Origin of the sequence: Pedobacter nototheniae, assembly GCF_004335085.1 — a bacterium.
In the GTDB taxonomy this organism is placed as follows: Bacteria; Bacteroidota; Bacteroidia; order Sphingobacteriales; family Sphingobacteriaceae; genus Pedobacter; species Pedobacter nototheniae.
In genome coordinates, this window is the sequence record NZ_RQRS01000018.1 from 57,672 (window position 1) to 115,342 (window position 57,671).

Consider the following 57,671-nt stretch of genomic DNA (forward strand, 5'->3'; position numbering starts at 1 on the left):
AAAGATGACTATGCGCTACATGGGTGGTGGTCACAAAAAATCTTACCGTTTGATCGATTTCAAACGTGATAAGTTTGATATTCCTGCAACAGTAGCTACTGTTGAATACGATCCAAACCGTACTGCCCGCATCGCATTATTAGTTTATGCAGATGGCGAGAAGCGTTACATTATTGCTCCTGAAGGATTGCAAGTAGGTTCGAAATTAGTTTCGGGCGATACAGCAGCTCCAGAAGTAGGTAACACTTTAAAATTATCAAACATTCCATTAGGTTCCATCATTCATAATGTTGAGATCCATCCTGGAAAAGGAGCGCAATTAGCTCGTAGTGCAGGTGCTTACGCACAATTAGCTGCCCGCGATGGTAAATACGCTACTTTGAAAATGCCTTCAGGCGAAACCCGTTTAATCTTGACTACTTGTCTTGCTACTATCGGTGCTGTATCTAACTCAGATCACGCAAACGAAGTATTAGGTAAAGCTGGTCGTAAACGTTGGTTGGGCCGTCGTCCGAGAACTAGACCGGTAGCGATGAACCCAGTAGATCACCCAATGGGTGGTGGTGAAGGTAGATCATCAGGTGGTCACCCACGTTCAAGAAATGGTATTTTAGCTAAAGGCTACAAAACCAGAGAACTTAAGAAATATTCTAATCGTTACATCATAGAGAGAAGGAAGAAATAATGGCTCGTTCGATAAAAAAAGGACCTTATATTGACCATAATGTAGAGAAAAAAGTAAACTCTATGAATGATGCAGGTAAAAAAACTGTAATCAAAACTTGGTCTCGCAGATCAATGATTTCTCCGGATTTCGTAGGTCATACATTTGCAGTACACAACGGAAATAAATTTATCCCTGTGTACGTAACAGAAAACATGGTTGGTCACAAGTTGGGAGAATTTGCTCCAACCAGAACATTCAGAGGACACGCTGAAAAGAAAAAATAATTAGACAATGGAAGCAATAGCAAAATTAAACAATTGTCCAACCTCACCGCGTAAGATGCGTTTGGTTGTAGATCTTATCAGAGGTGAACGTGTAGAAAAAGCATTAAGCATTTTAAAGTTTACCAATAAAGAAGCAGCAATAAGAGTTCAAAAATTATTATTATCTGCAATTAAAAACTGGGAAGCTAAAAATGAAGGTGCCCGCCCTGAAGAAAGTCAACTATTTGTGAAAACAATTATGGTTGATGGAGGCCGTCAGCTTAAACGCTTACGTCCTGCACCTCAAGGCCGTGGATATAGAATTCGTAAACGTTCTAACCACGTAACGCTGATTGTAGATAGTAAAAATACAGAAACAACTCAAAACTAATTTTAGGAAATGGGACAAAAAGCAAATCCAATAGGTAACAGGTTAGGTATCATCAAAGGATGGGATTCTAACTGGTTCGGTGGCAACAACTACTCCGATAAATTAGTTGAAGATGAGAAAATAAGAAAATACCTTTCTGCCCGTATTGCAAAAGGCGGTGTTTCAAAAGTAGTTATCGAACGTACGTTAAAACGTATCACTGTAACTATCCACACAGCTCGTCCAGGTATTGTAATCGGTAAAGCAGGTGCAGAGGTTGATAAAATCAAAGAAGAGTTAAAGAAATTAACTAAAAAGGAAATTCAAATTAACATCTTTGAAATTAAACGCCCTGAGCTTGATGCACAATTAGTTGCAGAAGGTGTTGCAAAACAATTAGAAGCAAGGATCTCATTCCGTAGAGCAATGAAATCTTCTATCGCATCAACAATGCGTATGGGTGCTGAAGGTATTAAAATCATGACTTCTGGTCGTTTAGGTGGTGCTGAGATGGCACGTACCGAGCAGTACAAAGAAGGAAGAGTGCCTTTGCATACATTCCGTGCTGATATTGATTATGCTTTAGCTGAAGCTTTAACTACTTATGGTAAAATCGGTGTTAAAGTATGGATCTGTAAAGGTGAGGTTTATGGAAAACGTGATTTGTCTCCAAACATTGGTGCAGCAAACAACGGTCCAAAAGGCCAATCAGATAAACCAGCATTCGGTGGAAGAGATAACAGAGGTGGTGGAAGAGATAACCGTGGCGGTGGTAACGACAGACGTGGTGGAAACCAAGGCGGTGGTCGTGGTCCAGGCCAAGGTGGTGCAAACAGAGGTGGAGGCGCAGGCGCTAACAGAGGTCCTCGTAAATAATTGATTTATTAACAACATCGTTTAACGATTAGAACAAAATAAAATGTTACAGCCAAAAAGAACGAAGTTCAGGAAGATGCAAAAAGGCAGAATGAAAGGTTTAGCTTCACGTGGAGCTGAATTAGCATTCGGATCTTTTGGTATCAAATCTTTAGAAGCCACTTGGATCACAAGTCGCCAGATAGAGGCTGCCCGTATTGCCGTAACTCGTTTCATGAAACGTGAAGGCCAGGTATGGATCAGGATTTTCCCGGATAAACCGGTAACTAAAAAACCTGCTGAAGTACGTATGGGTAAAGGTAAAGGTGCTCCTGAGTACTGGGTTGCAGTAGTAAGACCAGGACGTGTAATTTTCGAAGCTGAAGGTGTGCCTTTAGAAGTTGCTAAAGAAGCATTACGTTTAGCAGCACAAAAATTACCAATCCAAACAAAATTTGTAGTACGTAGAGATTACGTAGAAGCATAGTAAAGATTTAAGATGAATGTTGTAAATACTTGTTTTTTATAACCGCTACACTTAAACGTAAAAGAAAAATAAAAATGAAAAATTCAGAAATCACAGGGCTTTCAAAAGAAGAATTACTAGCTAAGATTACGGAAGAAAAAGAGAACTTATCAAAATTGAAGTTCGCTCACACTATTTCAGCTATCGAAAATCCTTCACGCATTGCAAAAGTAAGGAAAGATATAGCCCGTTTAAATACTGAACTGACTAAAGTGAAAAACGCTGAGTCAGCTACTGAAACTAAATAATTTGAGAGTCGAAATGGAAAGACAATTAAGAAAAACAAGAACCGGGTTGGTGGTGAGCAACAAGATGGATAAATCTGTTGTAGTGAGCGTTGAGCGTAAAGTAAAGCACCCGATTTATGGTAAGTTCGTTAAGAAAACTACCAAATTTATGGCTCACGACGAGAAAAACGAATGTGGTATCGGTGATACTGTATTAATTATGGAAACTCGTCCTTTGAGTAAAAATAAGAACTGGAGATTAGTACAAATTTTAGAGAGGGCTAAATAAGATGGTACAACAGGAATCAAGATTAAACGTTGCTGATAATAGCGGCGCAAAAGAAGTATTAGTTATTCGTGTACTAGGTGGTACAGGTAAACGTTATGCTTCAATTGGAGATAAAGTAGTTGTTACCGTAAAAAGCGCATTACCTTCAGGTAATATCAAAAAAGGTACGGTTTCTAAAGCAGTAGTTGTTAGAACTAAAAAAGAAATCCGTCGTAAAGATGGTTCTTATATTCGTTTTGACGATAATGCAGCAGTATTATTAAACGCACAGGATGAGCCACGTGGTACACGTATCTTTGGCCCGGTTGCGAGAGAGTTGCGTGAAAAACAATTCATGAAGATTGTATCATTAGCACCGGAGGTATTATAAAATGGGAAACAAAGTAAATACACCATCAAAATTAAAAATCCGCACAGGAGATTTAGTTAAAGTAATTGCTGGCGATTCAAAAGGTCAACAAGGAAAAGTACTTTCAGTACAAATAGATAAAAACAGAGCCATTGTAGAAGGCATTAACTTAGTATCTAAACATACTAAACCAAATGCTGCAAATCCAAACGGTGGTATTATTAAAAAAGAGGCTGCTCTTCACATTTCTAACTTGATGTTGGTTGATCCAAAATCTGGTAAAGCTACCCGCGTTGGTCGTAAACTAAATGCTGATGGTAAATTAGTTAGAGTTGCTAAAATTTCAGGAGAGGAGATTAAATAATGGCTACACCTAGATTAAAAAGCAAATACAAAGAAGAAGTTGTAAATGCATTAAAAGAAAAATTCCAGTACAAAACTGTAATGCAGGTTCCTAAATTGGAAAAAATCTGTATCAATCAGGGTGTTGGTCGCTTTTCTGTAACAGATAAGAAGATTATGGATACTTCTATCGTTGAATTGACAACTATTACTGGTCAGCAAGCGGTAGGAGCAAAATCTAAAAAAGATATCTCTAACTTTAAGTTACGTAAAGGTATGCCTGTTGGTGTACGTGTTACTTTACGCGATAACAATATGTATGAGTTCTTAGATCGTTTGATCTCTGTAGCTTTGCCACGTATTCGTGATTTCAAAGGTATTAATGATAAAGGTTTTGATGGAAAAGGTAACTACACTTTAGGTGTTACTGAACAAATCATCTTCCCTGAGATTAATATCGATAAAATCAATAAAATTTTAGGTATGGATATAACTTTCGTAACTTCGGCCAAATCTGATGTAGAGGCTTTAGAGTTATTGAAACAATTCGGATTACCATTTAAAAATCAAAAAACAGCAGAATAATGGCAAAAGAAGGTGTAAAAGCACGCGAAGTTAAGCGCCAAAAATTGGTAGCTAGATACGCTGAAAAACGTGCAGCTTTAAAAGCAGCAGGAGATTTTGAAGGTTTAGATAAATTACCTAAAAACTCTTCTCCAGTACGTTTACACAACCGTTGTAAATTAACTGGCCGTCCACGTGGATATATGCGTACCTTTGGTATTTCAAGGGTAACATTCCGCCAAATGGCATTAGACGGTAAAATACCAGGTGTTAAAAAAGCATCTTGGTAATATAGCTTAGAGCTGAAAGCTTAAAGTCTAAAGCGAATAAACCCGCTTTAGGCTTTAGTCTTTAAGCTTTTTGCTTAAAAAAAGAATTTTAACCGATAGCAGGTCCCATCGCCGGGTGGTGACAGGAAACCACTATCAAAAACAATAAAAAATGAATACAGATCCAATAGCAGATTATTTAACAAGAGTAAGGAATGCCATTAAGGCCAACCACAGAGTTGTAGAAATTCCTGCATCAAACCTTAAAAAGGAAATTACTAAAGTACTTTTTGACAAAGGTTACATCGCGAATTATAAATTTGAGGACACTACTGCTCAAGGCACAATTAAAATTGCTTTGAAGTACAATCCAATAACTAAAATTCCTGCTATTCGTACATTAGTGCGAGTAAGTAAACCAGGTTTGAGAAACTATGCAGGCGTTGAAAATATGCCAAGAGTATTAAACGGTTTAGGTATCGCAATCTTATCTACTTCTAAAGGTGTAATGACTGATAAAGAAGCAGCCAAATTAAATATTGGTGGTGAGGTATTGTGTCACGTTTATTAATAATTAGGAGAACAGCACAATGTCAAGAATAGGAAAAGCCCCAATTACAATCCCTGCAGGTGTTACAATTACTGTATCAAAAGATAACGTAGTAAGTGTAAAAGGCCCTAAAGGTGAATTAACACAAGCAGTAGATTCAGATATCACTGTAAGTCAGGAAGACGGAATTTTAACAGTAAACCGTCCTTCAGAACAAAAGAAACACAAAGCATTACATGGTTTATACCGTTCATTGCTTAACAATATGGTTATTGGTGTTACAGAAGGTTATAAATTACAACAAGAATTAGTAGGTGTTGGTTACCGTGCTACAAACCAAGGTAATACACTAGATCTAGTTTTAGGTTATTCTCACCACTATGTATTTCAATTACCAGAAGAGATTAAAGTAACTACTACATCAGAAAAAGGTCAAACTCCTAAAATTATTTTAGAAAGTATTGACAAACAATTGATTGGTCAGGTAGCTGCGAAAATCCGTTCGTTACGTGCACCAGAGCCATATAAAGGTAAAGGTATCAAGTTTGTAGGTGAAGTGTTAAGAAGAAAAGCAGGTAAATCAGCATCTAAAAAATAGTAATCATGGCAGGTAAAAAATTATCAAGAAGAGATCGTATAAAAAAAGGGATCAGAAAAAGACTTACCGGTTCTGAGGAACGTCCAAGGTTATCTGTATATAGAAGCAATAAAGGTATTTATGCTCAGATAATTAACGATGTAACCGGTACAACAATTGTATCAGCATCATCTTTATCTAAAGATTTTTCTGGCACAGGAAATAAAAGCGAACAATCAGTAGCTGTAGGTAAATTAGTTGCCGAGAAAGCAATCGCTGCAGGTGTAAAAGAAGTTGTTTTCGATAGAAATGGCTACTTATACCATGGTCGTATCAAATCGTTGGCAGAGGGTGCCCGCGAAGCTGGTTTAGTATTTTAATCTGAAGAAAAAGTAAGATGTCAACTATCAATATAAAAAGAGTAAAAACCACCGATATCGAATTAAAGGATCGTTTGGTTAGTATACAACGTGTTGCCAAAGTAACTAAAGGTGGCCGTACTTTCAGCTTTTCAGCAATTGTTGTTGTAGGTGATGAGAACGGTGTTGTAGGTTACGGTTTAGGTAAAGCGAAAGAGGTAACTGAAGCAATTGCAAAAGGTGTGGATGATGCTAAAAAGAACTTAGTAAAAGTTCCAGTTTTAAACGGTACTGTTCCTCACGAGCAAATCGGTAAATTCTCAGGTGGTTTTGTTTTAATCAAACCAGCTGCAGTAGGTACAGGTGTAATTGCAGGTGGTGCAATGCGTGCTGTTTTAGAAAGTGCTGGTATTCATAACGTACTTGCAAAATCTAAAGGATCATCTAACCCACACAACGTGGTAAAAGCAACTGTTGATGCATTAACTAAAATGCGTGATGCTTATACAGTAGCTCAAACTCGTGGTGTAGATTTAAACAAAGTATTTAACGGATAATATTATGGCTAAGATCAAAATAACACAAGTAAAAAGCGTTATCGACAGAAGCGAGCGCCAAAAAAGAACCGTTCAAGCTTTGGGTTTATCTAAAATGAACCAAAGTGTTGAGGTAGAGGCTACTCCGCAAATTATCGGAATGGTTAGAAAAGTAAACCATTTGGTAGCAGTAGAAGCTATATAATTTTTTTAAGTTTGTATCCGTTATTGTAACGGATACAAATTTTTATTATTAATCGTTGTACCTGTTTAGTGAAAGCGAAGGGCAACACAAATTCAAAAAAATGAATTTAAGTAATTTAAAACCTGCAAAAGGTTCTACAAAAAACAGTAAGAGAATTGGTCGTGGTACAGGTTCAGGCCGTGGTGGTACTTCAACTCGTGGTCACAAAGGTGCTGGTTCACGTTCTGGTCACTCAACTAAAATCGGTTTCGAAGGTGGTCAAATGCCTTTACAACGTCGTGTACCTAAAGTTGGTTTCAAACCAATTAACCGTACCGAGTATGTTGGTGTAAACTTAGATGTTTTGCAAAACTTAGCTGAGAAATTCAGCTTAACAACTATCGATTTTGCAACTTTGCAAGAGCACGGTTTAGCTTCAAAAAATGACTTAGTAAAAGTATTAGGTCGTGGTGAAGTTAAAGCAAAATTAGAAGTTACAGCACATGCGTTTTCTGCAACCGCACAAAAAGCTATTGAAGCAGCAGGTGGTTCAATTGTAAAATTGTAATTATTAAATGAAGAAGCTATTTACTACTTTAAGTAATATCTGGAAAATTCAAGAATTAAAAGAGCGTATATTGTTTACGCTCTTAATTCTTTTGGTATACCGTTTCGTATCTCACGTGGTTTTACCAGGTGTTGATCCAACTGCTCTTGGCGAAAACGAAAAGTCAGGTATCTTAGGCTTACTCGATATGTTTGCCGGAGGATCTTTCTCTCGTGTGTCAATTTTGGCATTGGGCGTAATGCCTTATATCTCTGCTTCCATCGTGGTGCAGTTATTAGGTATTGCTGTTCCTTCATTCCAAAAGATGCAGAAAGAAGGCGAAAGTGGTAGAAAGAAAATGAACCAGATTACCCGCTACCTAACCGTAGCGATTACTGTCGTTCAATCCATTGGTTATGTGAAAACCCAAATCATAGATCCACATCCTGGAGCTGTTTTAATTTCGTCTATTACCTTATTCTACGTTTTATCAGTAACTGTATTAACTGCAGGTACCTTATTCGTAATGTGGTTAGGTGAAAAAATTACAGATAAAGGTATTGGCAATGGTACTTCACTAATTATTATGGTTGGTATTATCGCCCGCTTACCATTAGCTATCAGTCAAGAATTTAGTGCACGTGTTGGATCTTCAAGTGAAGGTGGTGGCCCAGTTGCATTAGTTTTAGAAATTGTGGCATTGTTTGCGGTAGTGATGTTTACTATTTTAATTGTTCAGGGTGTACGTAAAGTACCTGTGCAGTATGCAAAAAAGATTGTTGGTAACCGTCAGTTTGGTGGTGTACGTCAGTACATTCCATTAAAAGTAAATGCTGCAGGTGTTATGCCAATTATTTTTGCACAAGCATTAATGTTTATTCCAGGCGCTTTGATGTCGTTTGCTCCTTCATTACAAGGATCATGGTTAATCCAGTTTAGCAATACAACTTCATTGGCTTATAGCTTAACATTCGCATTTTTAATTATTGCATTCACTTTCTTCTATACAGCCATTACGGTTAACCCAACTCAAATGAGTGATGATATGAAGAAAAATGGTGGTTTTATCCCAGGCATTAAGCCAGGTTTTGCAACATCAAGTTTTATTGATGATGTAATTTCTAAAATCACTTTTCCAGGTGCAGTATTTTTAGCAATCATAGCTATTTTACCATCTTTAGCAGTAAAGTTTGGAATTAAACAAGAATTTGCACACTTCTTTGGTGGTACATCATTATTAATTTTAGTAGGCGTTGTTTTAGATACTTTACAGCAAATTGAAAGTTATCTATTAATGCGTCACTATGATGGTTTAATGAAAACGGGTAGAGTTACTGGCAGAACAGGTGTTCCTGCAGCCAGCAGCAATGCAGCGTTGTAGTTCTGAAGGATGTCTAAAATTTATTACAAATCTCTTGAGGAGATCGAGTTAATAAGAGAAAGTTCATTGCTTGTTTCTAAAACCTTAGCCGAAGTGGCTAAAGTAATTAAAGCGGGCATGACAACTTTACAATTGGATAAGCTAGCTTATGAGTTTATTAGTGACAATGGAGCAATCCCTGCATTTTTAAATTATAACGGCTTTCCAAACTCTTTATGTATTTCGCCAAATGAACAAGTTGTTCATGGTTTTCCAAGCGAATACATTATACAAGAAGGCGATTTGATTTCAGTTGATTGTGGCGTAATTAAAAACGATTATTTTGGAGATTCAGCATATACTTTTTCTATTGGAGAGGTAAGTGAAGAAAAGAAAAAATTAGTGGAGGTTACTAAGCGTTGCTTGGAATTGGGCATTGAAAAAGCAGTTGCTGGAATGCGTATTGGTGATATCGGTTTTGCCGTTCAACAACATGCAGAAGCAAACGGATTCGGTGTAGTAAGAGAACTTGTAGGACATGGTGTTGGCGTAAAGCTTCATGAGAAACCAGAAGTTCCGAATTATGGAAAGCGTGGCGCAGGACCAAAACTTGAAGAAGGAATGGTAATTGCAATCGAACCGATGATTAATGCGGGGGTAGCAGGCGTTAAATTTCATAGTGATGGATGGACAGTTACGAGTAAGGACAATAAACCATCAGCACATTTTGAACACACAATAGCAATTAAAAAGGGCCAGGCAGATGTTTTATCGACCTTTTCTATTATAGAAGAAGTTTTACAACAAAAAAAATAAATAATTAAAATTTTTTATTTAATTTTGCAACCCTGTTTAGAAGCAGCTAATTAAGTAACAATCAATAAAATATGGCTAAACAAGCCTCAATTGAACAAGACGGAGTAATAAGAGAAGCATTATCCAATGCAATGTTCCGAGTAGAACTTGAGAACGGGCATGAAATTATTGCGCACATTTCAGGCAAGATGAGGATGCACTACATCAAGATTCTTCCTGGAGATAAAGTGAAATTGGAGATGTCGCCTTATGATTTAACAAAAGGACGCATCACTTATAGATATAAATAAAATGAAAGTTAGATCATCAATTAAAAAGCGTAGCGCTGATTGCAAGATTATTCGCCGTAAAGGAAAACTTTACGTAATTAACAAGAAAAATCCTAAATACAAGCAACGTCAAGGGTAATTAAAAATATTGTAATGTACCGCACAACGGTGGCCCGCCGTTCGGAATTACTCAAAAACATAAATAAATATGGCAAGGATTTCAGGTATTGATTTACCAAGAAACAAAAGAGGAGAAATCGGTTTAACCTATATCTACGGAATAGGTAGAACAACTGCACAACGTATATTAACTACTGCAGGTATCGATTTGAGCAAAAAAGTACAAGACTGGTCTGATGATGAGTTATCAGCTATCCGTACAATGATCAATGATGAGATTAAAGTAGAAGGTGCTTTACGCTCAGAGGTTCAGTTAAACATCAAACGTTTAATGGATATTGGTTGTTACCGTGGTTTACGTCACAGAAAAGGTTTACCTTCTCGTGGTCAGCGTACTAAAAACAACTCACGTACACGTAAGGGTAAGAGAAAAACAGTTGCTAACAAGAAAAAAGCTACTAAGTAGAAAAAAATAATGATTGAACTTAGAATGATTGAATTATTGAGTGGAAACATTCTCTTATTCAATCACTCAAATATTCTCTCATTCAGTAATAAAAAACATGGCTAAGAGTAAAAAAGTAACAAAAAAACGTATCGTTGTAATTGAGCCTGTTGGACAGGCCCATATCAATGCTACCTTCAACAACATTATCGTTACCTTAACAAACAACAACGGACAAACCATTTCATGGTCGTCTGCTGGTAAAATGGGCTTTAAAGGTTCTAAAAAGAACACTCCGTATGCAGCTGGTCAAGCAGCTTCAGATTGCGGTAAAGTTGCGTTTGATTTAGGTTTACGTAAAGTTGAAGTATTTGTAAAAGGTCCGGGTTCAGGTCGTGAATCTGCAATCAGAACTTTACAAGTAGCAGGTATCGAAGTAACATCTATTAAAGATATTACTCCACTTCCTCACAACGGATGTCGTCCTCCTAAAAAGAGAAGAGTTTAATTAATTTTAAAGCTAAGAATCTTCAGCTACAGGTTGGATGATACTTTAAAAAACAAAAAAAAATGGCAAGATATACAGGCCCCAAAAGTAAAATCGCCCGTAAATTCAGAGAACCAATTTTCGGTCCTGATAAGGCGTTAGAAAGAAAAAATTATCCTCCTGGGCAACATGGCTCATCAAAAAGAAGAGGAAAACAATCTGAGTATGCTATCCAGTTAATGGAGAAACAAAAAGTAAAATACACTTATGGTGTATTAGAAAAGCAGTTCAGTAACTTGTTTAAAAAAGCATCTTCACGTGCTGGTATTACCGGTGATAATTTATTACAATTATTAGAAGCACGTTTAGATAACACTGTATACCGTTTAGGTATTGCAACTACCCGCTCTGGTGCACGTCAGTTAGTTAGCCATAAACACGTAACTGTGAATGGTGAAGTTGTAAATATCCCTTCATATCAGTTAAAAGCTGGTGATGTAATTGCGGTTCGTGAAAAATCTAAATCTTTAGAATCAATCACAAACTCTGTAGCTGGAAGAACTATCAATAAGTTTACCTGGTTAGATTGGAACGCAAGTGAATTAAGCGGCAAGTTTTTAACTTATCCACAACGCGACGAGATTCCTGAAAACATTAAGGAAAACTTAATCGTCGAGTTATACTCGAAGTAATTCATAATATTGTTAATTGCCTCAAAAGGGCAATTAACTTTTTTTATGTTACCATATATTCAATAACGAATTTAAAAAAATATAAATGGCAATTTTAGCATTTCAGAAACCAGATAAAGTGATCATGCAGAAATCAACCGATTTCGATGGCACATTTGAATTTCGTCCTTTAGAGCCCGGTTTCGGTGTAACAATTGGTAATGCCTTAAGAAGAATCTTATTGTCTTCATTAGAAGGTTATGCCATTACTACTATTCGTTTTTCAGGCGTTTCGCATGAGTTTTCTACTATTAAAGGTGTTGTAGAGGATTTAACTGATATCATTTTAAACTTAAAACAAGTTCGTTTTAAGAAAACTGGTGATTCTGGCGATTCTGAGAAAGTTTTCATTATCGTTAATGGTCAGGATCAGTTTCAAGCTGGTGATATCACTAAATTTTCTAATAACTTTACAGTTTTAAATCCTGAGCATGTTATTTGCAATATGGACAAATCTGTAACTTTAGAAGTGGAATTAACCATCAACAAAGGACGTGGTTATGTACCTGCTGAGGAAAATAAAGTTGCTGATGCTGTAGTTGGTGTAATCGCGATCGATTCGATCTACACACCAATGAAAAACGTTAAATACACGATTGAAAACTTCCGTGTAGAACAAAAAACAGATTACGAAAAATTGGTTTTAGATATTTCTACTGATGGTTCAATTCATCCGGAAGAAGCATTAAAAGAAGCGGCTAAGATTCTTATCCAACACTTTATGTTATTCTCTGATGAGAACTTAGTATTAGAATCACAAGCTAAAGAAGAAACTAAAGAAGTTGATGAGGAAATTTTACATATGCGTAAAATCCTTAAAACTGAGTTAGTTGATATGGATCTTTCGGTTAGAGCATTAAACTGCTTAAAAGCTGCAGATATTCGTACTTTAGCTGATTTGGTATCTTACGACGTTGCTGACATGTTAAAATTCAGAAACTTCGGTAAAAAATCTCTTACTGAGATCCAAGAACTTGTAAAATCTAAAGGTTTATCATTCGGTATGAACCTGTCTAAATTTAAATTAGACGAAGAATAAAAATAGTCATAAGCCTTTAGTTTTGAGTCGAAAACCTCTTTACTAAAGCTTTAACTAATATAAATAATTTTTAACAGTGTATAATTCCCTCGATTAAAGAGACGGTATACACTTAATTTACAAACAATGAGACACGGTAAAAAAGTAAATCACTTAGGCAGAACCGACAGCCACAGAAAAGCGATGTTAGCGAACATGGCTATATCTTTAATTAAGCACAAAAGAATTACTACAACTTTAGCTAAAGCTAAATCTTTACGTATGTATGTTGAGCCAATCATTACTAAATCTAAGAATGATACAACTCACTCACGTCGTACAGTATTCTCTTACTTACAAGATAAAGAAGTGATCACAATATTGTTCCGCGAAGTAGCTGAGAAAGTTGCTAACCGTCCAGGTGGTTATACTCGTATCATTAAATTAAACAACCGTTTAGGTGATAATGCTGAAATGGCTTTAATTGAATTGGTAGATTACAACGAAGTTTACGGTAAAGAAACAGAAGTTAAAGAAGAGAAGAAAACAACTCGTCGTGGTAAAAGCAAAACTGCTGCTGCTCCAAAAGCTGCAAAAGCAAAAGCTGAAACTACTGAAGAAGTTGCTCCTGCTGAAGAAGCTCCTGCTACTGAAACTGAAGAAGCAAAAGGCGAATAATTTAATTCCCTTTACAATATTAAAGAGTCCTGTTCGAAAGAGCAGGACTTTTTTTTTGCTTAAAATTTTCGCTATATGATTTTGATGGGTAGACAAACGTTTGTCTCATTTTTTTATTACACGCCTATATATCCGCATCATATGTATAAATTAGCCTAAAATATACTAACCATGAAATTTAAGATTTTTATTGTATTTGCGGTCATTTTAAGTGCTTTTTCAGCGCATGCACAAACTATAAAATATACCAATGGTAATAACCAGTGGAAGGCAGATTCTTTAGGAAATCACAGAGCGGTTATTTTATATAATGGCACTGGTAATATAGCACACGCTAAAATTGATTGGCGTAGAAGAGATACACATCCAGAAAATAAGAGGATTATTATACAGGACTCTAATGGTCAAAATGTTGCAAATGTTTATGTTGCTCATATCAATAGAGAAGCCGTGGATCTTTATTTCGAAGCTAAAAATGTTAAAGGAAAATACTACGTTTATTACTTGCCAGCCGTAAATGAAGGAAGAAGTAATTATCCAAAAGGCGTGTATTTAAAGCCCAATTATAAAACTGGTAAAGATTGGATAGATCAGGCAAAAAAAACATCGATCAATTCTTCTGCCGTAGAAATACAATCTATCGATGCTTTTAATTCATTTTATCCAATGGAGATAATTGCTACCGCCAAAGAAACAGAAGCAATTAAGGCGAAGCATAGGGGAGAATCATTCATTGTTTTTCCTGAAGACAGAATGTTTCCTATTAAATTGCAAAGTGACTTACCTTATCGCTGGATACAAAAGGGCAGTTTAAGCTCCTTCTCGGGAACTGCTGCAAGAGGTGAAAATTATGCTTTTCAATTAGGCGTTTTTGCGTTAAAAGATTTGCAAAATGTTGAAGTTACTTTTGCCAGCTTAAAGAGCGCCAACGGCAAAAGTATTGACGCGAAATATATTAACTGCCTTAATACAAATGGAACCAGCTATGATAATAAACCTTTGACGGAAGTTGTAAATGTAAAAAGTGGGAACATTCAACCCATGTGGATTACTGTTAATATTCCAAAATTAACATCGGCAGGTATTTATGCAGGTAAATTTACTGTAAAGGCAAACGGTAAATCGAAAGTAATTGATGTTAAAATTTCTATAAATAATGAGGTTTTAGCGGATGCAGGTGTTGGCTTACCAAATAAACAAACCAGGTTAACGTGGTTAAACTCTACCATGGCTCAGCAAAATACTGTTGTAGCACCTTATACTCCACTTACAGTTGATGGAAATGTAATTTCATTACTAGGTAGAAAATTCGAGATCAATAATGATGGATTTCCAAAGCAGATTCAAACTTATTTTAATTCTGAAATGACCGGGTACAATGAAAAACCAAATAATATTTTAGCTGAGCCTATTCATTTCCATTTTTATAATACACCAAAAACTCAGGAGAAATTGGTTGCTGGAAACTTGCAAATTACCAGTAAAGAAGCCGGAACGGTAAAATGGACAGTAACAAACACATCTGATAATTTAAAAATGGATGTAGAAGGCGCTTTAGAATTTGACGGTTATGTACATTATGTTGTAAAGGTTACCGCGTTGAAGGATGTAGAATTTAGTAATGTTGATTTTCATATCCCATTTGAGAAAGGTTCTACAAAATATTTGATGGGACTGGGAGAAAAGGGTGGCGTTAGACCAGATACTGTTAAATGGAAATGGGACGTAGCGCATAAAAATCAGGATGCAGTATGGGTAGGAAACGTAAATGCGGGCTTATATTACAATTTAAGAGATGAAAACTATATTCGTCCATTAAATACTAACTTTTACCTTCAGAAACCTTTACTGCTGCCGAAATCATGGGGAAATGGCGATAAAGGAGGGATCCAGATCAATGTAAAAGGCAGTTCCATGCTAGCTGATAATTACACGGGGAGCAGAAGCATGAAAAGGGGCGATGTGCTTTATTATAATTTCAACTTATTAATTACTCCATTTCATTTAATTGATACAGATTTTCAATGGGACAATCGCTTTTACCATAAATATGGCGATTTAGATTCTATTAAATCAACTGGAGCAACAGTTGTAAATATTCACCACGCTACGCCAATTAATCCATGGATTAACTATCCGTTTATTGAATGGAAAAAGATGAAATCGTATGTTGACGAGGCGCATCAAAAAGGTTTAAAGGTTAAAATCTATAATACAGTAAGAGAGCTTTCAAACCATGCATACGAACTGCCTGCACTACGAAGTTTAGGTACCGAAGTTTACTCTCCAGGTAAAGGTGGTGGATTTAGCTGGCTGCAAGAACATTTAGATTCTAATTACATTGCAGCCTGGTTTGTGCCGGAAATTAAAGATGCCGCCATTATTAATAGTGGAATGAACCGTTGGCACAATTATTATGTTGAAGGGATGAACTGGTTGGTAAATAATGTTGGTATTGACGGAGTTTACCTTGATGATGTAGCTTTTGACCGTGTTACGATGAAGCGTATTAAAAGAGTATTAACGGCTAATAATCATCCAGGAATTATAGATTTACACTCGGCAAACCAGTATAACAAAAGCGATGGTTTTAACAATAGTGCAATTTTATACTTAGAACACTTTCCATATTTAAACCGTTTATGGTTTGGCGAGTATTTCGATTACAACAAAAATAATCCTGATTTCTTTTTAACAGAAGTTAGCGGAATTCCTTTTGGTTTAATGGGAGAGATGCTTCAAGATGACGGAAACCCATGGCGAGGCATGATTTATGGAATGACAAGTCGTTTGGGATGGTCTGAAAAAAGTGACCCAAAACCATTATGGAAAGCTTGGGATAATTTCGGAATTAAAGGTTCTGAACTAATCGGTTACTGGAGTGATAATTGCCCGGTAAAAACTGATAACCCTAAAGTATTAGCTAGTGTTTATAAGAAAAAAGGAAAGCTAATGATTGCATTGGCGAGCTGGGACGATAATGATGTGAAAGTAAATCTAAATATCGATTGGGCGAAACTTGGATTAAATGCTGCGCAGATGAAAATTACAGCACCGGAAATTGCTAAATTCCAAAATTCAGGAAACTATTCTGATGGTAAATCTATTCCGATTGAAAAAGGAAAAGGTTTGATTTTAATTGTGGAATAATTCCATAACAATATATTAGTCGTCGTTGCGAGGCACGAAGCACTTACTACTATCGCTACTAGCTAGCGCTTTAAGATTGCTTCGTACCTCACAATGACGATTTTTTATATTATATCTTAACATTTTGCATACCGTACTGTTTTAGTACATCATCTGGTACACCTGTCCATTGGTTTGGGGCATTACCTGCATAGCCAATATCTTTAACACCAATTTCAGAAGTATAAAAGCCCGAAGCTGTTAAACTCCTCATTCTTTTAAAGAAAGTAACGCCAGGTTGCATTTCTGGTTTGGCTTTTAAAGGGTAAGCAATATCATCAACTATTGCAAGTTGTTCTTTTGTAGATGCTTCTATAAAAGATTTTTCATAGCGGTTAAAGCATTGAATATCCAGCCATTTTAAGCCGCCACGCATAGGTATTTTGTGCTCAGGGATATCTTTTACAATAAACTCGATAAACTCAGGTACTTTGGCGTCTGATGCACTTCCAGAGACATCATCTTTAGGAATAATAATATCTGCCAAAACGGTTATTGTAGCCATTTCATGTTTGGTGAAAAACGTTTCGGCTTTTAGTTTTTTATCTCTATCTATTTCCCATTCTTCTCTGCCAGCCTCTTTTGCGGTTTCCTCGGCTTTTTCAACAGGTACTTTGGTTTCAGGTTGTTTGCAGGCCTCAATTAATACGGTTGTACTTAATGCGGTTAAGCCTAATGCTTTTATGGAATCACGTCTATTCATAAAGTAATTCTTTAAATGTTTTGTTTTTTCTTTTCAGCCAAAATATATTCAGCAGTTCTCATTGATAAAGCTAAGATTGTCCAAGTTGCGTTTTTATCACCTTGCTGTACAAAAGGACCGGCATCAACCACAAACAGGTTTTTGCAATCGTGTGCTTGACAATATTTATTCAACGCTGATTTTTTAGGATCATCACCCATTCGAATTGTTCCCACTTCGTGGATAATCTTACCAGGCGCTTCAAGTCCATAGTTTGTTTCAGCACCTTGTATTTTTGATGTCACCACGGCGCCCATTTCCTTCATAATAGAAAGAAAGGTTTCTTGCATATGTTTAGCTTGATTAATTTCTTCCTGTGCCCATTTATAGTGAAACCTTAGAACAGGAATACCATATTTATCAACAACATCAGGGTCAATTTCGCAATAATTATCTGCACGGGCAATTGCAGTACCACGACCGGCCATGCCAACACCAGTACCATAAAAGCGACGATAATCATCTTTTAGTGACTTACCGTAGCCACCAGCATCCTTCATTTTGCCATTTCTATCTGGCACTAATCCGTTCATTGTAGGTACACCGCCGCCAAAGCCGTAAGAAGGCATGCCCATACCACCGCCATATTCAATATGGTAACCACGTGGGAAATTTAGTTTTTTATTATCTAGCCACCATGGCGAATAAATATGTACACTACCAACGCCATCCTCGTTATATCTTTTTCTATCCATTAACTGAGGTAGAAAGCCCGAAACACTGGCGCCTGTAGAATCATGTAAATATTTACCCACAACGCCACTATTATTGGCTAAACCATTAGGATGATGATTAGACTTTGAATTTAAAAGAATTCTTGCGGATTCGCAGGCACTTGCACCCAAAATAACAAGTTTACCATTAACCTGGTATTCTTGTAAATCTTTTCTATTTACATAAGAAACACCTTTGGCAGTTCCATCTTTATCGGTAATTACTTCACGAACCATAGCATCAGTAATTACGGTTAAATTACCAGTTTTTACCGCGGGAATAACTAAGCACGACGATGCAGAAAAATCACCATAAACTTTACAGCTTCTGCCACATTGGCCACAATAAAAACAAGGTGCACGGTCGTTATTACCTTTTATAGATTCTGTCATAACAGCACCTCGGCCCGTAATAACCCTTACTCCAGCTTTTTCTGCACCTTTTTTAATGAATAATTCATTTAAACGGGGTTTTGGTGGTTTCATGAAAATTCCATCGGGTTCGCTTTCTATACCTTCTACCGTTCCATAAATCCCAATCATTCTATCTACCTTATCGTAAAATGGTTTTACATCTGCATAAGTAATAGGCCAATCGTCTGTTAAACCATCTTTAGGTTTGAAATCGTCAGGACCCATTCTTAAAGAAATCCTACCCCAGTGATTGGTTCTGCCGCCAAGCATTCTTGATCTAAACCATTCAAACTCTGTTTTGTCTTTTCTGGTGTACGGTTCGCCTTCTAGTTCCCAGCCACCGTAAGAGGCATCGAAATCGCCAAAAGGTCGTACTGTACCAGCGCCACGACGGGGAGATTCCCAAGGCCATTTTAGTTGGTGGGCATCTAATCGTGGGTCAAAATATTGACCAGCTTCTAGCATTAAAACTTTTTGACCAGCATTGGCTAAAACATAAGCAGCCATACCGCCGCCAGCACCGGAACCTACAACAATCGCATCGTAAACAGTTGGCGATTTTTTTATCTGAAATTCACTCATATATGTTGGTTAGAAATAAATGATGCTCTAATCTAAGCTTAAAAAATCTAAATCAAAAGTGTTTCAAGTGTTAATAATAATTCTAAATATAGTGGGTTTAACAACTTACTAAATCGTATTACGTATAAAACCTCCTTACTGTTGGTTTTACTACTAATTGCGTATAATTTATTCTTTTTTTTGAGGTGGAAAGTCGCTCAATTGTTACATTGCTAATTGCCGTGATGGGCTCAAAATAAAGTTGTTTATCTTTGAACTTTAATTTGCATTATGCCAGTATCTGAAAATATAAATCAATTTACATCAAAAATTTTAAATAGTCTTTCCAAACAACAGTTTGTTAAAATCTCAATGGGAAACTATCAGGGCGAAGAACTGGATTTGAAGCAAATTTTGGTTCGTAGTGTAGAGATTAAGAGGGAAGCAAAACTTGCATTTACATTTAGACACAAAACCCGAGATATTGTTAAAAATTTTGCTGTTGAAGAGGGCGTAAATCTACTGGGTGAATATTTAAACAAAGGTTTTAAAGTGGCAACACTATTTACTACTGAAGCTGATTTTATTTTTGAAATTAAAAGAGATAATCAATCTTTAATTAGAGAAACTCCTCCCGTAAGCAAGCAAAAACCATCTGCATTGCACGATAAACAAAAGCAAAGACAGATTAGTGCCAATGAAAAGCAATATTTGGTCGATTTAAAAATTACTGATAATACTGGAGTTGTTTTTAAAAATGCTCAGGATAAGTACAAACAAATTAATCATTATATAGAAATTTTAAGTCCATTAATTAAGGAGGTGCCCAATGGAAGCATAAAGCACGTTGCGGATATGGGATCGGGTAAGGGCTATTTGACTTTTGCGCTTTACGATTACTTACACAACACTTTAAAGTTAAATACAAAGGTTACTGGTGTAGAATTTAGGCAGGATATGGTTGATCTTTGTAACCAAATTGCAGCAAAATCTAACTTTAAGGAATTAAACTTTGTGCAGGGTACTATTCAGGATTATGATGCGACAGATATTGATTTATTAATCGCTTTACACGCCTGCGATACAGCAACAGATGATGCAATTTACAAAGGAATAAAAGCAGATGCGAAATTAATTGTAGTTGCTCCTTGCTGCCATAAACAAATTAGAAAGGAAATTGAACAGAATAAAGTACAAAATGACGTTTCCTTTTTGACTAAGTATGGCATTTTTTTAGAGCGCCAGGCAGAAATGGTAACCGATGGAATAAGAGCCTTAATTTTGGAATATTTTGGATATAAAACAAAGGTTTTCGAATTTATATCTGACGCACATACTCCAAAAAACGTACTTGTTGTGGGGATGAAAAGAGTTGAAAGCTTAAAGACTAAAGCCGAAAGGCAAGGGGAGGTTTTACAAAAAATTAAAGATAGTAAGGCTTATTTTGGGATTGGTCATCATCATTTGGAAAAGTTGTTAGGGTTGTAGATTAACCGCAAAGAACCCGAAGTTTTTAGCAAAGAACACAGAGCCTTTTGCTAAAATTATGCGAATTTCTATTTCGGTTAATCTAAAACTTTTTGTTAGAAATGGTTTAAAAACAGTTCCGCATAATTTTTATAACAGATAACTAATTATTCGGTTTCAATTTTGTTGGTATCATGGGGTTACTTATCATCATACAACCACCCATCTGGGTTTGTAATTTAAGGGAAAAGCAATCAACCGCAGCACTTTTCATAACTGCATAATATTTTATAACTTTATTAGATTGATCTACAGGAAAATCGCCAGTAACAATTGTGTTTTCATAGTTGGCACTACCCGGTGCAGCAGTATAAAACAGCGTACCAACAGGGTAATTTGCTGCAATATTATTACGGGGAATTACACTAAAGCAGCCTAAAAATATTTTACTTCCATCTAAACTTAACTTAGGGCAGTTAGCCGTATAAGCATCATCTGCATCAATGTTAAGGACGAAAGCTCCAATCGAATTTGGTGTGCATGGTGTACTTTCAGAACTCTTAGTTCCAGAAATTAGCCCAACACCAGAAACCTGACTTGACAAACTAACTGTTTTACCACAACTTGATACCATTGTGGTTAAAAAAGTACAATCGTTAGTTACCCTTACTTGATATTTTAATTGCCCAGCGATAGCCGTAGGGTCTGTTCCTAATGGAATATAACCTATGTTCCAAACAATTTTACCTCCAGGGGTTGTCGCTGGATCTGCCCCATTAAAAGGCCCCTCCCAATGGACTGTTCCTGAGCCAGATGCAATATTTGAACTTACATAATTTACATTTGGAGAAAGAGGGATTTCTATTAATCCATCTTTTAAGGCCTCCGTTCCTGTATTATAATAAGCAGTACTGAAATTTAAAGTTTGCCCTGGTTTAACTGTACCATTACGGGTAATGTTATCATCAGATTTATTAACTGAATAAAGTTGAGAAAAATAGGAATCTACCCCAAATGTGATGTTAAAAATATTGTAAATATCTCCGGTAGTTCCGAATTGAAATTTAGTACTGGTTTGATTGTTGGCAATTAAAACATTACCTGAATTAGGTAAATCAAACATCGCTATATCAATTCCAAAATTATTAACGTTATTTGGATTGCGGGCATTGCCACCAGTAAGTATTGACGAATTAAAAAAGTTAGTACTTGTATTAGGCGTAACGCCAGGATTTGGATTAACATCCATATTAAGTGCATGGTATAAACCTGTCCAATTGTTGGTATTCAATCGTTGTATATTAAAATAGTCTCCTTTCATTGTTCTGTCTCCCTCTCCTGCCATCATACCCATTTTAATTTTAACCTCGCCATTTTGGACTGCATTAAAACCAGATAGACTTAATTCTGGACTTCCTGTAAAAATAAGACCAAAACCATCAAATACTGTAATATCTCTCCAGGGTAACTCCTTATTTTCGTAAATGATTACCAACCCCCATCCGCCGTAATAACCTGCGCCTGCTACATTCGGTCCTTCAGGGGTTGCAATATTGCCTACAGCATAGGTTCCTAAACCAGCATTTTGAACAAGTTCTGTAACATCACTATAGGCAGCATACATATTAAATGCCTCCGCGCCTCCATAATAAATATCTGTTGCTGCAGCCGTAATATCAACATAGCTAGGTGCATTGGGAACCTTAAATTTTATCTTTTTCTTATTCAAACCATTACCCAAATTACGAGGTCTAACTAATACATCAGCTGGGTTATCTGAGCTTCCACACCAATACAAGCCAGCATAAATAATTTTAGTACAGGCCATACCAAGCCCATTAGGTAAACCAAAGTCGGCAGAAGAAGAATTAACAATATCTACAGGATCGTTTAATAATTTATTAAACTTCATATTACCGTTATTACTTCCATCAACTGAGTATGGATCAGCAAAGGCATTAGCATTGCCAATCATTGTAAAATCGCCCGTTAAATGATATATTTTTGTGTTTTTAAAATCTCCAGGTGCTTTTGAAGAGGTTCTTTGCGTAAAAGCTTTTCCTGGTGATTGTGCAAATAATTTATTGTTTATCTGCAAAAGAGTTAACAGAATAAAGAATGTGAAACATCCTTTTACGAGGTAATTGTTAATCATAGAAAAGAAGAAATAATACTATTCAAATTATTTAAACAATAAATCTACTTAAATACAAAGTTAATGCCCCTACGCATATATACTGCAAATTTCAATTGCTTAATTATAAGTGGATAGGCTATTGCTTAACCCCGTAAATGCAGTATATATGCGTACAATATTTCGTTAATAATTTTGAAGTTTCTTCTGTTGGTGGCCATCCATGCGAAAGTTCTTTTAATAATATATCGCTTGGGCAGCACTTTAAATATATGCAACTCACTTCTCGTTATAATTTACCTCAGTTCATATTTCGTGCTGCGTTGTACATCAAGGTATTTTGATATAACTTTTCAACACATATAACTTTGTTCATCTATTTTTATAATGATTCTTAAGAAATGAAATTATTTACTTAAGTAGATTTATATAAGTCTACCCGTTGTACATTTATCCAAAATGCTGAAAATCGAGGTTTAAATTTTATTTTTAAGCTAGATAATTGCATGGTACTGCAATATATTTAGCACGTAAAATTTATAAGATTAAAAGTGTTTTGATTTTTCTGTTTTGATTTTTTTCAAAACGAAAATATCAAAACAGAACCTGGAAAGGAAATAGCTAAATACACAACAGGTAAGCCTAATTATTATTTTTAAATTTTGCTGGAATCATGGGATTGGTCATCATAATACAACCACCCATTTGAGTTTGTAATTTCAGATAAAAGCAATCAACCGCAGCACTTGGCATAACTGCATAATACTTGATAATTTTACTGGACTGATCTACAGGAAAATCGCCTGTAACAATTGTAGCTTCATAGTTAGCACTACCCGGCTGAGCAGTATAAAACAGTGTGCCAAAAGGATAATTTGAGGCAATATTGGTACGGGGAATAGACTTCACACACCCAATAAACATTTTACTTCCATCTAAACTTAAGCTTGGGCAGCTACCCATAAAAGCATCATCTACATCAATATTAAGGCTGAAAGCTCCAGCTGAACTTGCCGAACATGGTGGGCTTTCGTAACCCTTAATACCAGAAATAAGCCCTACGCCAGAAACCTGACTTGATACGCTAATGGTTTTACCACAAGTTGTTGCAGTTGTGGTTAAAAACGTACAGTCTTTAGTTACTTTTACTTTATATTTTAATTGCCCAACCATAGTCAAAGGATTTTTTCCTAATGGGATGTTACCTATGTTCCAAACAATTTTGCCCCCAGGCGTTGTTGCTGGATCTGCCCCATCAAAAGGCCCTTCCCAATGGGTTGTTCCTGTACCCGATGCAATATTTGAACTTACATAATTTACGTTTGGAGGAAGAAGAACTTCTATCAATCCATCTTTTACGCCCTCTGTTCCTTTATTATACAAAGCAGTACTAAAACTTAAAGTTTGCCCAGGCTTAACTGAGGCCAGGTTAGCCAACTTATCTTCAGTTTTATTAATTGAGCTAAGCTGCGGAACATAGGCATCTATCGCAAATGTGATGTTAAAAATATTATAAACATCGCCGGTAGTTCCGTATTGAAATTTAGTACTGGTTTGATTGTTGGCAATTAAAACATTGCCGGCATTAGGCAAATCAAACATGGCTATATCAATTCCACAATTATTAAGATGATCAGGGTCGCGGGCATTGCCCCCAGTAAGTATTGATGAATTAAAAAAGTTGGTGCTTACGGCAGGATTTGAATTAACATCCATATTAAGTGAATGGTATAAACCTGTCCAATTGCTGGTACTCAATTGTTGTATCTTAAAATAGTCTCCTTTTACTGTTCTGTCTCCCTCTCCTGCCATCATACCCATTTTAATTTTAACATCGCCATTTTGGGCCGCGTGAAAACCAGATAGGCCTAATTCTTGACTTCCTGTAGAAATAAAACCAAAACCATCAAATACTGAAATATCTCTCCAGGGTAACTCCTTATTTTCATAAATAATTACCAAACCCCAGCCGCCGTAATAACCTGTGCCTCCTGTTCCTTCAAAGGTTGCAATATTGCCTACAGCATAAGTTCCTAAACCAGCATTTTGAACAAGTTCTGTAACATCACTATAGGCCGCATACATATTATATACCTCCCGGCCTCCATAATAAATATCTGTTGCTGCAGCCGTAATATCAACATAGCCAGGTGCATTGGGAACCTTAAATTTGATTTTTTTCTTATTCAGTCCATTACCTAAATTACCGGGTTTATTCAATACATCATCTGGGCTATCTGAGCTTCCACACCAATACAAGCCAGCATAAATAATTTTAGTACAGGCCATATCAAGCCCATTAGGTAAACCAAAGTCGGCAGAAGAAGAATTAACAATATCTACAGGATCGTTTAATAATTTATTAAACTTCATATTACCGTTATTACTTCCACCATCTAAGTATGGATCAGCAAAGGCATTAGCATTGCCAATCATTGTAAAATCGCCCGTTAAATTATAGATTGTTTTGTTTTTAAAATCTCCGGGCGCTTTTGCCGAGGTTCTTTGTGTAAAACCTTTTCCTGTTTGTGCAAATAGTTTATTGTTTATCTGCAAAAGATTTATTAGGATAAAAAATGCAGTGCATCCTTTTACAAGGTAATTGTTAATCATAAAAAGAAGAAATAATGCTATTCAAATTATTTAGCATCAAATCTACTCAAATATTAATTTAGTACCCCTACGCATATATACTGCAAATTTTCAATTGCTTAATTATGAGTGCATAGGCTATTGTTTAACATTGGAAATGCAGTACATATGCGTGCAATATTTCTTTCATGGTTTTTAGATAGCTTCTTAAACATAAATCCAAAGTAGTACTGGTTTCTTTTTGGTTTTTAATAACGCATCAATTTTACGCATAGTTGCATCTGATAGAACAGGACAACCGGCACTAACACCAAATATGGTTTGTGGATAAACTTCATGATCGGGTACGGGCGTATAAGAATGTAAAACAACGATACGTTTAAAAGCATTACTATTTGTTTTTTCTAAACCGTACATTTTATAATGAACATTAATGCCCCAATTACTGTAAGCTCGTCCTTTAACTTTATATTTTCCTAATGAGGTACAATAGCTACCTTCCTGATTACTGAAAATAGGTTTATTTGCTGTGCTGCCACCCCCGCTACCGTGTACGCAAACACCTTGGATGCTAATTTCTTTCTTTTTAAAATCATACACAAACAGTCTGTTTTTGCCTGAATGAATGCTCATATCAATCATGATGCAAATAGAAGTATCAAAATTGTTCTTTTTGCAATAGGCAAGTGCTTCATCAATTTTTGTTTGATGAATTGAAGATGAAGCCAGGTGAGGAAAACAAAGCGTAAATAATAATACTACAAGTTTTTGCATCAATTATAATTTTTGCAAAAGAATTAAGGCTAAACCTATTGCTGCTGGAACTGACTGAACAAACAAGATTTTTTTACTCGCCGTTGCAGCACCATAAACACCTGCAACGAAAACACAACCTAGAAAGAAAATGGCAACATTGTTTTGCCAAACCTGATCGCAAATAAATAGAGACCAGATTAAACCCGCAGCTAAAAAACCGTTATAAAGCCCTTGGTTCGCAGCCAGTGATTTAGTAGGAGGGAAGAGATCTTTAGGAAAGTTTTTGAACACTTTTGGCGCTCTGGTTGTCCAGGCAAACATTTCTAACCAAAGTATATAAATATGAATAAAGGCTACAAAGCCAATTAAGATTTGAGCTGCTAATTGCATCTGTTTTATAATTTAGTTTCTAGTAGTATTAAAGGTATATAATTTATCTAAATATTTATTGAAGCAGCTTTTTAATTGAAGGGGTTTGTATTCTTTAAGTATTTTGCAAAATCTTTCATTCATAAACCTGATGGCAGCGAACACGGAGTGTAACGAAGTAAAGCGTACAGCAGGGCGAGTGTTCCCGAAGAGTAACTGACATCCGTTTCCAAATCCATTTAAAGAATTTGTTGTTTCTTAGTCTTTCAGCTTTAATCTTTATCTTGTTTCTGTCATGCTGTCAGTAACATTAAGCTCTATTTTTTACATTTTATCAGTCTTTTTGCTCAATTAACTGCCAAAAACCAATTGGCACAAGCATTGTTTAATAGGTGTAGAATTATAATACTTTAAAAAGAAAGAAAATACAAAATACAATGGGAAAAATTATTGGAATAGACTTAGGAACAACAAACTCTTGCGTGAGCGTAATGGAGGGCAACGAGCCTGTAGTTATTGCAAACAGTGAGGGTAAACGTACTACACCGTCTATTGTTGCTTTTGCAGAAAACGGTGAACGTAAGGTTGGTGAGCCGGCTAAACGTCAGGCTATAACTAACCCAACAAAAACGATTTATTCAATTAAACGCTTTATGGGTAACAGCTACGACGAAAGTGCTAAAGAGGCTGGTCGTGTACCTTATAAAGTGGTTAAAGGCGATAACAACACTCCACGTGTTGAGATCGACGACAGAAAATACACTCCACAAGAGATTTCTGCAATGATTTTGCAGAAAATGAAAAAAACAGCTGAAGACTTTTTAGGTACTGAGGTTACTGAAGCAGTTATTACTGTACCTGCTTATTTTAATGATGCACAACGCCAAGCAACTAAAGAAGCTGGTGAAATTGCAGGTTTAACTGTAAAACGTATCATTAACGAGCCTACAGCTGCTGCTTTGGCTTATGGCTTGGATAAAGCACATAAAGACATGAAAATTGTTGTGTTTGATTGCGGTGGTGGTACGCATGACGTTTCTGTTTTAGAATTAGGTGATGGCGTTTTCGAAGTAAAATCTACTGATGGTGATACACACTTAGGTGGTGATGACTTTGACCACATTATTATTGATTGGTTAACTGAAGAGTTTAAAGCCGAAAATAACATGGATTTAGCTAAAGATCCAATGGCTTTACAACGTTTAAAAGAAGCTGCTGAGAAAGCTAAAATTGAGTTATCAAGCACAACTTCTACTGAAATTAACTTACCATATATTACTGCTGATGCTAGCGGCCCTAAACACTTGGTACGTACATTAACACGTGCTAAATTTGAGCAATTAGCTGATAGCCTAATTAAACGTACTATTGATCCTTGTAAATCTGCTTTGAAAAATGCTGGTTTAAGCACAAGCGATATTGATGAAATTATCTTAGTAGGTGGTTCAACTCGTATTCCTGCAATTCAGGAAGCAGTTAAAGCTTTCTTCGGTAAAGAACCAAGTAAAGGTGTAAACCCTGATGAAGTTGTAGCAATTGGTGCTGCTATTCAAGGTGGTGTTTTAACTGGTGATGTTAAGGATGTATTGTTATTAGATGTTACTCCTTTATCATTAGGTATTGAAACAATGGGTGGTGTAATGACTAAATTAATCGAGTCTAACACAACTATCCCAACTAAAAAATCTGAAACTTTCTCTACTGCTGCTGATAATCAGCCATCTGTTGAGATTCATATTTTACAAGGTGAGCGCCCTATGGCAGCTCAAAACCGTACAATTGGTCGTTTCATTTTAGATGGTATTCCACCAGCACCTCGTGGTGTGCCTCAAGTAGAAGTTGCATTTGATATTGATGCTAATGGTATTTTACACGTAAGCGCTAAAGATAAAGCAACTGGTAAAGAGCAAAAAATCCGTATCGAAGCATCTTCAGGTTTAACTGATGCTGAGATTAAAAAAATGAAAGAAGAAGCTGAAGCTAATGCTGCAGATGATGCAAAAGCTAAAGAAGAAGCTGATAAAATTAACGGAGCTGATGCTTTAATTTTCTCTACTGAGAAACAATTAAAAGAGTTTGGTGATAAATTATCTGCTGATAAAAAAGCACCAATCGAAGCTGGTTTAGAGAAATTAAAAGCAGCGCATGCTTCACGTAACTTTGCAGATATCGATGCAGCACAAGCTGAATTGCAAAATGCATGGAATGTAGCATCAGAAGAAATGTACAAAGCTGGTGAGCAACCTCAGGGTGGTGAGCAACCACAAGCTGATGGTCAGCCTCAAGGTGGTGGCGATAACGTTACTGATGTTGATTTTGAAGAAGTAAAAGAAGACGATAAGAAATAAGTTTCGTGTCTGAAGTTCTAAAGCATAAGTTTTAGAAATATATAAAAAGCGTTCTGATGTAAAAATCAGGGCGCTTTTTTGTTTAGATCTTATTTAAATACAGCGTTGAAAAGTAATCCTATATTTCGTTTTGATTTTTTTGTTTTGATTTTTTTCAAAACGAAAAAATCAAAACACTTTTTCTACAACTGATACATCCTTATTAGCTGCGGTAATTTTTTATAGACTGAAAAAGTGAAAACCTGTTATAAAGTTGCACTTTAAAGAAATAAAAAAGAAATCCCCACCTGTTTGATGTAGGGCAGATAGGCATAGGATTTCAGAAATTAAATTAAGCTTTCTTCAATAATATCTTGTAATTCTTTTTCGTGTACAGTTAATTCACTCAGCAATTTAAACTGATTTTTTGCACGATCCAAATTTTGTTCGGGATAATTTATCGGGTAATAAATACTGCCGTTTAAAAAGTCTGTTAGAAAACGTAATGCCTGCATGTAAATAATATATCGGCCTGAAAATAAAATAAGTTCTTTTTCAGTTTCAGTCAAAATACTTTTCATTTCAGATAAATATCCCTTAACTGTGGCTTCAAAATATGGTAAACGGATTTTTATTTTACTTAAATCGGTTTCATTTTCTGAAAAAGCACAAAGATAGGTACGCATCATATCCCCTAAATCGGAGATAAATTTGCCTGGCATAATGGTATCTAAATCTATTACGCAAATGCCTTCAAAAGTATTGGCTTTTAGCAAAACATTACTAATCTTGGTGTCGTGGTGCATAACCCGATCAGGAAAATCAGTACTATGGGCAAAGGAATTGTAATAATCTAGAATATATTTATGATCTAAAGCACTATCAATTTCTGTTTTGGCAAGTCCTTTAAGCTGTTTGCTTGTTTGATTTAAAGCGGCAGTAAATTGTTCATAACGCAAGGCTAAATCATGAAAACCAGGAATAGTAGGCTCCAGAGTTTTAGCATCAAAATGATTTAACAATCTGCTGAGTTTACCAAATTGCTTGGCGGCCTCATAAGCTTGCTTTGGATCTGTTAATACATCAAGAGAAACTGAATTTGCGACAAAAGGGAGCATACGCCAATATTCTTGGTGTACATGTGCCATTTCATCGCCGTTGATGGTGGTAACAGGTTTAATGAAAAGATAATCTGGATAAGTTTTAGCCAGATAATCAGCTATTGCCTTTAAATTATTAGCAATTGCATTTGGGTTTTTGAAAACGTCGGTATTGATATTTTGTAAAATGTACTTTTGTTCGCCAGTTAATGGAGAAAGCAAATAAGTTCGGTTAATTAATCCCGAACCTATTTGTTTAATATTTACATTTTCTTTAGTATAACCGTAGGCTTTTAAAACTTCGGAATCTAAATTTAACTCCATAGTTTTTCCGGGTATGATCCGTTTTTCACCAATTGATCTATACAATCCTGAACAAAAGGCTTATCTTCTTTATAGGTTACACCAAACCATTGGTTTGATGTTGGTACTACTTTAAAGGTAGCAGTATTGCTTTTAACCAGGTTTTCGCCAATTAAAGGAATAAAAAATTCTGCTTTAGGTTTATCTTTATTTGCCATTGCAAATTCTCTGAATAAATCTTCAGTAATTTTGAAAACCGCAGGTGTAAAGCCCCAAAAATTCATGGATACTGGTGTATCAAAGCTCAAAGGATATTGCTTATCATCTTCTTCAAAAACAATAGTTTCGCCCTGTTGGAAAACTTTAGTACGTTCTATAATTTCTTCCAAATTACCTGCATCATCCACTTTACAAACTCCACGAGAAACTGCTCCAAACTCAGATAATGTTTTTCCAATTTCGTAGCCAATAATAGAATAGTTGCTATCTGTAGCTTCGGTAGTTAAAAAATCCACCATTTTTTTATAAGCGTCAAAGCCATAAAAATCATCTGCATTAATTACGCAGAATGGTTCTTTAATGGCATTTCTACCTGATAATATAGCATGTGCAGTGCCCCAAGGCTTTTCGCGGTAAATTTCTTCTTCTATACCGAATTGTTTTAAATCGAAGTTTTGAAAAACGTAATCGGTTTCTATTCTGCCTTTAAGTTTAGGCTCAAAAATGGCTTTAAAGTTTTCTACAAACTCTTCTTTAATAATGAATACAACTTTTCCAAATCCGGCGTTAATTGCATCGTAAATTGAATAATCGATAATTGTTTCGCCATTCGGACCAAAACCGTCGATTTGTTTCATACTTCCGTAACGGCTGGCCATACCAGCGGCCAATATTAATAAGGTAGGTTTCATCTAATGTTATTGTTTTTTATTTGTAAGAGCACCCAATTTTTAAAGTATCTTAGGGTTCAATCTTGCAAAAGTAGTAATTTACGGGTATTAAATTAATTGTTAAAAACCGAACAAGCCCCCGCCTTTTGTTCTGGTTTTTTTGCCTGTTAGCATTCCAAATATACCACGTACAATTTCCTTCCCAATTTGACGGGTAATTGTTGCGCCCATTACTTGTTCTACAAGGCTTTTTTCTCCGGGTTTTGGTTTGCTATCTGCTTCTGCTTGCTTTTGGGCTTCTGCTTCCTGTTTTTGTTGTTCTGCAGCAGCAGTTTGCTCATTTATACGTTTGGTTAATATTTCGTAGGCACTTTCTGGGTCAATAGCATCTTTGTATTTAGCATACATTGGACTTCCTGTTACCAGTTTATCAAAATCTGCGGCCGTAAGTGGTCCCATTACTGATCGTGGCGGTGTAAGCATAGTTGCCGAAACCTCAGTAGGGATTCCTTTTTCGTTTAGTACGGTTATTAATGCCTGCCCTGTTCCTAAAGAAGTTAATACTTTATCTATTTCGTAAAATTCTGATTTAGGATATGTATTAACGGTTTTCTTTAAAGCATCTACGTCATTAGGTGTAAAGGCTCTTAAAGCATGTTGTACCCGATTTCCTAATTGAGCCAAAACACTTTCAGGAACATCTGTAGGAGATTGTGTGCAAAAGAATACGCCAACACCTTTAGAACGGATTAACCTTATAATTGTTTCAATTTGTTCTAAGAATGCTTTTGATGAATTCTTAAATAGCAAGTGGGCTTCATCAAAGAAGAAAACCAATTTAGGTTTATCTAGATCACCAACTTCCGGCAGGGTATTAAATAATTCTGCCAAAAGACTTAATAAAAATGTTGAGTATAGAACTGGTTGGTTTTGTACATCGGCAATATTTAAAAGGCTGATGATTCCTTTTCCATCAACACGTTCAAATAAATCTTCGGTATCAAAAGATTTTTCGCCAAACATACCACCTAAACCTTGTTGCTCAATGGCTACAATTTTTCTGAGCATGGTGCCAGATGTAGCCGTAGAAATGCTTCCATAACTGCTTTTAATCTCCGCAGCGCCTGGTCCTTCAGAAAGGTAAGAGACTAATTTTTTTAAATCATTTAAATCGATAATTGGCATTTTGTTATCGTCGGCATATTTAAAAATAACCGCCATAACACCCGCTTGAGTATCGTTTAAATCTAAAACTTTTGATAATAAAGTAGGACCAAATTCAAGAACCGTTGCCCTCATTTGGGCACCTAATTTTCCTGATAGTGAATAAACTTCTACCGGAAAGCCAGATGGAGTAAAGGTTTTATTAAGTTGTTGCGCTCTTTCTTCTATTTTTGGGTTTATCCCGCCGGGTTGATTTAAGCCTGATAAATCACCTTTAACATCAAGCATGAAAACGGGTACACCTGCATCAGATAATTGTTCGCTTAAAAGTTGCAAAGTACGGGTTTTACCTGTACCAGTAGCACCAGCAACAAGGCCATGCCTGTTCATCATTTTTAATGATAGATTTACTTCAGCTTCGCCATACACCTGTCCGTCTAGCATACCTGCTCCCAAATAAATATAAGAGCCTGTAGGGGAGTAGGATGATTTAATTTTTTCGATGAATTTAGCAGATAAATCGCTCATGTTTTTTATTTTAGGTCGTCCAATTTAAGAAACTAATTTTAAAAAGATTGAGTTTTTAAAATTAGTTTTCTACTAAATATTTGGACAAACGATTGATTAATGTAAGTAGAAATGTTTGTAGTAATTAATTTCGTTTTTAAGGGTCGTTATTTCCTTTTGCATATTTTGCATTTGCTCCAATAAATGGGAAACTGCGTGTAAGCCTTCTAAGTTAATTTCTAACTCTTGATGTAAACGAATGTAGTGTTCTAACTTGGCCAATTCTTCAGGGTCAAGAAAAACTGTTTTTTTTATGATTGTAGTTTGGATTAAACCATACTCTTCTAAAGATTGAACAAATTTTATTTCTATTTTATGAAATATGCAAATGTCCTCTATCGATATTAGATTACTTTTCATAGCCTAGAGTTTAGAAAGTTTTTCAAATAATTCTTTTTGCTCGGTATTAAGGTTTGTAGGCAATTTAACTTGCCATTTAATGTATAAATCACCAAATTGATTCTCTTTTTTATAAACAGCAAAACCTTTACCTTTTAGCCTTAATGTAGTATCGGGCTGTGTTTCTGGTGCAATTTTTAATTTAACTTTTCCTGTTAAGGTTTCTACTATTTTTTCGCCACCAAGCAAAGCCGTATATAAATCAATATCCTCCTGAATGTAAATATCATTGCCTTTACGTTTATACCTAGGGTCTTCACTTATTTTAAAGGTGATGTATAAATCTCCCGGAGGACCTCCATTGGCACCTGCAGAACCATAGCCAGAAAGTTTTATTTTTTGTCCATTTTCTACACCTGCTGGTATGGTAATACGTACTTGCTTGCCGTTTACCGTTAGTGTTTGTTTATGAGTAGTATAGGCATCTAAAAGATTTAGTTGTAACTCTGCATTATAATCTTGCCCTTTAAAAGGAGATTGTCTGCTGCTTCTACCACCGCCACCAAACATAGAAGAAAAGAAATCCGAAAAATCGTCTCCACCATAACCTCCAGCATAACTGGAGTAGCCACTATTGCCTCCTTGTGATTGATATTGCCTTTGCTGCTGTTGCTGGGCTTCGTACTGATCGGCATGCTGCCAGTCTTTACCGTATTTATCGTATTTTTTTCTTTTTTCGGGATCGCTTAAAACTTCATTGGCTTCATTAATTTGCTGAAATTTTTTATTTGCTTCCTCACTTCCTGGATTTAAATCAGGATGGTTTTTGCGGGCTTGCTTTCTGTAGGCCTTTTTAATTTCATCAGCTGAAGCATTTTTATTTATATCTAGAATTTTATAATAGTCTACGTACTCCATAACAGCTTAACAAATAAGTTGGATTTATGTTCAATTTGCTGGAATAAATGTAGGCAAAAAAATAGATGCGCAATAACTGCTGATGGAATTTTAAGCATACAAAAAATGCCCCAATGTGGGGCATCTTAATTTGTATCAGGGATGTGTTATTTTTTATTTTTCACATACTTTTCAAGCCATTGATCTTGCTCCCAAAGCATATGTAAAAGGTTTTCTTTACCACGGTAACTGTGTGCTTCGTATGGTAAAAATACAAATCGGGTTGTACCGCCAGCACCTTTAATGGCATTAAATAAGCGTTCGCTATTGATAGGGAAAGTACCTGGATTATCGTCACTATCGCCATGAATTAAAAGAAGTGGTGTTTTAATTTTATCAGCGTAACTAAATGGACTCATTTCATAATACAACTGAGGAACTTGCCAGTATGTACGTTCTTCATTTTGGAAACCGAAAGGCGTTAAGGTTCTGTTGTATGCACCACTGCGGGCAATGCCTGCGGCAAAAAGATTGGTGTGTGCTAAAAGGTTAGCCGTCATAAATGCACCATAACTGTGGCCACCTACTGCCATACGTTTTTTGTCGCCAACGCCTAAATCAGACAGTTTATTAATGGCTGCCTCTGCATTTAATTGCAACTGATCTACAAAAGTATCGTTAGGTTTTTTTCCATCTTTAGCTACTATCGGCATTTCAGCATTATCTAAAACGGCATATCCACGAGTTACCCAAAATATTGGCGAAGCCCAGCTAATGGTTGTAAACTTATCTTTCGATCCACGAATTTGTGCAGCATCAGCAGCTGAATTAAATTCGCGTGGATAAGCCCAAATTAAAGTTGGCAAAGGACCATCTTTATCTTTGTTATAACCTTTTGGTAAATATAAATCGCCAGTTAAATCTACTCCATCAGCACGCTTGTAAGAAATTTTCTCTTTTGTAATGCCTTCTAACGATGGATAAGGATTTTTGAAATCAGTAATTGGACGATCAGCTACTCTTAAAATTAAGTTTTTAATATAGTAGTTTGGAACTAGTTTCTGGCTTTCTTTGCGGGTAAGTAATACCAATTTATCAGGATCAATAACATCAGTTACATACTCATATGTACCCTCGGCACTGCGCCAAATAATTTCATTTTTCTTTGTTGATAGATCAAATTTCGCAAGAAAAGGCAAATCACCTTTTTCTGATGATCCTACTGGATTATTCATTAATAACTTGGTGCCATTATCTACCGTATGGATTACTTGGCGCCCATATTTATTTTTAGTTGTAACCGGAGATCCTGGGTTTCCGTATGCATCAGTTTGGTTGCGGCTATATAATTCTTCTACAGCACCAGTTGTTGGGTTGTAGCGGCTTATTTTACTGGTTTGTTTGCTACGTAAGCCTTCAGAGATTAAGGCTAAATTGGCATCACCCCATTGTACACCACGATAACGGGTTTCAGTTTTAAATAATTCTTTTTCATTTCCAGTAAAAGGCGCACTTAAAGCGTAAACTGCATCATGAAAGGGCACATTTTTTTTAATTAAACCGCTATCTAAAGGTTTAGCCCAAGTTATGGTTGCAGGTTCATCATCACGCCAGTCGAAACTGCGAGGAATATTTTGTGTATTATCATAACCAGAAGGCGTGCCTTCTGATGATGGAAGTTCTGCAAGTACTTTTACCTTTTTGCCATTTAAATCCGTAATACTTACTGTAGAAGGAAAGCCCCCAGCAGATACCAAGTAAGAAAATGGCTTGCGGATGGTTTCTATCATCATATAATTTTTATCTGGCGATAGGCTCACCGAGCCATAAATTGCAGGTTTGCCAATTGGGGTTTCTACGCCAGCGGTATTTTTTACCAGTTGCGAAGTGCCGAAAAATTCAAACAACTGCTCGTCATAGGGCGATTTTATTAAATCCTGATAAGTTGGGCTAGGGGCTGCCTTACCTAAATTTTGTTGAATAGTTGGGCCCTTAGGCATTAAAGGTTTTGCAGGTGCTGCACTTGCAGGTTTGGTTACAGCACGATAAATTACAGTTTGATCGTTTAACCAGGTTACTCCGCTTCCTAAAATTACGTTTAAAAAAGCTTTGTTAACTTTTGTAGCTTTTTTTGAGGCTAAATCAATAATATATAAATCAACACCTTTTTGGGTAGTATTGGTAAAAGCTATTTTACTTTGTGATGGATTCCAGCTAATATTACCTGCATAAAGTGGTGCCGGTAAGCCAGTAACAGGAAATGTTTGATTGGTTTTAATATTTTTCAGACTAAAATTATTAATATAAGTCTGCCTGCTTGGTGCATAATTATTAGGGTTAAGCCTTAAACCAGCAATACGATATTCTGGCATGGCTAATTCTTCCACTGAAGGGTAAGAATTACGCTCACTAAATAAAATCCACTCTGCTTTACCATCAATGCTAACACCTGGGGTTGGTTTCGCAAGTAATAAATCAGCAATTTCTTTGGGTGGCGTTTGATAGCTAACGGCATCTTGGGCGGCAGCATTTAATGCGATGCAAGAGCCTGCTATTAAAAAATAGAGGTGTAATCTTTTAATCATTTCCGGGGTTGTTGATGTTTGGTTATCAAATATTGGAAAATTTAATTTACTGTAGGTTAGGGTAACTGCTTATTTACATGAAGATGTAACATCAAAGATCGTATTACTTGTGCGGGATGTTGTAACTAATTTTTCTCACTTTATTCTTGATTCAATTCAAAAGGCATAATATTTGCTTTTTAATTTTTTTAATCTAAAATAATATATATGAAAAAGACCATTTTACTTTTTGTATTGCTATGTACTGCTTTTTTTTCAAAGGCAGATCAGCTCGAAGCTCTAACCCAAGCGCAAGCAGAAGCGGCGGTTGCATACCTTAAAAAAGAACCAATTGTTATTTTATGGTGCAGTTGCTGTGATAATGAAACGCCTAGAAAAATTACCGTTAACGAAGTATTTTACAAAGCAGATAGCAACGGTAAATATTATTCTGTAATATTAAAAGGTAGAGATGAAAGTGGAAAGGAAGTGGAAGAATATCTTGATTTAGCCTATGTTTTTGTGAAAAAAGGCAATAAGGCACAAAGCTTAGGTAAAGTATTAAAATATAAATGCGACCCTTGTACAAAGCCATTTGCGTGGACTCAGGAAGGAAAGTGATAAATTATAAATAGTGAAACCCCGAAAAATTTCGGGGTTTTTTTATGACTTTAATTTTATTGCAATAAATTATTGGTTTCCATTATTAATGCTTCCATTAGATCTTTAGTTTTGGTGTATTTCAAACCTGAGTTATTTTGCCCAGACCATAAGTTAACTAAATCTGTTTTACCTTGTTTTAAGGCAGCATTTTTTAGGGGAAGTAAAAAACGTGTTTGCAATGGAAAAGGTAATACCTCTGTATCAAAGGAAACATTTTCGGCAATGCGATTGCTAATCATTCTACCCATTCTTCCTGTCGTGGATTTAGATAAAACTGTAGGAACAACATTTTCCGAAAGGAGCAATGATTTATGAATAGGTGAAGCGTTAGATTCATCGCAGGCCAAAAATGCGGTGCCAAGCTGAACCGCATCAGCACCCAATGTTAAGGCTGCAGCAATTCCTTTTCCGTTGGTAATCCCACCAGCAGCAATAACTGGTACTTTAATTTTTGCTTTTATTTGTTGAATCAATGCAAAAGTGCCTGTTAAAGAATCTTTTGCAGGCTTAAGAAATGAAGGTCTGTGCCCACCAGCTTCAAAACCAGCAGCAACAATGGCATTTACCTCGGCATCTTCCATTAATGCAGCCTCATCAAAAGTAGTTGCTGCACCAACAGTTTTAATACCAAGCTTGGCACATTCTTTTAGAATTTCTTTGGAAGGAAGTCCGAAAATAAAACTAAAAACAGCAGGTTTAATTTTGAAAACTGCCTCAACTTGTTGTTCAAATTTTGAAGGGATATTGGTTGATAACTCAGGGAGGGGAATATTTAATTCATCAAAATAAGGTTTAAACAGCGCCTGTACTTTAGCTAAGCTTTCTTTAGGGTAATTTATAAGGCTTTTGTCAACATCATTTACCCATAAATTAATATTAAAGGGTTTATTGGTTTTTAATTTGATTTCTGCTCCAGTTGTTAAAATCTCTTCGGGGGTTAAAGTATAAGCCCCATAACTACCCAAACCGCCTGCATTAGATACATCTGCTAAAAGATCAATAGTAGAAAAACCTCCACCCATCGGACCCAGTAATATTGGGTATTTAATTCCAAAAAGTTTACTTATTTCAGTTTTGTGCCACATTTTGTTTGAAATTATTTTTGCCTAAAGCAGAAAGGCAACAATTTAATTGCTGCCTTTCTAATTGTTTTATTTAAATTCTCTGAAATCTTGTCCAGCTTTAATATTCAGTAAGCTTTCATAAATTAAGCTAATTACATTATCTACATCTTCTTTATGCACCATTTCTACAGTGGTGTGCATGTAGCGTAGTGGCAATGAAATTAATGCAGATGGAACGCCTCCGTTCGAGTATGCAAAAGCATCGGTATCTGTTCCGGTAGAGCGAGAAGAAGCTTGGCGTTGAAAAGGAATATTATTTTTCTCGGCGGTTTTAATTAATAGTTTATTCAGGTTGGTTTGTACTGCTGGTGCATAAGAAACTACCGGGCCTTTGCCTGCCGCTAAATCTCCCTGAATGTTTTTATTAATCATTGGTGTGGTTGTATCGTGCGTTACATCAGTTACTATAGCAACGTGTGGTTTTATCCGTTCGGCAATCATTTCTGCACCACGTAAACCAATTTCTTCTTGTACAGAGTTTACAATGTATAAGGCAAAAGGTAATTTCTTTTTGTTCTCTTTTAATAAACGTGCAACTTCAGCAATCATAAAGCCACCTGCACGGTTATCTAAAGCACGACCAACATAGTAGCGATCGTTTAAAACCATAAATTCATCTTCGTAAGTAATTACACAACCCACGTGGATGCCTAATTTTTCTACTTCTTCTTTTGTTGTACAACCGCAATCAAGAAAAATGTTTTTCAATTCAGGTGCTTGTTCTTTTTCACCATGACGGGTATGGATTGCCGGCCATCCGAAAACAGCTTTTACCAAACCATTTTCAGTGTGAATATTTACACGTTTAGACGGAGCAATTTGATGATCTGAACCACCGTTACGAATTACATATATTAAACCATCAGCCGTAATGTAGTTTACGTACCACGAAATTTCATCGGCATGAGCCTCAATAACCACTCTATAATCTGCCTTTGGATTAATTACACCAACAGCGGTTCCATAATTATCAATAAAATGCTCATCGATATATGGCTTCAAATAATTTAACCAAAGTTTTTGTCCTTCCCACTCATAACCAGTTGGCGCAGGATTATTAATATATTCTTCAAAAAACTGTAATGATTTTTTAGTCACTACCGGAACATGTTTTTTCTTGTTTTCTTCGTCTTTTTTCTTTGCCATATTATTATTAATTACACCATTACGGCGATTTTTTCTTTTTAATTATTTATCAACAGTATCATTTCGCTCACTCATAATCAACTCCATAACTACATAATCAAACCCATCTTTAAAAAATATTTGATCGGTGGCGGTGAAACCAAATTTAGTATAAAATTCTTTTGCATTTACGCGTGCATTGCACCACAGTTTTGTAGCTTTTTGAATTTTACAAAAATCAATTACATATTGGAGCAATTGAGATCCATAGCCGCTTTTTTGCACATCGGCTAAAATTGCAAGCTTTCTAAATTGGTAAATACTTCCTTCAGAAAATAAGGAAACCACGCCAGTTAATTTATGATCGGCATATAAACCGAAGTGAATACCGTCGAAATCTTCTTCCAGCTTTACAAAATCAAAGGGATGATCTGGGTACATCACTTCATGTCTGATTCGCCAGGTTAATGATGGAAATATCTGCTCTATTTGAACCATGAATTATATTTTCAGCTTTACAGCAATTGGTAATACGGCTAAAATAAAAACAAATGATGAATTCCCTGTCTGATAGATATAATATTTTAAAACAAGGAATAAACTTTAGGAACTGATAAATTTCTTCTTTCCATAAAATAGATAAATTAATACGTTAAGCAGGATAAGTCCAGTCATACCGTAACAAAAAAGTGCCCATCCGCCTTTATCCCATAGCCATAAACCCAATGCAGAGCCACAACTTGCCCCAATAAAACTTACCGACATAAAGATGGTGTTCAATCTATTTCTAGCTTCTGGAATTAAGGTATAAATACGGGTTTGATTGGTTACGTGGATGGCTTGTTGCGCAATATCTATAAGTACAATGCCGATTACAAATAAGTATAAATGATTTCCGGTGAAATAGAAAAACACAATACTTACAATTTGCAAAATAAACCCAATCATTAAGTTTTTTCTAGGGTTATTTCCATCGCTTAATTTACCCACTAATGGAGCAGCCAAAGCGCCAGCAGCGCCGGCAATACCAAATAAACCAATTTCTAAGGTTTGGAAATTGAATGGTGGGTTTGCCAAAAACAAAACCATGGTTGTCCAGAAGGCACTGATAATTGCAAATGCCAAAAAGTTTATAATTGATGTTTCGCGTAATGCAGGCTGGGTTTTAATATAGCTAAACATCGAACTCATCAATTCTTTATAGGTGCCGTTAAATGCGGGGTAACTTTTAGGAAAACGTTTTGCCATTAATGCAATTAATAGCAAACAAATGGCAGCTGCCATATAATAAACAGCCCGCCAACCTAACCAAAAACCAATGCTACCGCTAACGGCTCTCGATGCTAAAATGCCAACCAGTAAGCCGCTCATAATCATACCTATATTAGCACCGCGATTTTGATCTGTACTTAAATTTGCCGCTAACGGTAAAATAAGTTGAGGCACAATAGAGCATGCTCCAATTAATACACTTGCTATTTCCAGCAGAAAAAAGGTTTTGGAAACTGCTGCAATTAGTAATGCAAAAATAGCTAAGGCGGTAATCAAAAGAATTTGTTTTTTCCTTTCAAACATATCGCCTAAGGGTACTAAAAGAAATAACCCTAGCGCATAACCTATTTGAGTTAAGTAGGTTGTGCGGCCGGCATAGCTTTCGGTAATGTTAAAATCCTTAGCAATTAAAATAACTAGTGGCTGGCAATAATAAATATTTGCAACAATAAGGCCCGTGCAAAAAGCCATTAAAAGGATATCTGCCCGGGTTAATTTTTGATTAATCTGCATGTCAGTCTTCAATAGAAAGTTTTAAGTCATAAATCTGCCGGATAAAGTTGATGAGGCTTTAGTTACTGGCTAGTGACTATTTTCTACAAAGGTATGTTTCCGTGTTTCTTTCGTGGATTATTAACGACTTTATTTTCTAACATTTTAAAGGCACGAATCAGTTTAATACGGGTTTGCGAAGGTTCAATTACTTCATCAACAAAGCCACGTTCTGCAGCGCGGTAAGGATTAGCGAATATATCAGAGTATAATTTTTCCTTTTCCAACCATTTTTCCTGCGGATCTTCTGCTGTAGTAATTTCTCTTTTAAAAATGATTTCTGCTGCACCTTTGGCACCCATTACCGCAATTTCTGCACTTGGCCAAGCGTAATTCATATCTGCACCAATATGCTTGCTATTCATCACATCATAGGCGCCACCATATGCTTTACGTGTAATTACGGTAATCCGTGGAACCGTTGCTTCGCTAAATGCATATAAAAGTTTGGCACCATTGGTAATAATTCCATTCCATTCCTGATCGGTACCCGGTAAGAAGCCAGGCACATCTTCAAAGACTAAAAGCGGAATGTTAAAGCAGTCGCAAAAACGAACAAATCGAGCCGCTTTGGTGGAGGAGTTACTATCTAAAACGCCTGCAAGGTAAGCGGGCTGGTTGGCTACAATACCAATGCTTCTGCCGGCTAGCCGTGAGAAACCCACTACAATATTTTCAGCATAATCTTTATGTACTTCTAAAAAGCTATCCGTGTCGGCAACTGCCGAAATTACCTCTCGAATATCGTAAGGCTGAGCCGCATTTTGAGGCATAAAGGTATTTAGAGCAGGCCTGCTTTCATCTCCTGCTTCGTAAGGAAGTATTGCTGCCATTTCCTCGCAATTTTGAGGCATATAGCTTAATAATTTTTTTACATGAGTAATGGCGTCAATTTCATTGGCACAAGCAAAATGGGTGACACCAGATTTGGTAGCATGCGTGTTTGCACCACCTAATTCTTCTGATGTTACTTCTTCATGTGTAACGGTTTTTACCACATTTGGACCAGTTACAAACATGTAAGAAGTGTTTTCTACCATTAAAATAAAATCTGTAATGGCTGGAGAATAAACTGCCCCACCTGCGCATGGCCCCATAATTGCCGATAGCTGCGGGATAACTCCAGAAGCCTGAACATTGCGGTAAAAAATATCAGCGTAACCACCCAAGGAAACTACACCTTCTTGAATGCGGGCGCCACCACTATCATTTAAGCCGATTAAAGGAGCGCCATTTTTCATAGCCATTTCCATTAACTTGCAAATTTTTTCTGCATGAGTTTCAGATAAAGAGCCTCCAAAAACAGTAAAATCCTGAGAGAAAACATAAGTTAAACGGCCATTAACGGTGCCATAACCAGTAATTACACCATCACCTAAATATTTTTCGCGTTCCATTCCAAAATCAGTACTGCGGTGTGTTACCATCATTCCAATTTCTTCAAAACTGCCTTCATCCATTAAAAAATGAATACGTTCTCTTGCTGTTAATTTTCCTTTTTTATGTTGACTATCAATCCGGGCTTGCCCGCCGCCAAGATTTGCCTGTTGTATTTTATCTTGTAATAAAGCTATTTTCTTATCCATGTTAGATGATATGATTTTTTAAAATTAAAAATTACCAGCGGTATTGCAAGCGTGCGGTAAATACATCGTCTTTAATATCTTGGTCGAATCCTTCTATGGCAGTTTTTTCATTTTCAACATGTTCGTTGTAAAGTGTAAACTTCAATCTGCCATTTAATTGGTAGGCAAGGCCGTAACCAAGTGTGGCATATTTTATATCTCCTGCTGTAGTAAGGCTATTGGGTTGGCCAATTAAGGTACCACTTACATTTGTGTTAGGATCATAAACATCATACGCCAAAAGTGCAGAGAGTTTAGTTTTCCATAACTGTTGCGTTAGCCAGAAATAGTAACCGTTAAAATTTCTTTTGTATAAGTTTGTGATCGGTTGAGTGGCAAAACTCTGACTTGCATACGGTCCTTTTAAATCTGCAGAGCTTGCTACACCAGGCTGAATGCCAGCAACATATTCTGATTTAAAACTTGTTTTGCCAAAGCTATTGTCATATTGAATTTGAATATTTGCGCCGTAATAATTTCGATCTAAATAAGAGCCTAAAACATCATCGCTGGTATTGCTGATGTAGCCCGTATTTGTTGCGGTGTAATAAGTTTTAGTATTACTTCTTACATAGCCCTTATATATGGAACCACCAAAGCCAACATGGAGCTTTTTATTTGCTAAGCTGTCAAACTTAAAAGCAATGTTACCAATAAAATCCTTTTTTGAATCGTAATCTCTGGCAGTTAGCCCGCTACCATTTACCACAGCAAACTCTAGCGTTAAAAATTTAAATTTTCTTTGCGGCTGATAACCAATTAGAGCGCCAAGATCTCGCTCACGAGGCATTAAAGTTTGAAATACTCGTGGTCTTTCAGGGAAATCTCTATAACCAGAAGAATAAACGATAGAATAACCAAATGGGCGGTTGAATAAACCAGCGGTAAATTTAATCTCTTTGTACTTGGGCTCGCGAAGCTGAATAAATGCATCCATTAGTTGCAAGCCATTTTGAGTTGCATCAAGTTGGAAAACAATACTGGTGTAATTATCTACCCGATCTATTTTTAATCGGCCACGCCTCACCATAAATCTATTATCGGAATTTGCAGAAAAATCGCCACCAGAAAAAGAGGTGATTCCTGCCGACTGTGCCTTTTGAAATTGTGTTTGTAAGTAACCAGTTATGGCAATTTCGTGAGGATCATAGCTAGATGGAGCATTATTATTTTGTGCATATAATAAAAAAGGGGAGCATAAGATGGTTAGCAACAGTAATCTCTTCATAATTGCGAAATTAAATCTTTAAATTCAATTTCAATGCTGTAATATATTACATTTTTTTTACAGCAGTATGCATTGAAAAACCAATTATGGTGTTATTTTTGTAACCATACAAGTGAAAATAGAATTTATTAATGTTTTTAAGAAAGTATAAATATCTGATTGTTGCAGCCTTTATGGGCATCTTCATTGCGAAGATGGGCATATCTGGTGCACCAGTATTTTTTACAAACATTGATAAAGAAATTATGAATGCTGTAATTATGCAAATCGAATTGGAGCATGATTGCAGTAAAGATGCATCTAAAGGCACAGCAAAATTTACCGACTTTAAATTAATTGAGGTAAATTATCCATTAATTTCTTACGAATTCTCTTCTGGTCACTTTTACATCACCAATAGTTTCTTTGAGCATTTTAAAAGATATGTAGATCCATATCATGCCACGGTGCCAACGCCGCCTCCAAACTTTGTCTAATTCCTTTTGGGATTAATCTGTTAAAATTAACTTTTTAAGAAGTATACATGCTCTTAGCTGATCTTTTTCAGTTGTGCTTTAGCTTGCTCAATTAGTTGTTTTTTAGTGGATTTCCGCGATTTTTTTCGTTAAAATTTATTAGATAATTTATATTGTTATGCAAAAGAATAAGCCGACTTTTTCAGGTTCGGATGTTAAAAAATATTTTCTTAAAAAGAATTTAAAGAAAGATTTACCTTCAAGTATTGTGGTTTTCCTGGTGGCTTTACCTTTATGTTTGGGTATTGCCTTAGCCTCAGGTGCACCGTTATTTGCAGGCCTAATTGCAGGTATTGTTGGTGGTATTGTGGTAGCGTCTGTTAGTGGTTCGCAGCTAAGTGTTAGCGGTCCGGCGGCAGGTTTAACCGTTATCGTTTTAGGTGCTATAGCCCAATTAGGAAGCTATCAAATTTTTCTTCTTGCGGTAGTTTTGGCAGGTGTTTTTCAAATGGTTTTAGGCTTAATTAAGGCCGGTACTATTGGTAATTACTTTCCATCAAGCGTTATTGAAGGGATGCTTGCCGCGATTGGTTTAATTTTAATTTTAAAACAATTACCACATGCCCTCGGTGTAGATTCGGATTTTCCAGGTGATGAAGGTTTCTTTCAAAAAGATAATGAAAATACTTTTTCGGCCATTAATTCTGCATTAAGTCATGTAAGCCTTGCCGCAATTGTAATTAGTGTATTATCAATTGCCATATTAATTTTTTGGCCTAAATTTAAAAAATTAAGTGTAGTGCCAGCACCTTTATTAGTTGTAGCACTTGGTGTAACTGGCGCATTCCTTTTTGCCGGTACCAGCTATCAGTTAAGGCCAGATCAAATTGTAAGCATTCCTGTTATTGGTGGATGGGGAGAGTTTTTAGGGTTGTTTACCATGCCCGATTTCTCTGCCATTGGCAATAAAGACGTTTATATTGTTGCAGCAACCATTGCCGTTGTAGCTAGTTTAGAAACCCTTTTAAGTATTGAAGCAGTTGATAAAATTGATCCAATCAAAAGAGTTTCGCCAACAAACAGAGAGCTTATTGCACAAGGTATTGGTAATATGACGAGCGGTATGTTGGGCGGTTTGCCAATGACATCGGTTATTGTAAGAAGCTCAGCTAATGTAAACGCTGGAGGTAGAACAAAAATGTCGGCAATTTTTCATGGCGGATGGTTATTGTTATCGTTGCTTTTTATTCCTCAAATAATCAATATGATTCCGCTTTCATGTTTGGCGGCAATACTTTTAGTTACAGGTTATAAGCTAACCAGAATTAGCTTATTTAAACACATGTACCATAAAGGTTGGGATCAGTTTGTGCCATTTGTGGTAACAGTTTTGGCGGTATTGCTTACCGATTTATTAAAAGGTGTAGCGGTAGGTATGCTTGTATCAATATTTTACTTGCTTCGTACCAATATGCGCAATCCCTTCTTTTATAGGATACAAAACGAGGGCGATAAAAAGAACATCAGGATTAAACTCGCAGAAGAGGTTTCGTTCTTAAATAAAGCAGCAATACAAGTAGTTTTAACAAACATACCAAAAGAAACAAACGTAATTATTGACGGTTCAAACTCAAGATATATTGATCCTGATGTTTTGGAAACCATTTTTAATTACAAACATAATGCTTACACAAAGGGAATTGTTGTAACGCTGGAAAATATCCAGAAACATTATAGCGTTCCGAAATTAACAAACAAAGTAGTAGAAGATATTAATAAATAAAAGAATATGTGTGCAAAAACAATTGAAACAAAAGACATAACGTACGATACCTTATTAAAAGGAAACAAGGATTGGGTTGAAGATATGATTAAATCAGATTCAACCTATTTTGATAAACTATCAGATGGACAAAGTCCGCCTGTATTATGGATTGGATGCTCTGATAGTCGCGTTCCTGCCAATCAAATTACTAATACCAGGCCAGGTGATATTTTTGTTCACCGTAATATTGCCAATGTAGTGGTACATACAGATATGAATATGCTTTCTGTATTGGATTATTCTGTAAATGTATTAAAGGTAAAACATGTAATTGTTTGCGGTCATTATGGTTGCGGTGGCGTTAAAGCCGCTTTAGGCAACAAACAGGTGGGTATTATTGATAATTGGTTACGTAATATCCGCGATGTGTACCGTATGCACGACCGCGAAATGGAAACGATAAAAGATCCTGAACAAAGATTTGATCGTTTAGTAGAATTAAATGCCATTGAAGGTGCTGCAAATATTATGAATACCTCCATTATACAAAGTGCCTGGGCAAATGGTCAGGAGCTTTCTGTACATGCGTGGGTATACAGCTTAAAAACAGGTATAATTAAAGATCTTAAAGTAACCACTAAGGGGCTTGAAGATGTATCGCCTGCTTTTAAGGTAAGTTAAAACATCCCATAGATGTATTTTTTAGTTCGGGAAGCTCCAGCGTATGCTGGGGCTTTTTTACTTTTCCTCCGTATTGGGCATATTACCTGCATGGCCTTTATTGCCCTTACCTGCATCACTTCGGGCTTCTTCTGATCCGAAATCTCCTTTACCAAAATCGCGTGCCAGGTTGCCGGCTTCACTTTTAACTTTATTTTTACTTTCGTTATCGTTGCTGCGGTGGCGAGGTACCTGATGATCGGGCATGTTTGAGCGATCGGCATTATTTTCCAACTCTTTATCTCGCAGGTTTTTATTATTCTCGTTTTTCATGGTTTTAGTATTATTAATATAGAACATGAAAAAAATAGATTGGTTTTAAAAGAGTTGCAGACTGTCTGCAAAATTTAAACCCTATTGAAATGGCATCCCCGATATTTCATCGGGATAAAATAGAAAAAGGTACGACGCCTGTCTGGCAAGACAAACCTTTATTCCGCTGCCGCGGTGGCTTTATTCTTTTTGACAACAAAAAGAACCAAAACCGAGCATTTCTGCGAGCTCATTAATACAAATAAAAAACAAACAACTATTAATAAATTGTCGGCTCGCAATTTTTCTGTTAAAGTGAGTGGGTGGGATTTGCTTGTGCTTCCCGAATAATTGACCATGCCGATTTAGAGCTTAACTAAAAAACAGTGGTTTGGACTTGTTAGTGTTTTAAGCGTATTGCTATAACAACGTTCATAATATTTTCGTTATCGTTTTTTGCAAGGCACGAAGCAATCTTACCAACAGTAGATAATTATGATGTTTTGCTTCACGCCCCTCGCTTCAGTCTGCAACAAACGATACTTAAATGATCTTAAATGTCTTATATGGTTTTAATATAATGCTATGATCCTAATGCAATTTTTCTATTTAAAGCAGTAGGTGGGCTTTGCTTGTGCTTCCCGAATAATTGACCATGCCGATTTGGAGCTTAACTAAAAAACAGTGGTTTGGACTTGTTAGTGTTTTAAGCGTATTGCTATAACAACGTTCATAATATTTTCGTTATCGTTTTTGCAAGGCACGAAGCAATCTTACCAACAGTAGATAGTTATGATGTTTTGCTTCACGCCCCTCGCTTCAGTCTGCAAAAAAAAACGATACTTAAATGATCTTAAATGTCTTATATGGTTTTAATATAAAGCTATGATCCTAATGCAATTCTTTTATCCGCTGCCGCGGGGGCTTTATTCTTTTTGACAACAAAAAGAACCAAAAATTGTCGGCTCGCAATTTTTCTATTTAAGGCAGTGGCTAGGCTTTGCTTTTGCTTCCCGAATAATTGACCATGCCGATTTAAAGGTTAACGAAGGAACAGTGGTTTGGACTTGTTAGTGTTTTAAGCGTATTGCTAAACTAACTTTCAATTAAAATTACTATCCTTTCCGATTACGCCCAGGCATAGTAGCATTTCGCAGGATAGCTCATTATAATTCTTGTAGTAATTCCGTTTTACGAATAACCAAAGGAATATGCAGCGAGCGTAGGATTGAGTGTTGGGCTAAGCCTCATATTACTGCTGTCGGAATTATAATGTTGCTATGCAAGAAAGGGTGCCAGCCTTGACTTTTGGGTACCTTTTTGTTAAGAAAAAGGTACGACGCCCGTCTGGCAAGACAAATGTATTTCCGCTAGCCGCGGGGGCTTCTTTTCTTTTGGCACCAAAAGAAACAAAAGTGCCGGCTCGCAATTTTTCTGTTTAAGGCAGTGGGTAGGCTTTGCTTGTACTCCCCGAATAATTGACCATGCCGATTGAGAGCTTAACTAAAAAACAGTGGTTTGGACTTGTTGGGATGATAAGCAATCGCTAAACTAACTTTCAATTATTTACCATCTTTTCCGATTACGCCTAGGCATAGCAGCATTTCGCAGGGTAGCTCATTATAATTCTTGTACTTACTTTCATTATCCGAATAACCAAAGGAATATGCAGCGAGGGTTGGGATTGCGTATAGGGTTAAGCCTCATATTACTGCTGTCGGAATTATAATGCTGCTATGCAAGAAAGGGTGCCAGCCTTGACTTTTGGGTACCTTTTTGTTAAGAAAAAGGTACGACGCCCGTCTGGCAAGACAAATCTTATATCCGCTGCCGCGGGGGCTTCTTTTCTTTTGGCACCAAAAGAAACAAAAGTGCCGGCTTGCAATTTTTCTGTTTAAGGCAGTGGGTAGGCTTTGCTTGTGCTTCCCGAATAATTGACCATGCCGATTGAGAGCTTAACTAAAAACAGTGGTTTGGACTTATGAGTGTGTTAGGCGATCGCTAAACTAACTTTTAATTAAAATTACCATTCTTTCCGATTACGCCCGTCCGGCAAGACAAATCTTTAATATATATCTTAAAATAATTTAATTTTTGTTTGGCTATAAATAAGAAAACCCCTGATTGCTCAGAGGTTTTATGGTAATAAAATTTTATAAAGATTAATCTTGTGCTAAAAATGGGTAGCGATAATCTGTTGGAGATTCGAAAACCTCTTTAATTGTACGAGGAGAAACCCAACGCAATAAGTTAATCATTGAGCCGGCTTTATCATTCGTTCCTGATCCTCTGGCACCGCCAAATGGCTGCTGACCAACAACTGCACCAGTACATTTATCGTTAATGTAAAAATTACCTGCTGCATTACGTAAAGCATGTGAAGCTTTATCAATCGCATAACGATCTTGAGCAATTAAAGCACCAGTTAGTGCATAAGGAGAAGTGGTATCAACAAGTTCTAAAACCTGATCAAAATCTTTGTCCTCATAAACATAAACCGTTAAAACAGGGCCAAACAACTCTTCGCTCATTGTAGTATATTTCGGGTCATCAACCACTAAAACAGTAGGCTCAATAAAATAGCCTTTGCTCTTATCGTAGTTTCCGCCAGCAATAATTTCTACACCTTTATCTTTTTTAGCCTGATCGATATATTTTGCCAATTTATCAAATGAACGCTCATCGATAACGGCATTAATAAAGTTGCCGAAATCTTCTGTTCCGCCCATTTTAAAGGTCGCTAAATCGCGAAGCATTAATTCTTTAATAGTAGGCCATAAGCTTTTAGCAATGTAAACACGACTTGCAGCCGAGCATTTTTGTCCTTGATATTCAAAAGCGCCACGAACAATTGCAGTACTCGCAATATCTGCCTGTGCTGAAGGGTGAACAAGGATAAAATCTTTACCACCTGTTTCGCCTACTATACGAGGGTATGATTTGTATTTATGAATATTTGTACCAATGGTTTTCCATATTTCCTGAAAAACTTTTGTAGAACCTGTAAAGTGAATACCAGCAAAATCTGCATGGTTAAAAATTACATCTCCTGTTTCAGGTCCATCCGCATAAACTAAGTTAATTACGCCATCAGGTAATCCCGCTTCACGGAAAATTTCCATCAATAAGTTGGCGGCATAAACTTGGGTATCGGCTGGTTTCCAAACCACCACATTGCCCATCATAGCTGCAGAGGCAGGTAAGTTTGCCGCAATTGCAGTAAAGTTAAAAGGAGTTAGTGCAAACACAAAACCTTCTAATGGGCGTTGCTCTACACGGTTCCAGCTTCCTCTAGGCGATACTGGTGGTTGTTGTTTGTAAATATCAACCATGTAACTTACATTAAAACGTAAGAAATCAATCAGCTCACAAGCTGCATCAATTTCTGCCTGATAAGCGTTTTTGCTTTGACCAAGCATGGTTGCTGCATTTAATTTATAACGGTATTTGCCAGCAATTAAATCAGCCGCTTTTAAGAAAATAGCTGCTCTATGCTCCCATGTTAAATTTTCCCAATCCTGTTTTGCAGCTAATGCCGCTTCAATAGCCTGGTTAATGTGAGTTTTATCGCCAATGCTAAATTGAGCTAAAATATGTTGGTGATCGTGTGGTGGAACAACTTTACCTTTTTTTGAAGTATGCACCGCCTTACCACCAATATACATTGGAATATCTTGTTGGTGCGCACGCGCTTCTGCAAGCGCTTCTTTTAAAAGTGCACGCTCTTTGCTGCCCGGGGCATAGTTTAAAATAGGTTCGTTTACTGGTGTTGGTACGTTAAAAAATCCTTTAAGCATGATGTTTTAATTATGATTTACGCAAAGATAAGGGTTTTATATATAGCCAATTCTATAAAACTGTCAGAAAATAGAAGGGTATACTGCGCAAACGTTTGATAAATCTTCAATCCAATCCAATTTACACGTATTTCTGAAGCAAAATCATCTACTTCCTTGAACTGTTTAAAATATTATTTTGAAAATTTTATCAAAAATATTTTATTTTATTAACACTGTTAACTATGTTTGCGGTGTTAATGAATTATTATGGGAATAAAAGAGCGAAAAGAGAAGCATAAAGAAGATTTAAGGTTGAGGATTTTAGATGCCGCCAAAGAGCTTTTTCTTAAAGAAGGTTATGATGCAACCTCAATACGTAAAATAGCAGAAAAGATAGAATTTAGTCCAACTACAATTTATCTATACTATAAAGATAAAACAGATATTATGTATGCCTTGCACCAGGAAGGCTTTAAATTATTAGGTACACAATTTATGGTTTTACAACATGTACACGAGCCTTTTGAACGATTAAAGGCAATGGGTAGGGTTTATATGAGTTTTGCATTGAGCAATCCTGATTTTTATGAGTTGATGTTTATTCAGAAAGAACCTATAGAGTTTGTTAAAAAATATTGCGCAGATGAGGAGTGGGAAGAGGGTGATAAATCTTTTCTGGCTTTGATTAAAACGGTAGAAGACTGCCAGGCTGTAGGCTATTTTAAAAGTTTCGATTCCAGTACGTTTGCCTTAAATGTATGGTCGTTAATGCATGGCTTATGTAGCTTAAAATTGCAAGGGCATTTAGATCATGTGGCATCAGCAAAGGTTCCCGTTCCTGAAGGAAATAACATTTTGGACCTTACTTTCGACAGTTTTATTAAAATTTTGCAAGGTTTAAAGTAGTAAATATTAACACTGTTAATCATGAAGTTTAAATTCTTTTCAATTGCAATCATTCTTGTTCTCTCTACAGCTTTTGCAAATGCGCAACAAGTGTTGGATCAATATGTGACAGATGCTTTTAAGAATAATATTGTATTGCAACAGAAAAACATTTCGCTGGAAAAAGCGCAGTATGCTTTAAAAACTGCAAAAAGCTTTTTTTTACCAACGGTGGCTTTTCAAGGTGCATACCAAACGGCAGATGGAGGTCGAAATATTCCGTTACCACTAGGCGATTTACTCAATCCGGTTTATTCCACGTTAAACCAGCTAACGCAAACCAATAAGTTTCCTTTAATGGAAAACCAGAACATTAATTTTCTACCAAAAAATTTCTATGACGCTAAAATCAGAACAAGTGTACCAATTATAAATTCCGATTTAATTTACAATAGACGGATTTCTGAACAGCAGGTGCATTTGCAAGAATTTGAGGTTTTGATTTACAAGCGAGATTTGATTAAAAATATTAAAACCGCTTATTACAATTATCAAAGTGCATTGCAAGCGGTAGACATTTATAAATCGGGTTTACAACTGGCTAATGAGGGACTTAGAGTTAATGAAAAATTATTGGATGGTGGTAAGGGCTTGCCAGCTTATGTACTGCGATCAAAAAGTGAAGTAGAACAAGCAAATGCTCAATTGGTAACTGCAGAACAGCAGGTTATTAATGCCAGAATGTATTTTAACTTTCTGTTAAACAGAAATTCTGACGAGAAAATAAATATTGATGAAAGTAATAAAAATGAGCTGAATAAAGTAAGTGGATTATTAGCTGATTTATCTTTTTCTAACAGTAGAGAAGAGTTAAAAGCTTTAGACCAGGTGGTGGCAATTAATAAAAACGCGTTAAAAATGAATAAACAGTTTGCTGTGCCAAAATTGGGTGCCTTTGTTGATCTTGGTTCACAATCAGAAGGCTTTAAGTTTAACGATAATACCCGTTATTATATGGTAGGCTTACAATTAGATATTCCAATTTTTACTGGTAATAGGAACAATTATAAAATTAAGCAGAGCAATTTGGATATTCGCAATGCAGAGTTAAATGCTAATTTGGCAGCCCAACAATTAAATTTAACAACCAAAACAGCTCAAAACAATTTAAGAGCCGTTTATCAAACATATCAATCATCCTTAAAACAATTTGAAGCCGCATCAAGCTATCAAAGGCTAATTGAAAAGGGATATAAAGCAGGCACCAATTCTTTTATAGAAACCATTGATGCACGTAACCAATACACATCAGCCCAACTTTTAGTTAATATCAACAGGTATAAAGTTTTATCGGCCGTAGCTGATTTAGAACGCGAAACCGCAACCTATTCAATAAATTAATTTATGAAGCAGAAATTTTTTTATCCGATTTTAATTCTTGTAGCATTAGGTTTTAATGCCTGCAATAACCATAAAACAGAAACCAGCCCTATAGGTAATCAAGATACCATTCCTGTAAAAATTATGGCACTAAAAATTGAAGATGCCAACCACGCAATTTCATCATCAGGCCAGTTTACCACTAATGATGAAACCTTCCTTTCCTTTAAAAATGGTGGTATTATAAACAAAATTTATGTTAAGGAGGGCGATGCTGTAAGTAAGGGGCAATTGCTTGCATCTGTTAATCAAACAGAAATTTCTGCACAAGTACAGCAGGTAAACCTTTCTTACCAAAAAGCAGAGCGAGATTATAGCCGTGCCAGTAAACTATATAAAGATAGTGTGGCAACATTGGAGCAAATGCAGAACGCCAAAACAGCACTACAGGTAGCTAAACAGCAATTGGATGCAGTAAAGTTTAATCAAAATTACTCAGAAATTAGAGCTACAAGCAATGGTTATGTACTAAAAAAACTCGCCAATGATGGGCAGGTTGTAGGGCCAGGAACTCCTGTTTTACAAATTAATGGTGCTAAACAAAGCAAATGGCTTTTAAAAATTGGCTTAAGTGATGAGCAATGGGCTGCATTAAAAATTGGCGATCGTGCCACTATTACTACTGATGCTTTACCTCAAGCTACATTGCAAGCAAAAGTTAGCCGCAAAGCTGAAGGTATTGATCCGCAGAGCGGAACTTTTGGAGTAGAGCTTACCCTTAATGATGAAAATGTTAAAGGTTTGGCGGCAGGCTTATTTGGTAAGGCCATCATTATTCCTACCAAAACTACAAGCAGCTACTCTATTCCATATGATGCCTTATTGGATGCTGGAGAAAATGAGGGTTATGTTTTTGTAACTGATGATGAGAAAACAGCTAAAAAGATTAAGGTTAAACTAGGTGCCATACAAAACGACAGAATAAACATTATTGGAGGATTGGAAAATGCAACTGCCATAATTGTTTCGGGTGGCGCATACTTAACAGAAGGATCTAAAATTAAAGTAGTAAAAAAGTAAAAAATATAACCACTTAAAAACGCGAAGCACAAAAATATTTTGTGGTTAAGGGTACTTATTGCTTTGTGTTTTATCGGTTAACAGCTCAAATGTTCTATTAAATTATAGTTAACAATGAAAATATCAGAATACGCCGTAAAAAACTATCAGTTTACCTTAATTATGGTGCTCATGGTTTTGGCACTCGGCATTACAACAATATTCAACATGCCGAGGTCGGAAGATCCGGATATGAATGCACCCAGCTATCCTGTTGTGGTGGTATATCCGGGCGCTAGCCCAAAGGATATGGAAGAGCTGGTTGTTAAGCCCTTAGAAAAACGTATTTATGGCTTAGATAACATAAAAACGATAAAAACAACCATTAGAGATGGTTTGGCAGTGCTCTTTGTAGAGTATAAGTACAATGTAAATGTTGATGATAAGTATCAAGAACTGGTGCGTGAGGTAAATAGTGAAAGGGCAAACCTACCGCCAGAAATTTACAGTATGGAAGTGCAACAGGTTGCACCATCTGATGTAAATGTGCTACAAATTGCCCTTGTATCAGAAAACGCCTCCAGAGATAAAATTAAGGCTGCGGCAGAAGACCTTCAAAGCGCTTTGGAGAAAATCCCATACCTTAAAAATGTGGATATTATGGGCTTACCCGATCAGCAGGTTAGGGTAGATTTAAATTTGGAGAAATTGGCGCAACTCCATATTCCGGTAACATTAATTGCAAGTGCCATTCAAAGCGAAGTTGCCAATATTCCAGGAGGCAGTGTAAATGCAGGCAACAAGTCATTCAACATTAAAACCAGTGGAAATTATCAAAATATCGATGAAATAAAAAATACCGTGGTGTTTAGTGGCAATGGTAAAAATACTGCCCTAAAAGATGTTGCCAATGTTTATTTTGATTATTCTCAAGAAAAAGACATCACCCGCTTAAATGGATTTAGATGCGTGTTTGTGGTGGCTGCACAAAAAACTGGTGGTAATATAACCGTTGCCCAAAAAGCATATTTACCCGTAATTAATGCTTTTAAGAAAACATTGCCAGCAAACATCGATCAGCAATTAATGTTTGATCAGGCCGATAATGTAAATAACCGTTTAGGTGGTTTGGGCACAGATTTTATCATTGCCATTTTACTGGTTATGATTACCTTATTGCCATTAGGCACACGAGCATCATTAGTGGTAATGGTTTCTATTCCGCTTTCCTTAGCCATTGGTATTGTATTAATCAGTGCTTTAGGTTTCAGTTTAAATCAGTTAAGTATAGTTGGTTTAGTGGTTTCATTGGGTTTATTGGTTGATGATAGCATTGTTGTTGTAGAAAATATTGAACGATGGATGCGTGATGGACATAGCCGCTTGGATGCCACATTAAAAGCAACAAAACAAATTGGTATGGCTGTTTTGGGTTGTACAGCAACATTGGTTATTGCCTTTATGCCATTAATGTTTTTGCCAGAAGCATCAGGAGAATTTATTAGAAGCTTACCTGTAGCTGTAATTTGTTCTGTAATTGCATCCATGTTGGTGGCATTAACCGTTGTACCATTCTTATCAAGCAAATTATTAAGACCTCATGCAGATGCCAATGGAAATATTTTCTTGCGTACGTTACAAAAAATTATTCATGGTTCTTACTCTAAGTTATTGGATAAAGCACTTGCTAAACCAATATTAACAATCGTAATTGCTCTGGTAATTTTTGGTGGTTCAATTGCGTTAATTCCTGTAATTGGTTTCAGCTTATTTCCTGCTTCTGAGAAACCTCAGTTTTTGATTAATATCTCTACGCCGTTACAATCAAACTTAAAATATACCGATTCCATTACCCGACAAATAGAACAAGAGCTGAAGAAAATTCCTGAGGTACGTTATTTCGCATCTAACGTTGGTAAGGGTAATCCGAGAATTTATTATAACGTGATACCACAAAATGAACGCACCGATTTTTCTGAATTGTTTGTGCTCCTGCAGCCAGATATTAAATCGGATAGGAAGATTGAGATAATAGAAATGCTTCGGAAAAAGTGGACACCTTACCCTGGTGCAAAGGTTGAGGTTAAAGATTTTGAACAAGGCCAGCCTATTATTTCTCCAGTAGAAGTGCGTTTGCTTGGCGATAATTTGGACACATTGAGGAAACTTGGTGGACAAATAGAAAATATGTTGCTTAAAACCAAAGGAACAATCTATGTAAATAACCCTTTAAAAAATTTAAAGTCTGATATTAAAGTAGAAATAAATAAAGACAAGGCGCAAGCACTTGGTATTGCAACAGTAAATATTGATAGGACGGTGCGGATGGCTGTTGCTGGTATTGATGTGGGTAAGTTTATTAATCCGAAATCAACAGGAGATGATTACAGTATATTATTAACCACTAACCACCCATCATATCCTGATTTGAGTATATTTAACAACCTTTACATCAATAATAACCAAGGCTTGGCAATACCATTATTGCAAGTGGCAACCTTAAAGCTAGAAACTTCACCACTGAGTATAAACCACTATAATAAAACCAGAACTATTTCTGTTAATGCCTTTGTGCAGAAAGGTTTTTTAAATGATAAGGTTATTCAGGATGTAGAAAAGCAGATGAAAAACTTTAAACTGCCAACAGGTTATAGCTTCGAAATGGGAGGAGAGTTAGAAAGTAGAAATCAATCTTTTGGTGGTTTCGGAAGTATTTTGTTGGTTACCTTATTTATGTTTATTGCAGTTTTGGTATTGGAATTTAAAACCTTTAAAAGTACGCTTATTGTACTTTCTGTAATTCCGCTGGGCATAGTTGGCGCAGTATTGGCATTAATGGTAACTGGAAATTCGCTTTCTTTTGTAGCAACTATTGGTATTGTGGCATTGGCAGGTATAGAAGTTAAAAATACCATTTTGCTGGTTGATTTTACCAATCAGCTACGATCAGAAGGAATGCCACTAAACCAGGCAATTGAAGAAGCTGGAGAAATTAGATTCTTACCAATTATACTTACCACATTTACCGCAATAGGAGGTTTGCTGCCTATCGCAATGTCCAGTAATCCACTAATTTCTCCATTGGCCATTGTAATGATTGGTGGTTTAATCAGTTCTACCTTGTTATCACGCATTGTAACACCAGTTGTTTATAAATTAATGCCACCAAAGGTAGAAGCGAAAGAAGAGGCTTAACAATTAAAACGTCATTGTGAGTTTATTAACTCGCAATGACGTTCTTTTATAATATTGTTTAAGAGTGAAAATCTTTATAATTTAAAAATTAAACTATCTATCACTC

The 57,671-nt window shown here is 36.2% G+C and carries 58 protein-coding genes and 1 pseudogene (2 of these 59 cut by a window edge); 37 read left to right on the top strand and 22 right to left on the bottom strand.

Annotated features, from left to right (window positions below; translation table 11 throughout):
- The 27 genes from rplB to EHC72_RS15890 form a co-directional block, all read left to right on the top strand.
- Positions 1–685, top strand: the 3' portion of a protein-coding gene (gene rplB / locus EHC72_RS15760) for a 50S ribosomal protein L2 (RefSeq protein WP_131538671.1). Its footprint begins 140 nt before the window's first position; only the last 685 of its 825 coding nucleotides appear in the window; its start codon lies beyond the left edge, outside the window; the stop codon is at positions 683–685.
- Positions 685–951 carry a 30S ribosomal protein S19 gene (gene rpsS, locus EHC72_RS15765; protein WP_131538672.1) on the top strand — a complete coding sequence of 89 codons (267 nt, stop codon included), beginning with the start codon at positions 685–687 and terminating at the stop codon, positions 949–951. Before rplB ends, rpsS begins: the two co-directional genes overlap by 1 nt.
- A gap of 7 nt (positions 952–958) precedes the next feature.
- Positions 959–1,321 (top strand): 50S ribosomal protein L22, encoded by a 363-nt coding sequence (gene rplV / locus EHC72_RS15770; protein WP_131538673.1) that lies wholly within the window; start codon positions 959–961, stop codon positions 1,319–1,321.
- A gap of 9 nt (positions 1,322–1,330) precedes the next feature.
- Positions 1,331–2,176, top strand: coding sequence for a 30S ribosomal protein S3 (gene rpsC, locus EHC72_RS15775; protein ID WP_131538674.1), 846 nt, complete (start codon positions 1,331–1,333; stop codon positions 2,174–2,176).
- A 43-nt stretch (positions 2,177–2,219) separates the two neighbouring features.
- Positions 2,220–2,642, top strand: a complete 423-nt coding sequence (gene rplP, locus EHC72_RS15780) for a 50S ribosomal protein L16 (RefSeq protein ID WP_010599903.1) — start codon at positions 2,220–2,222, stop codon at positions 2,640–2,642.
- Positions 2,643–2,716: 74 nt separating this feature from the next.
- A complete protein-coding gene (rpmC, locus tag EHC72_RS15785) occupies positions 2,717–2,929 on the top strand; it encodes a 50S ribosomal protein L29 (RefSeq protein WP_131538675.1) in 213 nt (70 codons plus the stop codon).
- A gap of 13 nt (positions 2,930–2,942) precedes the next feature.
- Positions 2,943–3,197 carry a 30S ribosomal protein S17 gene (rpsQ, locus tag EHC72_RS15790; RefSeq protein ID WP_010599901.1) on the top strand — a complete coding sequence of 85 codons (255 nt, stop codon included), beginning with the start codon at positions 2,943–2,945 and terminating at the stop codon, positions 3,195–3,197.
- A 1-nt stretch (position 3,198) separates the two neighbouring features.
- Positions 3,199–3,567, top strand: a complete 369-nt coding sequence (gene rplN / locus EHC72_RS15795) for a 50S ribosomal protein L14 (protein ID WP_010599900.1) — start codon at positions 3,199–3,201, stop codon at positions 3,565–3,567.
- 1 nt (position 3,568) lies between these two features.
- Positions 3,569–3,910, top strand: coding sequence for a 50S ribosomal protein L24 (gene rplX, locus EHC72_RS15800; RefSeq protein ID WP_131538676.1), 342 nt, complete (start codon positions 3,569–3,571; stop codon positions 3,908–3,910).
- Positions 3,907–4,473, top strand: coding sequence for a 50S ribosomal protein L5 (rplE, locus tag EHC72_RS15805; RefSeq protein WP_131538677.1), 567 nt, complete (start codon positions 3,907–3,909; stop codon positions 4,471–4,473). Before rplX ends, rplE begins: the two co-directional genes overlap by 4 nt.
- Complete coding sequence (rpsN, locus tag EHC72_RS15810; protein ID WP_010599897.1) at positions 4,473–4,742, top strand: 30S ribosomal protein S14; 270 nt, start codon at positions 4,473–4,475, stop codon at positions 4,740–4,742. The genes rplE and rpsN overlap by 1 nt, the downstream gene beginning before the upstream one ends.
- Before the next feature lie 151 nt (positions 4,743–4,893).
- Positions 4,894–5,292: a 30S ribosomal protein S8 gene (rpsH, locus tag EHC72_RS15815; protein ID WP_131538678.1), complete on the top strand. Its 399-nt coding sequence runs from the start codon at positions 4,894–4,896 to the stop codon at positions 5,290–5,292.
- A 19-nt stretch (positions 5,293–5,311) separates the two neighbouring features.
- Positions 5,312–5,869: a 50S ribosomal protein L6 gene (gene rplF, locus EHC72_RS15820; protein WP_131538679.1), complete on the top strand. Its 558-nt coding sequence runs from the start codon at positions 5,312–5,314 to the stop codon at positions 5,867–5,869.
- 5 nt (positions 5,870–5,874) lie between these two features.
- Positions 5,875–6,228, top strand: a complete 354-nt coding sequence (gene rplR / locus EHC72_RS15825) for a 50S ribosomal protein L18 (protein ID WP_131538680.1) — start codon at positions 5,875–5,877, stop codon at positions 6,226–6,228.
- A 17-nt stretch (positions 6,229–6,245) separates the two neighbouring features.
- Positions 6,246–6,764, top strand: a complete 519-nt coding sequence (gene rpsE / locus EHC72_RS15830) for a 30S ribosomal protein S5 (protein WP_131538681.1) — start codon at positions 6,246–6,248, stop codon at positions 6,762–6,764.
- Positions 6,765–6,768: 4 nt separating this feature from the next.
- Entirely contained in the window at positions 6,769–6,948 is a 180-nt protein-coding gene (gene rpmD / locus EHC72_RS15835; RefSeq protein ID WP_131538682.1) for a 50S ribosomal protein L30, read from the top strand.
- A 100-nt stretch (positions 6,949–7,048) separates the two neighbouring features.
- On the top strand, positions 7,049–7,495 hold the full coding sequence (gene rplO, locus EHC72_RS15840) for a 50S ribosomal protein L15 (protein WP_131538683.1): 447 nt from the start codon (positions 7,049–7,051) through the stop codon (positions 7,493–7,495).
- A 7-nt stretch (positions 7,496–7,502) separates the two neighbouring features.
- Complete coding sequence (gene secY / locus EHC72_RS15845; protein ID WP_131538684.1) at positions 7,503–8,855, top strand: preprotein translocase subunit SecY; 1,353 nt, start codon at positions 7,503–7,505, stop codon at positions 8,853–8,855.
- A gap of 9 nt (positions 8,856–8,864) precedes the next feature.
- On the top strand, positions 8,865–9,650 hold the full coding sequence (gene map / locus EHC72_RS15850) for a type I methionyl aminopeptidase (protein WP_131538685.1): 786 nt from the start codon (positions 8,865–8,867) through the stop codon (positions 9,648–9,650).
- Positions 9,651–9,721: 71 nt separating this feature from the next.
- On the top strand, positions 9,722–9,940 hold the full coding sequence (gene infA / locus EHC72_RS15855) for a translation initiation factor IF-1 (RefSeq protein ID WP_010599888.1): 219 nt from the start codon (positions 9,722–9,724) through the stop codon (positions 9,938–9,940).
- A 1-nt stretch (position 9,941) separates the two neighbouring features.
- Positions 9,942–10,058, top strand: coding sequence for a 50S ribosomal protein L36 (gene rpmJ / locus EHC72_RS15860; protein WP_010599887.1), 117 nt, complete (start codon positions 9,942–9,944; stop codon positions 10,056–10,058).
- Between the two features lie 69 nt (positions 10,059–10,127).
- A complete protein-coding gene (gene rpsM / locus EHC72_RS15865; RefSeq protein ID WP_131538686.1) occupies positions 10,128–10,505 on the top strand; it encodes a 30S ribosomal protein S13 in 378 nt (125 codons plus the stop codon).
- Positions 10,506–10,602: 97 nt separating this feature from the next.
- Positions 10,603–10,992, top strand: a complete 390-nt coding sequence (rpsK, locus tag EHC72_RS15870; RefSeq protein ID WP_010599885.1) for a 30S ribosomal protein S11 — start codon at positions 10,603–10,605, stop codon at positions 10,990–10,992.
- A 62-nt stretch (positions 10,993–11,054) separates the two neighbouring features.
- Complete coding sequence (rpsD, locus tag EHC72_RS15875; RefSeq protein WP_131538687.1) at positions 11,055–11,663, top strand: 30S ribosomal protein S4; 609 nt, start codon at positions 11,055–11,057, stop codon at positions 11,661–11,663.
- 85 nt (positions 11,664–11,748) lie between these two features.
- Positions 11,749–12,741 carry a DNA-directed RNA polymerase subunit alpha gene (locus tag EHC72_RS15880; RefSeq protein ID WP_131538688.1) on the top strand — a complete coding sequence of 331 codons (993 nt, stop codon included), beginning with the start codon at positions 11,749–11,751 and terminating at the stop codon, positions 12,739–12,741.
- 126 nt (positions 12,742–12,867) lie between these two features.
- Complete coding sequence (rplQ, locus tag EHC72_RS15885; protein ID WP_131538689.1) at positions 12,868–13,398, top strand: 50S ribosomal protein L17; 531 nt, start codon at positions 12,868–12,870, stop codon at positions 13,396–13,398.
- 171 nt (positions 13,399–13,569) lie between these two features.
- The gene (locus tag EHC72_RS15890) at positions 13,570–16,548 is read left to right on the top strand and encodes a glycoside hydrolase domain-containing protein (protein WP_131538690.1); all 2,979 of its coding nucleotides are present in this window, start codon (positions 13,570–13,572) and stop codon (positions 16,546–16,548) included.
- 109 nt (positions 16,549–16,657) lie between these two features.
- Here the strand turns inward: EHC72_RS15890 and EHC72_RS15895 are convergent, their stop codons facing one another.
- Together EHC72_RS15895 and EHC72_RS15900 are read right to left on the bottom strand one after the other, a co-directional pair.
- Positions 16,658–17,290 (bottom strand): gluconate 2-dehydrogenase subunit 3 family protein, encoded by a 633-nt coding sequence (locus tag EHC72_RS15895; protein ID WP_131538691.1) that lies wholly within the window; start codon positions 17,288–17,290, stop codon positions 16,658–16,660.
- Positions 17,291–17,301: 11 nt separating this feature from the next.
- On the bottom strand, positions 17,302–19,038 hold the full coding sequence (locus tag EHC72_RS15900) for a GMC family oxidoreductase (protein WP_131538692.1): 1,737 nt from the start codon (positions 19,036–19,038) through the stop codon (positions 17,302–17,304).
- Between the two features lie 270 nt (positions 19,039–19,308).
- Here EHC72_RS15900 and EHC72_RS15905 point away from each other — a divergent pair, with 270 nt between their 5' ends.
- The gene (locus tag EHC72_RS15905) at positions 19,309–20,505 is read left to right on the top strand and encodes a class I SAM-dependent methyltransferase (protein ID WP_131538693.1); all 1,197 of its coding nucleotides are present in this window, start codon (positions 19,309–19,311) and stop codon (positions 20,503–20,505) included.
- 142 nt (positions 20,506–20,647) lie between these two features.
- Here EHC72_RS15905 and EHC72_RS15910 read toward each other — a convergent pair whose 3' ends face one another.
- The 5 genes and pseudogenes from EHC72_RS15910 to EHC72_RS15925 form a co-directional block, all read right to left on the bottom strand.
- Positions 20,648–22,582, bottom strand: a complete 1,935-nt coding sequence (locus EHC72_RS15910) for a DUF11 domain-containing protein (protein WP_131538694.1) — start codon at positions 22,580–22,582, stop codon at positions 20,648–20,650.
- Positions 22,583–22,812: 230 nt separating this feature from the next.
- Positions 22,813–22,914 (bottom strand): annotated as a pseudogene (locus tag EHC72_RS23145) (IS5/IS1182 family transposase); the annotation flags it as partial.
- Positions 22,915–23,260: 346 nt separating this feature from the next.
- The gene (locus EHC72_RS15915; protein ID WP_165585846.1) at positions 23,261–25,174 is read right to left on the bottom strand and encodes a DUF11 domain-containing protein; all 1,914 of its coding nucleotides are present in this window, start codon (positions 25,172–25,174) and stop codon (positions 23,261–23,263) included.
- Positions 25,175–25,417: 243 nt separating this feature from the next.
- A complete protein-coding gene (locus EHC72_RS15920; protein ID WP_131538696.1) occupies positions 25,418–25,984 on the bottom strand; it encodes a murein L,D-transpeptidase catalytic domain-containing protein in 567 nt (188 codons plus the stop codon).
- A gap of 3 nt (positions 25,985–25,987) precedes the next feature.
- Entirely contained in the window at positions 25,988–26,356 is a 369-nt protein-coding gene (locus EHC72_RS15925; RefSeq protein ID WP_131538697.1) for a DUF1304 domain-containing protein, read from the bottom strand.
- Between the two features lie 416 nt (positions 26,357–26,772).
- On the opposite strand from EHC72_RS15925, the gene dnaK reads away from it, so the two are divergent.
- Entirely contained in the window at positions 26,773–28,683 is a 1,911-nt protein-coding gene (dnaK, locus tag EHC72_RS15930; RefSeq protein WP_131538698.1) for a molecular chaperone DnaK, read from the top strand.
- A gap of 326 nt (positions 28,684–29,009) precedes the next feature.
- On the opposite strand, the gene EHC72_RS15935 is transcribed toward dnaK, so the two are convergent.
- From EHC72_RS15935 to EHC72_RS15960, 6 genes are all read right to left on the bottom strand, one after another.
- A complete protein-coding gene (locus EHC72_RS15935; RefSeq protein ID WP_131538699.1) occupies positions 29,010–30,086 on the bottom strand; it encodes a phosphotransferase enzyme family protein in 1,077 nt (358 codons plus the stop codon).
- Positions 30,077–30,976 (bottom strand): nucleotidyltransferase family protein, encoded by a 900-nt coding sequence (locus EHC72_RS15940; RefSeq protein WP_131538700.1) that lies wholly within the window; start codon positions 30,974–30,976, stop codon positions 30,077–30,079. The genes EHC72_RS15935 and EHC72_RS15940 overlap by 10 nt, the downstream gene beginning before the upstream one ends.
- Before the next feature lie 99 nt (positions 30,977–31,075).
- A complete protein-coding gene (locus EHC72_RS15945; RefSeq protein ID WP_131538701.1) occupies positions 31,076–32,647 on the bottom strand; it encodes a helicase HerA-like domain-containing protein in 1,572 nt (523 codons plus the stop codon).
- A gap of 96 nt (positions 32,648–32,743) precedes the next feature.
- The gene (locus EHC72_RS15950) at positions 32,744–33,046 is read right to left on the bottom strand and encodes a chaperone modulator CbpM (RefSeq protein ID WP_131538702.1); all 303 of its coding nucleotides are present in this window, start codon (positions 33,044–33,046) and stop codon (positions 32,744–32,746) included.
- Positions 33,047–33,049: 3 nt separating this feature from the next.
- Complete coding sequence (locus EHC72_RS15955) at positions 33,050–33,943, bottom strand: DnaJ C-terminal domain-containing protein (protein WP_131538703.1); 894 nt, start codon at positions 33,941–33,943, stop codon at positions 33,050–33,052.
- Positions 33,944–34,089: 146 nt separating this feature from the next.
- A complete protein-coding gene (locus EHC72_RS15960; RefSeq protein WP_131538704.1) occupies positions 34,090–36,507 on the bottom strand; it encodes an alpha/beta hydrolase family protein in 2,418 nt (805 codons plus the stop codon).
- Positions 36,508–36,714: 207 nt separating this feature from the next.
- On the opposite strand from EHC72_RS15960, the gene EHC72_RS15965 reads away from it, so the two are divergent.
- Positions 36,715–37,107, top strand: coding sequence for a hypothetical protein (locus EHC72_RS15965; protein WP_131538705.1), 393 nt, complete (start codon positions 36,715–36,717; stop codon positions 37,105–37,107).
- Positions 37,108–37,163: 56 nt separating this feature from the next.
- Here the strand turns inward: EHC72_RS15965 and EHC72_RS15970 are convergent, their stop codons facing one another.
- The 6 genes from EHC72_RS15970 to EHC72_RS15995 all read right to left on the bottom strand — a co-directional run bounded on the left by EHC72_RS15970 (position 37,164) and on the right by EHC72_RS15995 (position 44,075).
- On the bottom strand, positions 37,164–38,234 hold the full coding sequence (locus tag EHC72_RS15970; RefSeq protein WP_131538706.1) for an NAD(P)H-dependent flavin oxidoreductase: 1,071 nt from the start codon (positions 38,232–38,234) through the stop codon (positions 37,164–37,166).
- 66 nt (positions 38,235–38,300) lie between these two features.
- Positions 38,301–39,419 carry a M42 family metallopeptidase gene (locus EHC72_RS15975; protein WP_131538707.1) on the bottom strand — a complete coding sequence of 373 codons (1,119 nt, stop codon included), beginning with the start codon at positions 39,417–39,419 and terminating at the stop codon, positions 38,301–38,303.
- Between the two features lie 42 nt (positions 39,420–39,461).
- Entirely contained in the window at positions 39,462–39,896 is a 435-nt protein-coding gene (locus EHC72_RS15980) for a GNAT family N-acetyltransferase (protein ID WP_131538708.1), read from the bottom strand.
- 105 nt (positions 39,897–40,001) lie between these two features.
- The gene (locus EHC72_RS15985; protein WP_246029443.1) at positions 40,002–41,183 is read right to left on the bottom strand and encodes an MFS transporter; all 1,182 of its coding nucleotides are present in this window, start codon (positions 41,181–41,183) and stop codon (positions 40,002–40,004) included.
- An 83-nt stretch (positions 41,184–41,266) separates the two neighbouring features.
- Positions 41,267–42,808 (bottom strand): acyl-CoA carboxylase subunit beta, encoded by a 1,542-nt coding sequence (locus EHC72_RS15990; RefSeq protein ID WP_131538709.1) that lies wholly within the window; start codon positions 42,806–42,808, stop codon positions 41,267–41,269.
- 31 nt (positions 42,809–42,839) lie between these two features.
- Positions 42,840–44,075, bottom strand: a complete 1,236-nt coding sequence (locus EHC72_RS15995) for a porin family protein (RefSeq protein ID WP_131538710.1) — start codon at positions 44,073–44,075, stop codon at positions 42,840–42,842.
- Between the two features lie 131 nt (positions 44,076–44,206).
- Between EHC72_RS15995 and EHC72_RS16000 the strand changes: the two genes are divergently transcribed.
- The 3 genes from EHC72_RS16000 (at position 44,207) to can (ending at position 46,976) form a co-directional block, all read left to right on the top strand.
- Complete coding sequence (locus tag EHC72_RS16000; protein ID WP_131538711.1) at positions 44,207–44,551, top strand: hypothetical protein; 345 nt, start codon at positions 44,207–44,209, stop codon at positions 44,549–44,551.
- A gap of 157 nt (positions 44,552–44,708) precedes the next feature.
- Positions 44,709–46,313: a SulP family inorganic anion transporter gene (locus EHC72_RS16005; RefSeq protein ID WP_131538712.1), complete on the top strand. Its 1,605-nt coding sequence runs from the start codon at positions 44,709–44,711 to the stop codon at positions 46,311–46,313.
- Between the two features lie 6 nt (positions 46,314–46,319).
- On the top strand, positions 46,320–46,976 hold the full coding sequence (gene can / locus EHC72_RS16010; RefSeq protein ID WP_131538713.1) for a carbonate dehydratase: 657 nt from the start codon (positions 46,320–46,322) through the stop codon (positions 46,974–46,976).
- A gap of 57 nt (positions 46,977–47,033) precedes the next feature.
- On the opposite strand, the gene EHC72_RS16015 is transcribed toward can, so the two are convergent.
- A complete protein-coding gene (locus EHC72_RS16015; protein WP_131538714.1) occupies positions 47,034–47,288 on the bottom strand; it encodes a hypothetical protein in 255 nt (84 codons plus the stop codon).
- A 2,141-nt stretch (positions 47,289–49,429) separates the two neighbouring features.
- The gene (gene pruA, locus EHC72_RS16020) at positions 49,430–51,064 is read right to left on the bottom strand and encodes an L-glutamate gamma-semialdehyde dehydrogenase (protein ID WP_131538715.1); all 1,635 of its coding nucleotides are present in this window, start codon (positions 51,062–51,064) and stop codon (positions 49,430–49,432) included.
- A 249-nt stretch (positions 51,065–51,313) separates the two neighbouring features.
- Between pruA and EHC72_RS16025 the strand changes: the two genes are divergently transcribed.
- From EHC72_RS16025 to EHC72_RS16040, 4 genes are all read left to right on the top strand, one after another.
- On the top strand, positions 51,314–51,952 hold the full coding sequence (locus tag EHC72_RS16025; protein ID WP_131538716.1) for a TetR/AcrR family transcriptional regulator: 639 nt from the start codon (positions 51,314–51,316) through the stop codon (positions 51,950–51,952).
- Between the two features lie 21 nt (positions 51,953–51,973).
- Entirely contained in the window at positions 51,974–53,332 is a 1,359-nt protein-coding gene (locus EHC72_RS16030; protein WP_131538717.1) for a TolC family protein, read from the top strand.
- Positions 53,333–53,335: 3 nt separating this feature from the next.
- Entirely contained in the window at positions 53,336–54,391 is a 1,056-nt protein-coding gene (locus tag EHC72_RS16035) for an efflux RND transporter periplasmic adaptor subunit (RefSeq protein ID WP_131538718.1), read from the top strand.
- A gap of 114 nt (positions 54,392–54,505) precedes the next feature.
- Positions 54,506–57,565 carry an efflux RND transporter permease subunit gene (locus EHC72_RS16040; RefSeq protein WP_131538719.1) on the top strand — a complete coding sequence of 1,020 codons (3,060 nt, stop codon included), beginning with the start codon at positions 54,506–54,508 and terminating at the stop codon, positions 57,563–57,565.
- Between the two features lie 93 nt (positions 57,566–57,658).
- Here the strand turns inward: EHC72_RS16040 and EHC72_RS16045 are convergent, their stop codons facing one another.
- Positions 57,659–57,671, bottom strand: partial view of a sterol desaturase family protein gene (locus EHC72_RS16045; RefSeq protein WP_131538720.1) — the 3' end only. 1,127 nt of this gene lie beyond the right edge of the window; 13 of the gene's 1,140 nt are visible here — the last part of the coding sequence; the start codon falls outside the window, past its right edge — the gene reads right to left on this strand; its stop codon occupies positions 57,659–57,661.

Bases quoted from the DNA above. Each gene is read 5' to 3' on its own strand.
- rpsE (WP_131538681.1), top strand. From the start codon at position 6,246: ATGTCAACTATCAATATAAAAAGAGTAAAAACCACCGATATCGAATTA.
- rpmD (WP_131538682.1), top strand. From the start codon at position 6,769: ATGGCTAAGATCAAAATAACACAAGTAAAAAGCGTTATCGACAGAAGC.
- EHC72_RS15940 (WP_131538700.1), bottom strand. From the start codon at position 30,976: ATGAAACCTACCTTATTAATATTGGCCGCTGGTATGGCCAGCCGTTAC.
- secY (WP_131538684.1), top strand. From the start codon at position 7,503: ATGAAGAAGCTATTTACTACTTTAAGTAATATCTGGAAAATTCAAGAA.
- EHC72_RS15935 (WP_131538699.1), bottom strand. From the start codon at position 30,086: ATGGAGTTAAATTTAGATTCCGAAGTTTTAAAAGCCTACGGTTATACT.
- rpmJ (WP_010599887.1), top strand. From the start codon at position 9,942: ATGAAAGTTAGATCATCAATTAAAAAGCGTAGCGCTGATTGCAAGATT.
- rpsN (WP_010599897.1), top strand. From the start codon at position 4,473: ATGGCAAAAGAAGGTGTAAAAGCACGCGAAGTTAAGCGCCAAAAATTG.
- rpsQ (WP_010599901.1), top strand. From the start codon at position 2,943: ATGGAAAGACAATTAAGAAAAACAAGAACCGGGTTGGTGGTGAGCAAC.
- EHC72_RS15945 (WP_131538701.1), bottom strand. From the start codon at position 32,647: ATGAGCGATTTATCTGCTAAATTCATCGAAAAAATTAAATCATCCTAC.
- EHC72_RS16030 (WP_131538717.1), top strand. From the start codon at position 51,974: ATGAAGTTTAAATTCTTTTCAATTGCAATCATTCTTGTTCTCTCTACA.
- EHC72_RS16015 (WP_131538714.1), bottom strand. From the start codon at position 47,288: ATGAAAAACGAGAATAATAAAAACCTGCGAGATAAAGAGTTGGAAAAT.
- EHC72_RS16000 (WP_131538711.1), top strand. From the start codon at position 44,207: ATGTTTTTAAGAAAGTATAAATATCTGATTGTTGCAGCCTTTATGGGC.
- can (WP_131538713.1), top strand. From the start codon at position 46,320: ATGTGTGCAAAAACAATTGAAACAAAAGACATAACGTACGATACCTTA.
- EHC72_RS15895 (WP_131538691.1), bottom strand. From the start codon at position 17,290: ATGAATAGACGTGATTCCATAAAAGCATTAGGCTTAACCGCATTAAGT.
- EHC72_RS15970 (WP_131538706.1), bottom strand. From the start codon at position 38,234: ATGTGGCACAAAACTGAAATAAGTAAACTTTTTGGAATTAAATACCCA.
- dnaK (WP_131538698.1), top strand. From the start codon at position 26,773: ATGGGAAAAATTATTGGAATAGACTTAGGAACAACAAACTCTTGCGTG.
- pruA (WP_131538715.1), bottom strand. From the start codon at position 51,064: ATGCTTAAAGGATTTTTTAACGTACCAACACCAGTAAACGAACCTATT.
- rplN (WP_010599900.1), top strand. From the start codon at position 3,199: ATGGTACAACAGGAATCAAGATTAAACGTTGCTGATAATAGCGGCGCA.
- rplX (WP_131538676.1), top strand. From the start codon at position 3,569: ATGGGAAACAAAGTAAATACACCATCAAAATTAAAAATCCGCACAGGA.
- EHC72_RS15920 (WP_131538696.1), bottom strand. From the start codon at position 25,984: ATGCAAAAACTTGTAGTATTATTATTTACGCTTTGTTTTCCTCACCTG.
- infA (WP_010599888.1), top strand. From the start codon at position 9,722: ATGGCTAAACAAGCCTCAATTGAACAAGACGGAGTAATAAGAGAAGCA.
- rplR (WP_131538680.1), top strand. From the start codon at position 5,875: ATGGCAGGTAAAAAATTATCAAGAAGAGATCGTATAAAAAAAGGGATC.
- EHC72_RS15960 (WP_131538704.1), bottom strand. From the start codon at position 36,507: ATGATTAAAAGATTACACCTCTATTTTTTAATAGCAGGCTCTTGCATC.
- EHC72_RS15955 (WP_131538703.1), bottom strand. From the start codon at position 33,943: ATGGAGTACGTAGACTATTATAAAATTCTAGATATAAATAAAAATGCT.
- rplP (WP_010599903.1), top strand. From the start codon at position 2,220: ATGTTACAGCCAAAAAGAACGAAGTTCAGGAAGATGCAAAAAGGCAGA.
- EHC72_RS15975 (WP_131538707.1), bottom strand. From the start codon at position 39,419: ATGGCAAAGAAAAAAGACGAAGAAAACAAGAAAAAACATGTTCCGGTA.
- rpsK (WP_010599885.1), top strand. From the start codon at position 10,603: ATGGCTAAGAGTAAAAAAGTAACAAAAAAACGTATCGTTGTAATTGAG.
- rpsD (WP_131538687.1), top strand. From the start codon at position 11,055: ATGGCAAGATATACAGGCCCCAAAAGTAAAATCGCCCGTAAATTCAGA.
- EHC72_RS16035 (WP_131538718.1), top strand. From the start codon at position 53,336: ATGAAGCAGAAATTTTTTTATCCGATTTTAATTCTTGTAGCATTAGGT.
- EHC72_RS15905 (WP_131538693.1), top strand. From the start codon at position 19,309: ATGCCAGTATCTGAAAATATAAATCAATTTACATCAAAAATTTTAAAT.
- rpmC (WP_131538675.1), top strand. From the start codon at position 2,717: ATGAAAAATTCAGAAATCACAGGGCTTTCAAAAGAAGAATTACTAGCT.
- EHC72_RS15985 (WP_246029443.1), bottom strand. From the start codon at position 41,183: ATGCAGATTAATCAAAAATTAACCCGGGCAGATATCCTTTTAATGGCT.
- rplQ (WP_131538689.1), top strand. From the start codon at position 12,868: ATGAGACACGGTAAAAAAGTAAATCACTTAGGCAGAACCGACAGCCAC.
- rpsH (WP_131538678.1), top strand. From the start codon at position 4,894: ATGAATACAGATCCAATAGCAGATTATTTAACAAGAGTAAGGAATGCC.
- EHC72_RS15880 (WP_131538688.1), top strand. From the start codon at position 11,749: ATGGCAATTTTAGCATTTCAGAAACCAGATAAAGTGATCATGCAGAAA.
- EHC72_RS15980 (WP_131538708.1), bottom strand. From the start codon at position 39,896: ATGGTTCAAATAGAGCAGATATTTCCATCATTAACCTGGCGAATCAGA.
- rplF (WP_131538679.1), top strand. From the start codon at position 5,312: ATGTCAAGAATAGGAAAAGCCCCAATTACAATCCCTGCAGGTGTTACA.
- rplO (WP_131538683.1), top strand. From the start codon at position 7,049: ATGAATTTAAGTAATTTAAAACCTGCAAAAGGTTCTACAAAAAACAGT.
- EHC72_RS16040 (WP_131538719.1), top strand. From the start codon at position 54,506: ATGAAAATATCAGAATACGCCGTAAAAAACTATCAGTTTACCTTAATT.
- rpsS (WP_131538672.1), top strand. From the start codon at position 685: ATGGCTCGTTCGATAAAAAAAGGACCTTATATTGACCATAATGTAGAG.
- EHC72_RS15890 (WP_131538690.1), top strand. From the start codon at position 13,570: ATGAAATTTAAGATTTTTATTGTATTTGCGGTCATTTTAAGTGCTTTT.
- map (WP_131538685.1), top strand. From the start codon at position 8,865: ATGTCTAAAATTTATTACAAATCTCTTGAGGAGATCGAGTTAATAAGA.
- rpsC (WP_131538674.1), top strand. From the start codon at position 1,331: ATGGGACAAAAAGCAAATCCAATAGGTAACAGGTTAGGTATCATCAAA.
- rpsM (WP_131538686.1), top strand. From the start codon at position 10,128: ATGGCAAGGATTTCAGGTATTGATTTACCAAGAAACAAAAGAGGAGAA.
- EHC72_RS15950 (WP_131538702.1), bottom strand. From the start codon at position 33,046: ATGAAAAGTAATCTAATATCGATAGAGGACATTTGCATATTTCATAAA.
- EHC72_RS15995 (WP_131538710.1), bottom strand. From the start codon at position 44,075: ATGAAGAGATTACTGTTGCTAACCATCTTATGCTCCCCTTTTTTATTA.
- rplV (WP_131538673.1), top strand. From the start codon at position 959: ATGGAAGCAATAGCAAAATTAAACAATTGTCCAACCTCACCGCGTAAG.
- EHC72_RS15900 (WP_131538692.1), bottom strand. From the start codon at position 19,038: ATGAGTGAATTTCAGATAAAAAAATCGCCAACTGTTTACGATGCGATT.
- EHC72_RS16005 (WP_131538712.1), top strand. From the start codon at position 44,709: ATGCAAAAGAATAAGCCGACTTTTTCAGGTTCGGATGTTAAAAAATAT.
- EHC72_RS15965 (WP_131538705.1), top strand. From the start codon at position 36,715: ATGAAAAAGACCATTTTACTTTTTGTATTGCTATGTACTGCTTTTTTT.
- EHC72_RS16025 (WP_131538716.1), top strand. From the start codon at position 51,314: ATGGGAATAAAAGAGCGAAAAGAGAAGCATAAAGAAGATTTAAGGTTG.
- EHC72_RS15925 (WP_131538697.1), bottom strand. From the start codon at position 26,356: ATGCAATTAGCAGCTCAAATCTTAATTGGCTTTGTAGCCTTTATTCAT.
- EHC72_RS15990 (WP_131538709.1), bottom strand. From the start codon at position 42,808: ATGGATAAGAAAATAGCTTTATTACAAGATAAAATACAACAGGCAAAT.